Source organism: Psychroserpens sp. XS_ASV72, assembly GCF_041224425.1.
GTDB lineage: Bacteria > Bacteroidota > Bacteroidia > Flavobacteriales > Flavobacteriaceae > Psychroserpens.
Map to the genome: position 1 here is coordinate 288357 of NZ_JBGFGL010000071.1, position 55489 is coordinate 343845.

Consider the following 55489-nt stretch of genomic DNA (forward strand, 5'->3'; position numbering starts at 1 on the left):
ACCAAGGTCAGCCACAAGTAGAGTACAAAGAAGCGATTACACAACGTGCAGAACACAGAGAAGTTTACAAAAAGCAATCTGGTGGACGTGGTAAATTTGCTGATATCGTATTTACTTTGGAGCCAGCTGAAGAAGGTAAGCAAGGTCTGGAATTCGTTTCTGAAATCAAAGGTGGTAACGTTCCTAAGGAATTTGTTCCTTCAGTTGAGAAAGGATTTAAAATGGCAATGGTTAACGGTCCATTAGCAGGTTATGAAGTAGACGCTATGAAAGTGACATTGACAGATGGATCTTACCACGATGTGGATTCTGATCAGCTGTCTTTCGAATTGGCTGCTAAGTTAGGATTTAAAAATGCTGCAAAAGCTGCAAAAGCAGTTATAATGGAACCTATCATGAAACTTGAGGTAATTACTCCAGAAGAAAACATGGGTGACATTGTAGGTGACTTGAACCGTCGTAGAGGACAAGTTAGTGAAATGGGAGACAGAGCTGGTGCTAAAACCGTTAAGGCGACTGTTCCATTATCTGAAATGTTTGGATATGTAACTACATTGAGAACATTGTCTTCAGGACGTGCGACATCCACTATGGAATTTTCACATTACGCTGAAACTCCACAGAATATTTCAGAAGAAGTAATTAAAGCAGCTAAAGGCGTTGAAGCTTAAATCTAGAAGAAAATGAGTCAGAAAATTAGAATAAAATTAAAGTCTTACGATCACAACTTAGTAGATAAGTCTGCTGATAAGATTGTAAAAACAGTAAAAAGTACAGGTGCTGTTGTAACGGGTCCAATTCCTTTACCAACACACAAGAAGATTTTCACTGTATTGCGTTCACCTCACGTGAACAAGAAGTCAAGAGAGCAGTTCCAATTAAGCTCTTACAAGAGATTGTTGGATATCTACTCATCGTCTTCTAAAACTATCGATGCTTTAATGAAGCTTGAATTACCAAGTGGTGTTGAAGTAGAGATCAAGGTGTAACACATCTTATCGCTAGTAAGACAAAGCGAATTACATGTCCGGAGCTGCGTGCGAAGGAAAAACGGTAAAAATACAATTCAAGGTCGAAGCGTATTTTCGACCTTGAATTTTAATAAATAGAAATAAATTTAATAATTAATAATTATGTCTGGGTTAATAGGAAAAAAAATCGGTATGACCAGCATTTTCGATGAAAATGGAAAGAACATTCCATGTACAGTAATCGAAGCTGGACCATGTATCGTTACCCAAGTCAGAACCGAAGAGGTAGACGGGTACAATGCCCTTCAACTAGGTTTCGATGACAAGACAGAAAAAAGTGCTACTAAAGCTGAAATTGGCCATGCCAAGAAAGCAGGTACTTCTGTTAAGAGAAAAGTCGCGGAATTTAGAGGATTTGAAGGAGATTACAAATTAGGAGATGCTATAACAGTTGAGCACTTTATTGAAGGTGAATATGTTGATATAGCTGGAACTTCTAAAGGTAAAGGTTTCCAAGGTGTGGTTAAACGTCACGGTTTTGGAGGAGTTGGTCAAGCAACGCATGGTCAGCACAACCGTTTAAGAGCGCCAGGATCTATTGGTGCAGCTTCATATCCAGCTAGAGTATTCAAAGGAATGCGTATGGCAGGACGTATGGGAGGCGAAAGAGTGAATGTTGAAAATTTAAGAGTGTACAAAGTAGTTCCTGAAAAGAACCTACTTGTTGTTAAAGGATGTGTTCCTGGACACAAAAACTCTTATGTAATTATTCAGAAGTAATGAAAGTAGCAGTTTTAGATATCAACGGAAAAGACACAGGTAGAAAGGCAGACCTTTCTAAGGATGTGTTTGGAATTGAGCCTAACAACCACGCTGTATACTTAGATGTTAAGCAGTATTTAGCAAATCAACGTCAAGGTACACACAAATCAAAGGAAAGAGGTGAAATTGCTGGAAGTACACGTAAGATTAAAAAACAAAAAGGTACTGGTACTGCAAGAGCGGGAAGTATCAAGTCTGGTGTATTTAAAGGTGGTGGACGCATGTTTGGTCCAAGACCTAGAAACTATGGTTTCAAATTGAACAAAAACTTGAAGCGTTTAGCTAGAAAGTCTGCGTTGTCAATGAAGGCAAATGATAAAGATATCGTTGTTTTGGAAGACTTCAATTTTGATGCACCAAAGACGAAAAACTTTACAGCAGTATTGAAGGCATTAGACATACAAGACAAAAAATCATTGTTTGTGTTGGGAGCTTCAAATAATAATGTATATTTGTCTTCTCGAAATTTTAAAGGGTCTGAAGTCATAACTAATTCAGAATTAAGCACTTATAAAATTTTGAACGCAAAAAAACTAGTTCTTTTAGAGAGTTCTCTAGAAGGAATTGAATCGAACTTAAGTAAATAGAAAGTCATGAGTATCTTAATTAAACCGATAATCACTGAAAAGGCAACAAGACAAAGCGAGTTGTTAAATGCGTATGCATTTGAGGTGAACACAAAGGCGAACAAGGTTGAAATCAAAAAGGCTGTTGAAGCAGCTTATGGCGTTTCTGTTGAAAAAGTTCGTACTATAAATGTCCGTCCAGATAGAAGAACCCGTTATACAAAAACAGGTATTCAACATGGTAAAACAAATGCTGTTAAAAAGGCAATTGTACAACTGGCGGAAGGTGAAGTAATTGATATATACAGTAACATGTAATTAGACAACAATGTCAGTAAGAAAATTAAAACCGATCACATCAGCTCAGCGTTTTAGAGTAGTTAATGGATTTGACGCCATTACTACTGATAAGCCGGAAAAGAGTTTGCTCGTTCCGAATAAAAGATCTGGTGGTAGAAACAGTCAAGGAAAGATGACCATGACCCATAGAGGTGGAGGTCACAAAAGAAAGTATCGTCTTGTCGATTTTAAACGTGACAAATCTGGAATTCCAGCTGAAGTCAAGACAATCGAGTACGATCCAAACAGAACAGCTTTTATCGCATTATTGAACTATCAAGATGGAGAGAAGCGTTACATCATTGCTCAAAATGGTTTACAGGTAGGGCAAAATGTAGTGTCTGGAAGAGAAGGAATAGCGCCAGAAATTGGTAATGCTATGCCGTTAAGTCAAATTCCATTAGGTACTATAATTTCTTGTATCGAATTACGTCCTGGTCAAGGTGCTGTAATGGCAAGAAGTGCTGGTTCTTTTGCTCAGTTAATGGCAAGAGATGGTAAGTTTGCGACAGTCAAATTGCCATCAGGAGAAACTAGAATGATACTTGCGGAGTGTATGGCAACTGTTGGAGTAGTTTCTAACTCAGATCATCAATTAACCGTTTCTGGTAAAGCAGGACGTTCAAGATGGCTAGGTAGAAGACCAAGAGTAAGACCAGTGGTTATGAACCCAGTAGATCACCCAATGGGTGGTGGTGAAGGTAAATCTTCAGGAGGTCACCCTAGATCTAAGAATGGTATTCCGGCTAAAGGTTATAGAACGCGTTCTAAATCTAAAGCGAGTAACAAATATATTGTAGAACGTAGAAAGAAATAATTGAGATAATATATGGCACGTTCATTAAAAAAAGGACCTTACATCCATTACAAATTGAATAAGAAAGTTGAAGAGAATATTGCTTCAAACAAAAAGTCAGTAATCAAAACGTGGTCTAGAGCCTCAATGATTTCACCTGATTTTGTTGGACAAACAATTGCTGTTCACAATGGTCGTCAATTTGTTCCAGTATACATTACTGAAAACATGGTAGGTCACAAACTAGGAGAATTTTCACCAACACGATCGTTTAGAGGTCACGCAGGTGCAAAAAATAAAGGAAAAAAATAGTAAGCTATGGGAAGTCGTAAAAAACAAATGGCAGAAGCTATTAAGGAAGACAGAAAGAAAGTTGCATTTGCAAAACTTAATAACTGTCCTACCTCTCCAAGAAAGATGCGTTTAGTTGCTGACTTGGTAAGAGGAAAGAATGCAGAGCAAGCACTTCAGATTTTGAAATTCAGTCAAAAGGAAGCAGCTGGTCGTTTAGAAAAATTATTGCTGTCGGCTATTGCTAACTGGCAAGCAAAAAATGAAGACGCTAGCATTGAAGATGCTGAATTATTCGTTCAAGAGATTAGAGTTGATGGTGGATCAATGTTAAAAAGATTACGTCCAGCACCTCAAGGTCGTGCACACAGAATTAGAAAAAGATCAAATCATGTTACTGTTGTGATTGGATCAAAAAATAACATACAAGCTTAAGAAGAGATATGGGACAAAAAACAAATCCAATCGGAAATCGTTTAGGAATCATCAGAGGTTGGGAATCTAACTGGTATGGTGGAAATGATTATGGCGATAAATTAGCCGAAGACGATAAGATTAGAAAATATGTTCACGCTCGTTTATCTAAAGCCAGTGTGTCTAGAGTAATCATTGAGCGTACGCTTAAACTTGTAACCGTTACTATCACTACGGCAAGACCAGGTATCATTATTGGTAAAGGTGGCCAAGAGGTAGACAAGTTAAAAGAAGAGCTTAAGAAAATTACTGGAAAAGAGGTTCAGTTAAACATCTTTGAAATTAAGAGACCTGAACTCGATGCGTATTTGGTGGCATCAAGTATTGCGCGTCAAATTGAGAATCGTATTTCTTACAGACGAGCAATCAAAATGGCTATTGCTGCTGCAATGCGAATGAATGCTGAAGGAATTAAAGTTCAAATTAGTGGTCGTTTAAACGGAGCTGAAATGGCACGTTCTGAACATTACAAAGAAGGACGTATTCCTTTATCAACTTTTAGAGCCGACATTGATTATGCTTTAGTTGAAGCACACACTACTTATGGTAGATTAGGTGTTAAAGTTTGGATCATGAAAGGTGAAGTATACGGAAAAAGAGAACTTTCTCCATTGGTTGGCTTGTCTAAGAAGCAAGGTGGCAAGTCTGGAGGACGCGGTGGGAACAAATCTCGTCGTAGAAAGTAATTTTTAAAGAGGAAAACAATGTTACAACCGAAAAGAACAAAATTTCGTAAAGTCCAAAAAGGACGAATGAAAGGAAATAGCGGTAGAGGACACCGACTTTCTAATGGAATGTTTGGTATAAAATCTTTAGACTCTGTGTTTATAACGTCTCGTCAAATTGAGGCAGCTCGTATTGCAGCTACACGTTACATGAAGAGAGAAGGAAGTTTATGGATTAAAATATTTCCAGACAAGCCGATTACTAAAAAGCCTTTAGAGGTTCGTATGGGTAAGGGTAAAGGTGCCGTTGAATACTGGGTAGCAGTAGTAAAACCAGGAAGAATTATTTTTGAAGTTGGTGGTGTGCCAATTGAAGTAGCTAAAGAGGCATTGCGTCTAGCTGCTCAAAAATTACCTTGCAAAACTAAGTTTGTAATAGCTCGTGATTACGACGAAGAAATTTAAAAAATTATGAAGCAATCAGAAATTACACAGCTATCTGTAGCTGAGTTACAAGAAAAACTTAGCGAGACCCAAAAGAGTTATGCAGACCTTAAAATGGCTCATGCAATCTCTCCGTTAGAAAATCCAATTCAATTACGTAACGTTAGACGTACCGTAGCAAGAATTGCGACTGAATTAACTAAAAGAGAATTACAATAATTGTATTCTGGCTGAAAGATGGAAAAAAGAAACTTAAGAAAAGAACGTATAGGAGTTGTTACTAGTAACAAAATGATGAAATCAATTGTGGTTTCTGAGGTTAAAAAAGTAAAACACCCTATGTATGGTAAATTCGTTTTGAAGACTAAGAAATATGTCGCTCACGACGAAGAAAACGACTGTAATATTGGAGATACTGTAAAGATCATGGAAACAAGACCTTTAAGTAAATCTAAATGTTGGAGATTAGTAGAAATAATTGAAAGAGCTAAATAATTATGGTACAACAAGAATCTAGATTAAAAGTAGCTGATAACACAGGAGCAAAAGAAGTATTAACAATACGTGTTCTTGGTGGTACAAAAAAACGATATGCTTCTATAGGAGATAAAATAGTTGTTTCTGTTAAAGACGCAACTCCTAATGGGAATATCAAAAAAGGAGCAGTATCAACAGCAGTGGTTGTTCGTACTAAAAAAGAAGTAAGACGTCCAGATGGCTCTTACATTCGTTTTGATGACAATGCTTGTGTTCTTTTAAACCCTACAGGTGAAATGAGAGGAACACGTGTATTCGGACCAGTAGCTAGAGAACTTCGTGACAAACAGTTCATGAAAATTGTATCATTAGCACCAGAAGTGCTTTAATGACTAAAAAAATGACAAAGCTTAAAATTAAATCAGGAGATACAGTTCAAGTTATTGCTGGAGATCATAAAGGATCTGAAGGTAAAGTGCTTACTGTATTTAAAGAGAAGAACAAAGCCATCGTTGAAGGTGTTAATATGATTAAGAAGCACACTAAACCTAGTGCGCAAAACCCTCAAGGAGGCATTGTAGAGAAAGAAGCGCCTATCCATGTTTCTAACTTATCGTTGTTAACCTCAAAAGGAGAAACAACTAGAGTTGGTTTTAAAATGGAAGGTGATAAAAAAGTGAGATTTTCTAAAAAATCAAATGAAGTAATATAGTTATGGCTTACATTCCAAGATTAAAAGAAGAGTATAAGAACAAAGTAGTGTCTGCTCTTACAGAAGAATTCGGATATACCAATGTGATGCAAGTACCAAAACTAGAGAAAATTGTAATCTCTAGAGGTGTAGGTGCTGCCGTAGCCGATAAAAAGTTAATTGATCACGCTGTTGAAGAATTGACAAACATATCTGGTCAGAAAGCTGTAGCAACATTATCTAAAAAGGATGTGGCATCTTTCAAATTACGTAAAGGTATGCCTATTGGTGCACGTGTAACCTTAAGAGGAGAGCGTATGTACGAATTTTTAGATCGTTTAGTGACTTCAGCATTACCTCGCGTTAGAGATTTCAATGGTATCAAAGCTACTGGTTTTGATGGTCGTGGAAATTATAACCTTGGGGTTACAGAACAAATTATTTTTCCAGAAATCAATATTGATAAGATCAATAAAATCTCTGGTATGGATATTACTTTTGTGACGTCTGCTGAAACTGACAAAGAAGCAAAATCGTTATTAACTGAATTGGGATTACCTTTTCAAAAGAACTAAGATATGGCTAAAGAATCAATGAAAGCCCGTGAGGTCAAGAGAGCAAAAACTGTTGCTAAATATGCTGAAAAACGTAAAGCTTTAAAAGAAGCTGGAGATTATGAAGCATTGCAAAAGTTACCTAAAAATGCTTCTCCTATCCGTATGCACAACAGATGTAAGCTTACAGGACGACCAAAAGGGTATATGAGAACCTTTGGAATTTCTCGTGTAATGTTCCGTGAAATGGCAAATAAAGGTTTGATTCCAGGTGTTAAAAAAGCATCTTGGTAAAAAAAGAATTATAAACTGGTTCCAGGTTCGACATAAGTTGAAAACCGTTACCGCAAATTAATACAAATGTATACAGATCCAATTGCTGATTACTTAACAAGAATCAGAAACGCAGTGAAGGCTAACCACAGAGTGGTAGAGATTCCTGCATCAAATTTAAAAAAGGAAATAACTAAGATTTTATTCGATCAAGGATATATCTTAAGTTATAAGTTTGACGACTCAACCGTTCAAGGTACGATCAAAATTGCTTTGAAGTACAACAAAGAGACTAAAGAGTCTGTCATCAAAAAAATTCAAAGAATAAGTACACCAGGTTTACGTAAGTATGCTGGCGCTAACGAAATGCCTAGAATCCTTAACGGATTGGGTATTGCTATTGTATCAACCTCTAAAGGTGTGATCACTGGAAAGCAAGCGCAAAGAGAGAACGTAGGCGGTGAATTATTGTGTTACGTTTACTAATTTAAAAGGAGAAAGAATATGTCTAGAATAGGAAATAATCCAATAGCGATTCCAGAAGGTGTTACCGTTGAAGTTAAAGACAACATGGTCACTGTTAAAGGAAAATTAGGAGAACTAACACAAGCATACGATACCATCGATATCAAAGTTGAAGATGGAAACGTTCTTGTTGAAAGATCAGAAGACTCTAAAGCTTTTAAAGCTAAGCATGGTTTGTACAGAGCCTTATTGAATAACATGATTGAAGGCGTATCTAATGGATGGACCAAACAACTTGAGCTTGTAGGTGTAGGTTACAGAGCTACAAACCAAGGTCAGAAATTAGATATGGCATTAGGTTTTTCACACAATATCGTTATGGATATTGCACCTGAAGTGAAAATTGAAACCGTTTCAGAAAAAGGGAAAAACCCAATCGTTAAATTAACATCTCACGATAAACAATTAGTTGGTCAAGTAGCTGCTAAAATCCGTAGCTTCAGAAAACCAGAGCCTTACAAAGGAAAAGGAATCAAGTTTGTTGGTGAAGAATTAAGAAGAAAAGCAGGTAAATCAGCTTAATAAATTAGTTATGGCATTAACAAAGAATCAAAGAAGACTAAGAATAAAAAACAGAATACGTAAGGTAATTTCTGGTACTGGAGAAAGACCACGTTTAGCTGTTTATAGATCTAATAAAGAAATTTATGCTCAAATCGTTGACGATGTTACAGGTAAAACTCTAGCAGCCGCATCATCGAGAGATAAAGATATTGCTTCAGCAAAAGGCAATAAGTCTGAAAAGGCTGCCCTAGTAGGTAAAGCTGTTGCTGAAAAAGCAGTTAAAGCAGGTATCGAGACTATCGCTTTTGATAGAGGAGGATATTTGTATCACGGAAGAGTTAAATCATTAGCCGATGGCGCAAGAGAAGGCGGACTTAAATTTTAAGCACTATGTATCAAAAGTATAAAAACGTAGAATTAGTAAAACCAAGTGGAATCGATTTAAAAGATCGTTTAGTTGGTGTTCAAAGAGTTACCAAGGTAACAAAAGGTGGTAGAGCTTTTGGTTTTTCAGCGATCGTAGTGGTTGGTGATGAAGCTGGAGTTGTAGGTCACGGATTAGGAAAGTCTAAAGACGTTGCTACTGCAATTGCAAAAGCAGTTGAAGACGCTAAGAAGAATTTAGTTCGTATTCCTATCATTAAAGGTACCTTACCTCATGAACAAAAAGGAAAATACGGAGGTGCAAGAGTGAATATCATTCCTGCTGCTCCTGGTACTGGTGTTATCGCTGGTGGTGCTGTGAGAACAGTATTGGAAGCCGTTGGTGTACATGATGTATTATCTAAATCTCAAGGATCTTCTAACCCTCACAATGTGGTAAAAGCAACTTTTGACGCATTATTGCAATTAAGAGATGCGAATGCTATTGCCAGAGATAGAGGAATTTCTCTTGAAAAAGTATTTAATGGTTAATCAATAGGACGATGGCAAAGATAAAAGTAACAAAGGTAAGAAGTGCGATCAATCGTACGCAAACACAGAAAAGAACGCTAGAGGCTTTAGGACTAAAGCGAATTGGCCAAACTATTGAGCACGAAGCGTCTCCAAGTATTCTTGGAATGGTAAACAAAGTTTCACATTTAGTTTCTGTTGAAGAAACGAAATAACAATATAAGATGGACTTAAGTAATTTAAAACCAGCTAGTGGTTCAACAAAGAACCAAGGGAAAAGAGTAGGTCGCGGACAAGGATCTGGTAAAGGTGGTACGGCTACACGTGGTCACAAAGGAGCTAAATCGCGTTCTGGATACTCTAAAAAATTAGGATTTGAAGGTGGACAAATGCCACTTCAAAGACGTGTCCCTAAATTCGGATTTAAGAATATCAACCGTGTTGAATATCAAGGTGTGAACTTAGATACATTACAACAATTGGTGGATGATAAGAAAATAAAGGATGCTGTTGATTTTGATACCATGATTAGCTTACGTCTTGCAGGAAAGAACGATAAAGTGAAAATCCTAGGTCGTGGCGAATTAAAGTCAAAATTAAAAGTATCAGCCCATAAGTTTACTGCTTCAGCTAAAGCTGCTATAGAAGCTGCAGGAGGAGAAGCTGTAACATTATAACCTAAGCTTATGAAATTTATAGAAACATTAAAGAACGTCTGGAAAATATCAGAACTTAAAGATCGAATCATTTTAACGCTTGGTTTGCTCTTAGTCTATCGTTTTGGTGCTCAGGTTGTTCTTCCAGGTGTAGATGCAAGTCAATTAAGTAATTTACAAGCAGGTGCAGGTGAAGGGATTCTTGGAATTCTAAACATGTTTACCGGTGGAGCCTTTGCTAATGCATCGGTTTTTGCACTTGGTATCATGCCTTACATCTCAGCTTCTATTGTAGTGCAGTTGATGGGAATCGCGATTCCTTATCTTCAAAAACTTCAAAAAGAAGGTGCTAGTGGTCAAAAGAAGATTACGCAAATTACGCGTTGGTTAACCATCGTTATCTGTTTATTTCAAGCGCCAGGTTACTTGGCAAGTTTACCAACAGCATTTGGTATTCCACAATCAGCATTTTTATTAGGTACTGGACCTACATTCTACATTTCTTCGGTTATCATCTTGGTAACGGGATGTATTTTCGCAATGTGGTTAGGTGAAAAAATTACCGACAAAGGTATTGGTAATGGTATTTCATTATTAATTATGGTAGGTATCATTGCTACTTTACCAGCATCTTTTGTACAAAATGCAGCATCACGTTTAAGTGGTGGTGGTAATGGTGGTTTAATGATGATCTTAATCGAATTGGTAATTTGGTTTGTGATTATCATGGCATCTGTAATGCTAGTGATGGCTGTTCGCAAAATTGCTGTACAGTATGCGAGAAGAACAGCTTCAGGAGGTTATGAAAAGAACGTATTCGGTTCTAGACAATTTTTACCTTTAAAGCTTAATGCTTCTGGAGTAATGCCAATCATTTTTGCGCAAGCAATTATGTTTGTGCCAAGTTTAATTGGAAAGTCAATCGATGGTAGTGATGCTGGACAATGGATGATAGCTCAGTTCTCAGATATCTTTGGATTGTGGTACAACATTGTATTTGCCTTATTGATCATTGTATTTACATACTTCTATACAGCGATTACAGTTCCAACCAATAAAATGGCTGACGATTTAAAACGTAGTGGTGGATTTATTCCTGGTATTAGACCTGGAACGGAAACTTCTGAATATTTAGATAAGATTATGTCTCAAATAACATTACCAGGTTCTATATTCTTGGCATTGATTGCAGTATTTCCTGCATTCATTGTGAAGTTAATGGATGTACAAGCTGGTTGGGCATTATTCTTCGGAGGGACATCATTACTGATTATGGTTGGTGTAGCAATTGATACCATGCAGCAAGTTAATTCGTATTTGTTGAACAAACATTACGATGGCTTGATGAAGACTGGTAAAAACCGTAAAGCAGTAGCATAATGTAAACAGTGATTTAGAAATTGGTTTTTAGGCAAGGTATTTGTACTATATAGACTAATTACTAAAATTTATAATATGGCAAAACAAGCAGCAATAGAACAAGACGGATCAATAATTGAAGCATTATCAAATGCAATGTTCCGTGTTGAATTGGAAAATGGTCACATCGTGACCGCACACATCTCAGGTAAAATGAGAATGCATTACATCAAATTATTACCTGGTGATAAAGTAAAATTAGAAATGAGTCCTTACGATTTGACAAAGGCTCGAATAACATATAGATACTAAAACGAGTTAAGAAGTTAAAAGTTGCAAAGTTTCAACTTTTAAACTTTAAACTTTTAAACACGCTAAAGAGATGAAAGTAAGAGCATCAATTAAGAAGAGAAGTGCAGACTGTAAGTTGGTCCGTAGAAAAGGAAGACTTTACGTCATTAACAAAAAGAATCCTAGATTCAAACAAAGACAAGGTTAAACAAGACACTAGTCATTAGTAATTAGTAGTTAGATGAATCTGTTCGAAATAGAAATGTTTAGGATTCTAACAACTAAAAGCTAACAGCTAAAAACTAAACAATATGGCAAGAATTGCAGGTGTAGACATACCAAAAAACAAAAGAGGAGTTATCTCATTAACCTATATCTACGGAATAGGTAAAAGTAGAGCACAAGAAATTTTAGCTAATGCTAAAGTTGATGAAAGCATCAAAGTAGAAGATTGGAGCGACGATCAAATTGGAGCAATCCGTGATCAAGTTGGATCGTATACTATTGAAGGTGAATTGCGTTCTGAAACACAAATCAATATCAAGCGTTTGATGGATATTGGATGTTACAGAGGTATTCGTCACAGAGCTGGTTTACCATTAAGAGGTCAGCGTACTAAAAACAACTCTAGAACAAGAAAAGGTAGAAGAAAAACAGTTGCTAACAAGAAAAAAGTAACTAAATAATAATAGTCTTTAGTCCTTAGACGTTGGAAGGAATCTGTTTGAAATTGATAAGGTTTAGGATTCTAGCGACTATTCACTAATTACTAAAAACTAAAACAAATGGCAAAGTCAAATACAAAAAAACGTAAAGTTATTGTTGATGCTATCGGAGAAGCACATGTTTCTGCATCTTTCAACAATATCATTATCTCTCTAACCAACAAAAAAGGTGACGTAATCTCTTGGTCATCTGCTGGTAAAATGGGTTTTAGAGGTTCTAAAAAGAATACTCCTTATGCAGCACAATTAGCTGCTGAAGATGCTGCTGAAACAGCAAAAGAAGCTGGACTTAAAAAAGTAAAGGTTTTTGTTAAAGGACCAGGAAATGGTAGAGAATCTGCTATCAGATCTATCCACAACGCAGGTATTGAAGTTACTGAAATCGTAGACGTAACACCTATGCCGCATAATGGATGTCGTCCTCCTAAACGAAGAAGAGTCTAAGTACTTTTAAAAGCATAAATTAATATCAACTGTTTTTGCAGTTGATATTAATTTTTTATACGTACATTTGCAAACTGAAAAAATTAAACAAGTATAACCGAGAGATTACTGTTTATCGAAGGATAAGATTAAGACCTTAATTCATAAACACTCTCAAAACAATTTTAAAATGGCAAGATATACTGGTCCTAAAACTAAAATAGCTCGTAAATTTGGTGAAGCTATTTTTGGAGACGATAAGTCTTTCGAAAAAAGAAATTATCCTCCTGGACAACACGGAAACAACAGAAGACGTGGAAAAAAGTCTGAATACGCAATCCAATTAATGGAGAAGCAAAAAGCGAAATACACTTACGGTATTTTAGAAAAGCAATTCAGAAATATGTTTAAAAAAGCAACTGCTGCACAAGGTATTACTGGTGAGGTTTTACTTCAATTATGTGAGTCGCGTTTAGATAACGTGGTTTACAGAATGGGAATGTCTTCATCACGTAGAGGCGCAAGACAGTTGGTATCCCACAGACACATTACTGTTAACGGAAACGTTGTAAATATTCCATCGTACCAATTAAAAGCTGGAGATGTTGTTGCTGTTAGAGAAAAATCTAAATCTCTTGAAGCAATTCAACAAGCATTAGAAAGTTCTAGTAGTGTCTATGAGTGGATTACTTTTAATAACGATACTAAAGAAGGTACTTATGTATCTGTTCCAGAGAGAATCCAAATTCCAGAAAATATCAATGAGCAATTCATCGTCGAATTGTACTCTAAGTAATAATTAATCATATTGGTATCTGGCCAAAGGATTTATTAGTCTTCTTCAAACTTTTAAGTCGCGCAACCAGGTCACAATCAAAACGAAGAAAAAATGGCAATATTAAATTTTCAAAAGCCTGATAAGGTAATCATGATCGACTCAACTGAGTTCGAAGGTAAATTTGAATTTAGACCTTTAGAACCAGGATATGGGTTAACAGTAGGTAACGCGTTAAGACGTGTATTGTTATCTTCATTGGAAGGATTTGCGATTACTTCTGTAAGAATCGAAGGTGTAGACCACGAGTTCTCTACAATCGCAGGTGTGGTTGAAGATGTTACTGAAATCATCCTAAACTTAAAGCAAATCAATTTCAAACGTCAAATTGACGAAGTTGATAACGAATCTGTTTCTGTATCTATTTCAGGACAAGAGCAAATCACTGCTGGTGATTTTCAAAAGTTCATTTCTGGATTCCAAGTATTGAATAAAGACTTGGTGATTTGTAACCTTGATCCAAAGGTGACTATCAACATGGAAATGACAATTGAAAAGGGTAGAGGTTATGTTCCTGCTGAAGAGAACAAAAAATCATCGGCTCCTGTTGGAACGATCTTTACAGATTCTATCTATACACCAATTAAAAATGTAAAGTACAGTATTGAAAACTTCCGTGTGGAGCAAAAAACTGACTACGAAAAATTGGTTTTTGAAATCATCACCGATGGATCTATTCATCCAAAGGATGCTTTAACTGAAGCTGCTAAAATATTAATCCACCACTTCATGTTATTCTCTGATGAGCGTATCACTCTTGAAGCGGATGAGATTGCACAAACGGAAACTTATGATGAAGAATCACTTCACATGAGACAGTTATTGAAAACCAAATTGGTTGATATGGACTTGTCTGTTCGTGCATTGAACTGTTTAAAAGCAGCTGAAGTAGATACTCTAGGCGACTTGGTATCATTCAATAAAAACGATTTAATGAAGTTCCGTAACTTCGGTAAGAAATCCCTAACAGAACTTGAAGAGTTGGTTAGCGTGAAAGGCCTTAACTTCGGAATGGATTTATCAAAATACAAATTAGATAAAGATTAATACATCATATTTTGCTCCTCAAAGTGAGTTGCAGCAAGATGGTGATTAAAACAAAATGTCATGAGACACGGAAAGAAATTTAACCATTTAGGAAGAAAGACAGCGCACAGAAAAGCGATGTTAGCCAATATGGCTTGTTCGTTAATCGAGCACAAACGCATCAACACAACAGTTGCTAAAGCTAAAGCTTTAAAGCAATATGTTGAGCCAATGATCACAAAATCTAAAGAAGACACGACACACAACAGACGTTTGGTTTTTGCTAAACTAAGACAGAAAGGTGCAGTTGCTGAATTGTTTAGAGATGTGGCTGCTAAAGTTGGAGATCGTCCAGGTGGTTACACGAGAATTATCAAATTAGGAAATCGTCTTGGTGATAATGCTGATATGGCGATGATCGAGCTTGTAGATTACAACGACATCTACAACGCAGGTAAGAAACCTAAGAAATCTACAAGACGTAGTAGACGTGGAGGTTCTAAATCGAATGCTGCGGCACCAGTTGCTCCAGCACCAGAAGCAACCAACGAAGAAGAATAAATGTTAATAAGCATTTGAAAAATATAAAGGGTAATCTTTTTTAGATTATCCTTTTTTTTATGCAATTTTGTAAAACTTTTCTAAACATGAAATACTCAAAACGTAAAAAAGCCTTAATCTTACTCGCAGATGGAACTATTTTTCATGGCAAATCCATAGGAAAAGAAGGTTCTGCTTTTGGTGAGGTCTGTTTTAACACAGGAACCACAGGTTACCAAGAAATTTTCACTGATCCATCCTATTATGGACAGCTAATGGTGACTACCAATGCCCATATTGGTAATTATGGTGCTAAAAATGATGAAGTGGAATCAGATAACATTAAAATTGCTGGACTCATCTGTAAAAACTTTAGCTTTAATTATTCACGTCCTTCAGCCGATCAATCCTTAGAGGAATTTTTTGAAGATCATAACTTGTTGGCGATTTCAGATGTAGATACGAGAGCATTGGTTAGCCATATCAGAGATCATGGTGCGATGAATGCAGTTATCTCTACGGAAGTTGACAACATTGAAAGTTTAAAAAAGCAATTAGCTGAAGTACCAAGTATGGAAGGTTTGGAATTGGCATCGAAAGTGTCAACTAAAAATCCATATTATTATGGAGATGAAAATGCAAGCTACAAGATTGCTGCTCTTGATATTGGGATTAAAAAGAACATCCTTAGAAACCTAGCTAAACGTGATGCTTACATCAAAGTGTTTCCTTATAATTCTAAGTTTGAAGACTTGGAAGCATTTAAGCCAGATGGTTATTTCCTTTCCAATGGTCCTGGAGATCCAGAACCTTTGGTTGAAGCCCAAGAAGTCGCAAAGGAAGTTATAAAACGTAATTTGCCATTGTTTGGGATTTGCCTTGGTCATCAAGTCATTGCTTTGGCTAATGGGATTTCTACTTATAAGATGCATCATGGACATCGTGGTATCAACCATCCCGTGAAGAACCTTATAACAACCAAAGGGGAGATTACATCACAAAATCATGGTTTCGCCATTAATAGGGAAGAAACAGAACAACATCCTGAGATTGAAATCACGCATGTACATTTGAATGATCACACTGTGGCTGGAATTAAAATGAAAAACAAAAACTGTTTTTCAGTGCAATACCATCCTGAAGCAAGTCCAGGTCCTAACGATTCGACATACTTGTTTGATCAGTTCATTGAGAATATCAAGAATAATTAATAACAAAAAGGCAACGTTTATCTAGAATCGTTGCTTTTTTTCTTTTACGAAAACATTATAGTGAATATATCCTTTAAAACTGTTGGTTTGAGTGGATTATAGGGTAAGTATTTCGTAAATTTGTAAGAGATTAAAAACTAAAAACCGAAAGACAAATGAGCATTATTATCAATATTCATGCAAGACAAATTTTAGATTCAAGAGGTAATCCAACTGTTGAAGTTGATGTCATTACCGAAAACGGAATTACAGGACGTGCGGCTGTACCTTCTGGTGCTTCCACTGGTGAACATGAAGCTGTTGAACTTCGTGATGGTGGTGATGCTTATATGGGAAAAGGAGTTTTGAAAGCAGTTGATAATGTCAATTCGGTAATTTCACAAGAATTATTGGGTGAGTCTGTATTCAACCAGAACAGAATCGATCAATTGATGATTGATTTAGACGGAACACCAAACAAATCTAAACTTGGAGCCAATGCTATTCTTGGTGTGTCTTTGGCAGTAGCTAAAGCTGCAGCTAACGAATTAGGCATGCCTTTATATCGTTATGTTGGTGGTGTGTCTGCCAATACCTTACCAGTACCAATGATGAATATCATCAATGGTGGTTCACATAGCGATGCACCAATCGCATTTCAAGAGTTTATGGTGATGCCAGTAAAGGCTAAAAACTTTACGCATGCCATGCAGATGGGAACTGAGATTTTCCACAACCTGAAAAAAGTATTGCACGATAGAGGTCTAAGTACAGCTGTTGGTGATGAAGGTGGTTTTGCACCAACTTTGGATGGCACTGAAGATGCTTTGGATACCATTGCTAAAGCTGTGGAAAAAGCAGGCTATAAGTTTGGTGATGAAGTGATGATTGCCTTAGATTGTGCGGCTGCTGAATTTTACAAAGATGGTAAATACGATTATACCATTTTTGAAGGCGATACAGGTGTTGTGAGAACGAGTCAAGAGCAAGCCGATTACTTAGCTGAATTGGCCAATAAATATCCAATCATTTCAATTGAAGATGGAATGGATGAAAACGATTGGGAAGGTTGGAAGTATCTAACAGATAAGATTGGAGATACAGTACAGTTGGTTGGAGATGACCTGTTTGTTACCAATGTAGAGCGTTTATCTCGAGGAATTGAAAACGGTATCGCCAATTCTATTCTTATCAAAGTAAATCAAATCGGTTCTCTTACGGAAACCATTGCTGCTGTAAATATGGCAAAAAATGCGGGTTATACTTCTGTGATGTCACATCGTTCAGGTGAAACAGAAGACAACACGATTGCTGATTTGGCTGTGGCATTGAATACAGGACAAATTAAAACAGGTTCTGCGTCACGTAGCGACCGTATGGCAAAATACAATCAATTGCTTCGTATTGAGGAAGAGTTAGATGCTACTGCATACTTTCCTCAATTGAATGCTTTCAAGGTGAAGTAAAAAGTTCATTTCTAAATTCTAATATAAACCTACTCAACTATTTGAGTAGGTTTTTTCGTATATTGATGCAAGCCTTTGAATAAAAAGGTATTGCATAAAAATCGACCAACTATGATTAGAATTTTACTTCTCTTATTGTTTACATCTTTATTTTGTCAAGCGCAAATTGTAAATATTCCTGATGCTAATTTCAAAGCGGCTTTAATTGATGATGGTGTTGATACCAATATGGATGGCGAAATTCAAGAAAGTGAAGCGTCTCAGGTTACAATCCTTAATGTAAGTTATGAGGGCATCTCAGACATGACAGGTTTGAGTTCATTTTCAAGCTTGACAGAACTATTTTGTATAAATAACAATATTTCAGAATTGGATTTATCAGGTAATCCTTTATTGGAACGTATCGATTGTGGATGGAATTCTATGGACAATCTGGATATTTCTCAAAATTTCAATATCAAATTTATTTATTGCGGTTCAAATTCAATTTCTCAACTTGATTTAACTGGTAAGAGCCAATTGATAACGTTGTATTGTGGTGATAATAGCCTAACAGAATTGGATACTTCTGATTGTATCAGTTTACAAATGTTAGATTGTGGTACTCTGAATTTGTTGACGTCATTAGATTTCAGTCAAAACCCTTATTTAATAGAATTGGATTGTTCTGGAAACCCTTTTTTAACAGAACTTAACTTAAAAAACGGAACTACATTTAATGACATTCAAATAGATGGTAATAATTTAGAATTTATTTGTGTAGACCAGGAAGAACTAGATTATATTCAATCCCTTGCAGGTACTTCAACAATAGTGACCTCATATTGCACATTTCAGCCAGGTGGTTTATACAATACGATTACAGGTCAGATTGTTTTTGACAGTAATGATGATGGTTGTAACGCATCAGATGCTACACAGGCATATATTACATTAGAGATCAATGATGGTGTGTATCAGGAATTTACTTCTACTGGTTCTGATGGGACTTATTTTTTCTATCCTCAAGATGGTAATTTCGATATTTCCCTAGACCTGGAAAACTCAACTTGGTTTAATGTGTCACCTGCTACAGCAACAATACCATTTGCAAATACGGACAATAATGTGGCAATACAAGATTTTTGTGTTTCACCTAACGGTATTCACAATGATGTAGAAATAGTGATTGTTCCAACGACACTAGCTAGTCCTGGATTTGATGCCACCTATCAAGTAGTATTTGTTAATAAAGGAAATCAAGTTATATCAGGTGATTTTGAATTGAATTATGATGATTCAGTTTTGGATTATGTATCTTCAAGTCAGTCACCAAATACAATAGATACTGGACAATTAGTTTGGAGCTACTCTAACTTGTTGCCTTTTGAAAGTAGATCAATAACTGTTACGCTTAATGTGAATGCTCCAACAGAAACACCTCCTGTAAACAATGGTGATGAATTGGCATTTACAGCCGTTATTAATCCTGTTTCGGGTGATGAAAATCCAGGTGATAATACATTTGATCTAAAGCAAATAGTTGTAGGATCCTATGATCCTAATGATATTACGTGTTTAGAAGGCGCTACTGTCGATTCATCAATGATAGGTGACTATTTACATTATAATATTAGATTTGAGAATACTGGAACAGCTGCAGCAACATTTGTTGTAGTAACCAATGACATTGATGAAATGCAATATGATTTAAGCACCTTGCAAATATTGAATGCCTCTCATGAGATGAGCATGCAAACGTATGGTAATAAGGTCGAGTTTGTTTTTGACGCCATTAATTTAATGCCTAATGCTCAAGGAAATGTTCTTTATAAAATAAAATCGTTGAATTCCTTACAAGTAAATGACGAAGTATCGCAACAAGCCAATATCTTTTTCGATTATAATTTTCCAATTGAAACCAACATGGCAACTACAGCTTTCGAAACGTTGTCTATTAATGATTTCAGTTTTGATAATACTTTCAAATTATATCCAAATCCAGCACAATCACAAATTAGAATTCTAGGCAAGACAACAATTGAAAAAGTTAAAATCTATGATCTTCACGGACGATTAACGTTTTCTAAACTAGTTCATGGTATGGATACGATTATGGATGTTTCATCATTGAATGATGGTGTGTACTTTGTAAATATAATTGGTAATGCTGGAGAGGAAGTCCAAAAATTAATTGTCAATTAAAAACTGTACAATAATCCGTTGGTCAGTTCGTATTGTGTCTTTGGAATGGCATTCGATACTGGAAATGCGTCAAAGAAATAGTTAAAAGTTGTTTTAAAAGCTAGGTTTTCAAAAATCTGAAACAACAATGAGGTGTTGCTTGAAAATCTAAAGTCTTTGAACTTATCTATTTGTGGTTGATAATAACTAGTGCTAATGATGCTAATAGTTTCCGTAGGATATAAGCTAAATGACAAATAGGTACTTGCTCTAAAATCCTTTTGTATTCTATTTTGAACCACTTCTGAAGCTTTTTCATATTCATACATGACCAAGGTTCCCAAGTAAAATCGGTAATTATCACTATTGCTTAACTTAAATCGTGGACCAACGCCAGCTAAAGCTCTCAAATCAATTTGAGAAATAGCATCGTACTGCGCTTGTAAAAAAGCTTCCCATTTTATTCTTTCCGTTAGTCTTCTATTATATCTCAAATGCTGGGTGCCTCGATTCACGAGTGAGTTACCTTCTATCTTTTGAAGGTTTAAGTCATTCACAAACAACCAAAGATTTAAATTGTCTTTATATTGTACATGTGCTTTGTTGGCAATTCTAAAAATATCATTTGTATTCTTTATCAAGGAGATATCCAAACTCACAGAGCCAGTCCATTTTGTAGAATCTGAAGGCTTTCGAAGCGTTTCGACATTAACCACTTGTGCTTGAGCAAAGTGAGCTAATAAACAAATAAATATAAATAGTTTATTCATAGAGAGTAAGTATTCGGCAAAAATACCACTTAAGCAATAAATAGCAAGGAAAACCCATTTTACAATCCATATTTATCGGGTCATAAAACCAATAGGTTTGTAATGTAAATTATCTATAGTGCAATTGTTAAATCGATTGTAAATACACTTTATAAATACTGAGATATTTCGTAATTTTACGGGACTTATTAATATATAAAAAAGCACAAGATACATGTCAGATAAAGCTACCTTAGAAATTCATGGAAAAACGTACGAGTTACCAATAGTAGTAGGTTCGGAAAACGAAGTTGCTATTGATATTAAATCCTTAAGAAATGACACTGGAGGTGTTATTACCATCGATCCTGGTTATAAAAATACCGGAAGTTGTGAAAGTGCCATTACCTTTTTAGATGGTGAAAAAGGAATTTTGAGATATCGTGGTTATTCCATAGAAGAGCTAGCCGAAAAAGCAGACTTCTTGGAAGTTGCGTACTTACTCATTTTTGGGGAACTGCCAACTCAAGAACAATTAGATAAATTCCATGCAGATATCAAGCACCATTCTGTAGTTGATGATGATGTAAAGAAGATTATCGAAGCTTTTCCTAAGTCGGCACATCCAATGGGAGTACTGTCATCATTAACGAGTGCTCTAACAGCTTTTAATCCATCGTCTGTTGATATCAATTCAGAAGAGGCAATGTACAATGCCATTGTACGAATTTTAGGAAAATTCCCTGTATTGGTGTCTTGGACTATGCGTAAAAAACAAGGATTACCTCTAGAATATGGAGATGATAATCTAGGCTATGTTGAAAATGTCTTAAAAATGATGTTTAAGCGCCCAGGAAAAGACTATCAACAAAATAAAATTTTAGTTGACGCCTTAGATAAGTTGTTGATTCTTCATGCAGATCACGAACAAAACTGTTCTACTTCTACAGTACGAATTACTGGATCTTCCCATGCTGGATTATTCGTGTCGTTAGCGGCTGGTATTTCAGCACTTTGGGGACCACTTCATGGAGGTGCCAATCAAGCGGTACTGGAAATGTTAGAAGCCATTAAAGAAGATGGAGGTGATACTAAAAAGTATATGGCAAAAGCAAAAGATAAAAACGATCCATTCCGTTTAATGGGATTTGGACATCGTGTGTATAAAAACTTCGATCCAAGAGCTAAAATCATAAAAAAATCAGCAGATGAGGTTTTAGGTGATTTAGGTGTTGAAGATCCTATTTTGGATATTGCTAAAGGATTGGAAAAAGAAGCTTTGGAAGATCAGTATTTTGTTGATAGAAAGCTATATCCTAATGTTGATTTCTACTCAGGAATTATCTATAGAGCTATGGGTATTCCTGTAGAAATGTTTACTGTTATGTTTGCATTAGGACGTTTGCCAGGCTGGATAGCCCAATGGAGAGAAATGCGCTTGCGTAAAGAACCAATTGGACGTCCGCGCCAATTATACACTGGTGAAACCCAGAGATCCTTTAAAGACATTAGCAAACGCTAAAAACGAACAAAAAAGGCTTCATAAAACAATATGAAGCTTTTTTTATATTTGCATTCATGATACAAGTGAATATTCAAAATGAAACCTCACGTCTACGTGCTGTGATTTTAGGAACTGCTGAAAGTAATGGTCCTATCCCTTCTTTGGAAGATGCATACGATCCAAAATCGGCTGTACATATCAAAAATGGAACCTATCCAATAGAGGCTGATATGGTCAAGGAAATGGAAGCGGTTGCTGAGGTCTTAAAAAAGTATGAGGTTACTGTGTATCGACCAAGAGTCATTACCGATTGTAACCAGATTTTTACACGAGATATTGCTTTTGTGATTGAGGATAAAATTATTCGTGCGAATATCTTGCCAGATCGCGATGAAGAAATTGAAGCCATTCGCTACATTTGGGAACAGATTGACCCTAGCAAACGTATTATTTTACCCGAGGAATGTCATGTAGAAGGTGGTGATGTGATGCCTTGGAACGATTATATTTTTATTGGTACTTATTCTGCTCCAGATTATTCCGATTATATAACTGCTCGTACCAATATGGACGCAGTTATTGCCATTCAAGAATTGTTTCCACATAAAACCGTCAAGTCTTTTGAGTTGCGAAAATCAAACACCGATCCTCGGGAAAATGCCTTGCACCTAGACTGTTGTTTCCAACCTATAGGAAAAGATAAAGCCATTTTACACAAAAATGGATTTTTAGTTGAAAGTGAATACCAATGGTTGGTAGATTTCTTCGGAAAAGAGAACATCTTTGAAATCACCAAAGAGGAAATGTACCATATGAATAGCAATATATTTTCTATTTCTGAAGACATCATTATTTCCGAACGAAACTTTACTAGATTGAATACCTGGCTGCGAGATAAGGGCTTTACTGTTGAAGAAGTGCCTTATGCTGAAATTGCTAAACAAGAAGGTTTGTTGCGTTGTAGTACCTTGCCTTTAATCAGAGATTAAATATTCCTATAAATTTTTGAAAGTCCAAACCAAAGCCTTTTCCTTAGTGGCTCTAAAAATGGTATGGTGTTGTTCATTTGGTTCATCTGAATAGGTCCAAGTTAAATTTTCAGGAGCACTTTGATTTAGTTTTGCTTCTAAGGTTTTTGTATGATTAGAAATATCTTCAGCTGAAGATCCTGCGTACCATAATGAGATAGGAGTTTCTGGGAAACTTGAGAAATAACTCTTAGCTTCGCTAACCATTTGATGGTCATTCCACCATAGAGAAGGATCCATAGCAATATAAAAATCAAATGACGACGGACTTTTAAAAAAAGTTTCCATCACAAAAAGTCCAGCCAACGACTCACCAAGTAACCCTTTTTTATTTTGGGTACGATACTTTTTGTTGATTTCAGGAACCAATTCCTCTAAAATAAATGCTCTAAAATCTTTTGCGCCATCAGTTAACGGACAAAATTGAGCATCGTAATCCGATTGGGAAGCACCTGTTAAATCACGTCCGCGTTCTGTATTTTCAATACCTACCAAAATGATTGGTGGAATGCTTTTCGCTTTCACTAATTTAGAAATGGTATTTGCAATATGAGAGAAGTCTTCTTTAATGCCTCCATCTGGCATGAAAAGCACAGGATAGCTTTCGTTTTCTTCAATATATTTTGGAGGTGTCCATATATTAATAACACGAATTTCATTAACCCTTTTAGATGCTATAGTAAAAGTGTCATGCTCAGGAATAGGATCGTTATAACTAGGTTTGGAATTGCAGTTTAGTATTAGAAAACTTAGTGCGAGAAGAAGAATTGGTTTCATTGTAAATCGTTATTAGTTCCAAATGTGTTTATAAATATCAGTATAATCATCGACTTCAATTATTTGAAATCCTACACGTTCCAAAAAGAAATGTTTTCCTTCATCAAATGCGGATTCATTTCGCTTGGTCAGATACCAGCCTTTGCGTTGGCGTTCAGGAAATTTTTTAAAGTAGAGCATACGCTCAATAAGTAACCAACGTAAGAACGTTTCATTTTCCTCAAGGCTTAATCCAAAAATAAACAACGATTTATTGAATAAGATGTGCAACCAGGTTAAACGACCTTTCCATTGTGCTGGATTTTTTCCGGAAAACAATCGATTGCTTTTTCCCTTGTGCAATAAGTTTCTGGCACGTTCAACACTTCCCATATAATGGCTTAAACCCAAACGAATACTTCTGTGATAATTGATCATTCCATTAATGTACCAAATTCCAAAACCATCAGTTGGTGATTGTAACTGGTTGCGTCCATGATAAGTCGTCCAAGGATAAAAATCTGTAAATCCTTCAGAAGTCGTTCTTAATAATTTATAGTCGAAAGTCTTAGCTAAGGTTTCTTCAAAATTGGTGGTAAGTATTGGCGCATTTAACGCTTGAATACGTGAAATGATATTTTGATGATGGGTTAGAGGTTCCCAGTCTTGCATAAGGTTTGTCACTTCTTTTTGGAGATTGGCATCCTTGGTGTTTTCCAATTCTAAAATATCGTAAAACTCGGTTGATGAAATTCCATTAGGACGTTTGTCCAATTCAAAGTCTGAAACTCTTTTCCATAAATTCATCAATAAAGCATCCCAAGACAAGATATTTGGATTTTCAGCATAGCGATTAATACCATTGCCTATGACAAATGCGATATCCTCTTTATTGGACTTGATTATAGATTGGATATCTTTTGTGGTCATACTTTTAACTAAAGATTAGATAACATTACTGAATGTTAGCTGAGCTAGGTTCAGGTTTTGATTTTCCATGGAGGATCGGTTCTATTAATGCCAGCATAATACAGAATGATCTGATTTCCATCGAGGTCTTTTAATCTTGCTTCTCTCCATAGCCATTCTTGATCAACAGGCTCTTGGTCGAATACAATCCCTTTCTTTTTTAAATTATTAACATGTTCATCAAGATTTTCACATTCAAAATATACGTAAATTCCGTCACCTTTTGGTAAGGTTTCAGTTTGGTGAATCGAAAATGTGGAACTTCCATTTGGACATTCAAATCTAGCATAATGAGGTAAAGACTTAACGATTAAATTCAAACCCAAACATTCATAAAACGGAATAGATTTGTTTAAATCCAATGACGGAACAGTTATTTGATTTAAGTTCATAATTCAGTATTTGATTGGTATTTTGAACTGTTGTTATTAGTCCTCTACGAAATCAGGCCATCGTTTCATATACTCAATAAATGGATCACTTAAGCCTTGATCATTTAAGTAGCTTTTTGAAACTGGTGTTGCAATAGGTTTAAAATCAGAATGTGCCATGACTTGTTTCGGAAAATCATAATGCAAAATTGCCGCACGCCCAATTGTCACAAAATCTACACCTTTACTTAAAACCGTTTGAACCTCTTTAGCGGTTGTAATTTTACCTGCAACCGTTAACTTTACCTGTTTTAAATCTAAAGTTGTAAAATGCTTCAGTAAAGTTTTACTTTGATGTGCTTCCTCTTCAGGCATTTTAAAAGTATCCCAAAGTGATATGTCAAGAAAATCTATCAATTCATCATTTGCCAATTGTTTACAGATGGTTTTGATTTCGGTTAATTGCATGCCAAAACGCTCGGGCGACAAGCGAACACCTAATAAAAAGTCTGAACCACAAGTTTGTCGAATGCCTTTTACGATTTCAAATAAAAGACGTGCTCGATTCTCTAAAGTTCCACCATAGCTATCAGTTCTTTTATTGATTTCAGAACTTAAAAACTGAGAAATTATATAACCATGGGCTCCATGAACTTCTACACCATCATAACCACTTATTTTTGCTCTTAAAGCAGCTGCTATAAAATCATCTCGAAGTTGTTCAACCTCTTTAAGACTTAAGGCTTTGGTATTATATTTTTCTATTGCAGAAGCTGAAACAGGAGAGCCTTCTATCAGATCTTCAGGTGATCGCATGCCAGCATGATGTAATTGAACGACTGCCAAACTTCCGTATGTTTTGATGCCTTGAGCCAATTTTTTGTGCCCTTCAATATGCACATCATCAAAAATTCCCAGTTGACCAGGAAATCCCTTACCATTGGCTTGTACGTGAGAAGCACAAGTCATGGTTAATCCGAAACCACCTTTTGAACGCATGGTTAACCAGTTGTATTCAGCATTAGATAATGTACCATCCTCATTACTTTGAGTATTGGTCATTGGTGCTAACATAAAACGGTTTGGCATGGTTTTACCACAAGGAAATGTCAAAGGTTGGTTTAGATCTGACATTTATTCTACTATTAATGTTTTGATGTAGCGTTGGTTGTTACTTTTAAAAACAGCTAGGTATTGTGCTGTTGCCAAATTATCAATCGATAAGATTTGGCGTTGTTCAGTTAAGACATCATTATATATGTCTTTGCCATGCATATCAATTAGTTTAAACTCTATGTTGTTTTTAAGAGGCTGCTTAAAGTTGATATATAATTCTTTGCTGAAAGGATTAGGGGAAATACTGATTTGGTTATTAAAAGCATTTGAAGTCTCTAGACTTAAGGTTTCATAGGCTAAAGCAAACTCCAATGTAGCACCTAAAGCTCCTTTAGTGACTTGAGTCAAGTAGGGAACATCCATATTTGAAATGACATCGTTTATAGTGTGAGCGTAGGGTGTTTCATTTTTTTCAAAGAGACCTGTAATCACTTCTCCATTATTTTCAAACGGAATATAATCAGAAGCATAAGCATAAGAAATTTCAGTATTTAAAGTAGAATACAGTTCGATTAAGGTTGCTAAACTATTCGTGAAAGTATCTGAAGCTGCATTGTTTGAAAAAGGACTGCTTAAGTCGCGTTCACATACAATGGTATCATTATTTGTACCTGCTAATCCGCCAACTTCATCAATGTTAAATACCAATCTTATATCCATATCTTGAGGTATCACAGTATTGTTGACATAGTAAGAACTTCCAACCAGTCCATCTTCCTCTCCCGAAAAATGAATGAACTTAATAGAGTATTCTGTTTCTACATCTTTGAGCAAGCGCGCTAATTCCAACAACAATACGGTTCCTGAACCATTATCGTTGGCACCAACTCCAGTAATAGAATCGTAATGTCCATCAATTATGATATAGGTATTGGGATATACAGTTCCAGTTTTGGTAACAATAATGTTATTACTGGTACCAGAGGCATAGGTGAAAGATTGAAGCTGAACATCTGAATATCCTAAAGTTTGATAACGATTGACTATCCAGTTTTCTGCATTGGTCAATGCTGTTGTTCCCACTTCTTTAATTCCAAATCCAGTATAAGTATTTAAATCATTAAGTAAATTGTTTTCTGAAGTGTTTTCAACGATATCAGAATAGAAAGGGTTAAATGTTTGAGAATAGGAATGTAAAGATATGAATACAAAAACTACTAGAATAGAAATGGATTTCATGAAATTGAGGTTTGGGAATTATTTGCGATATAAAAAGTAATTGTTGACCAAATTGATATATTCGCGTTTTGCTTCATCTTGGTTAACACCTTGTACTTGAAACAAGGCATTGGTCTTAAAAGCATTGATGATAGGTTTTCTACTACTAGGTCTACCATAGTCATTCGTAGCTTTTTTATAGTAAGCATAAAGGCGAAGTAAGAAATCAGCAGGAAAAGGCTCGGTGTGCGCATTGATACGATCAACGGCATCCTTAAACGCTATGTCCAATTCTTCTGAAGTCATTGACGTTCGGCTATAACAGTTTCGCCACCTCTTACTTTTTGATTTAATGCAACTTTAATGTTGGCATCTAAAGGTAAGAACAAATCTACACGTGACCCAAATTTGATAAATCCAGAATCGCTTCCTTGCTGTACTTTATCATCTACTTTAGCGTAATTCACGATACGTTTTGCCAAGGCTCCGGCAATTTGTCGGTATAAAATCCTTCCAAAGTTATCATTGTCAACCACAACTGTGGTACGCTCATTTTCTTCACTTGCTTTTGGATGCCATGCCACCAAATACTTTCCAGGATGGTACTTACTGAAGCTCACAGTGCCACTTATTGGATAGCGTGTGACATGTACATTGATTGGCGACATAAATACAGATACTTGAATACGTTTGTCGTTGAATACTTCTTTTTCAAAAACCTCTTCAATAACTACAACTTTTCCATCTACAGGAGAAACTGCTGTATGGTTTTCTAATTTGGTAAGACGTTTTGGATTTCTAAAAAACTGAAGAATCAGTAATAACAAAACAATCATACCTATTGATAAGGTAAGTCGTAGCCATTCGATAGTAATAAACCAATCAATAGCAAACACAGCAATGATTACCACAACTAATGTGATAAGAATAATTTTATAGCCTTCTTTATGAAACATAGGTAATCAATCTTAAAAACAAAAATATAAAAGGTGATGCAAAAATAATACTATCCAAACGATCTAATAATCCACCATGTCCAGGCATGATAATTCCACTGTCTTTTACTTCAGCTTGCCGCTTAAATTTTGATTCAATCAAATCACCTATAGTACCAAATACACTAACAATAATAGCTAATATCAACCAATTAGTAAAATTGAGTGTTTCGGTATAAGTTGCAATAAAGTAACTTGCAATGCAAGAAAAGAACAATCCACCAAGAAAACCTTCAACCGTTTTCTTAGGCGATACTCTTGGAAACAATTTTTGTTTCCCAAAATTCTTACCGACCAGAAACGCAAATGTATCATTAACCCAAACAAGAATAAAAGCTCCCAATAGTAAGAGAGGCGTAAAGGTTTGATTGAAATTTCCTATCAAAATCAAAAACACAAATCCGCTAGAAAGATAAAATGTTGTAATGATAAATCGTTTGGAGGCAAAAAGAGGAATGGTCTTTTCAGAAAATAAATCCTTGATCAACAACAATTCCACAAAAATGGTAATGACCAAGAGTATTTGACCAGCTTCATCGTGACCTACAGCATTGTTGGAGATGATATTCCAATAGGCAAATCCGAAATACAGAATAGGGAATACTACGAAAGGAAACATGCTTTTGAGGTGGATTAGCTTTTTGAATTCAGCCATACAAACCATACCAAAAATAAAAAAGAGAACGATAAGGGTATGTTGCCAAAACAGTGACGCAATAAGGAGCGAGATATACAGTAGTCCGGAAAGTGCTCTAGTAACGATTTCTTTCATTTATAAATCTTCTAGCAGCAGCAAGTACAAATTTTTTGAGCTGCTTCCGTAGGTCAGAAAATCTTTATCTTCAGCAGTTTTGAAGTGTTTGATTGTGGTAATATTTGTGGGTATCTTACTTTTATTTTTGCCTTTGATTCCTTGAAGCCCTTCGCCAATACTGTGCACAAATTGACTGGTTGTGGCGTAAATGATAAAGTTGTGAGGTAATTCCTTAAGTTTCTTTTCAGCAATCTGATTTGAAGAGATCAAAAGTGATCCATCATCAGAAATAAGATATTCGCAAGTGGATAAAAAATAAGTGCTTTCCGAAACCTTTTTTGTCGTACTGAACTTAAAGTCTTTAAAAAGCTCATTCAAACGTTCGTCCAGTAGTAAGACTTTTGCATCTTCCCATTGGTTTTCTGTGATGATTTTATCGAGACTTTCCCTTATTTCCTGCATGTTTTCGCAATACAGGAATTTTCCACCATTAGCTTTAAAATTAATCGTGAATTGTTCGTCAATAGGTAGCCTGACTTCAGGCATATATTTGCCTCTTTCTTCGTTTTTTATGTGATCTTCAGGTTTGTCTTTAAGACCGAAGATTTTACGAAATAGACTCATTTATTGGGACAGCTATTAATCTCGTTATTGTATAGATTTTCTCAAATATAAAAAAACTTAAATTAATGCTTGTTCAATTTAAGTTTTTTATAGGCTTTTGGTTTAACTACTCTTCAGAGTTTTCGTCTGTAGTTTCTTCTGATTTTTCTTCTTTCTTTCGAATATCTAACTCAGGTTTTGCAAAAGGACGCTTTCCGAAGATTTTTTCAAGATTATCTTTAAAGATAACCTCCTTTTCAAGAAGTTCTTCAGCAAGTAAGGTAAGTTTATCCTTGTGTTGTTCAAGTAGTTTAACAGCACGCTGGTATTGTTCTTCAATGATATCTGAGATTTCTTTATCTATAAGTTCAGCAGTTTGTTCACTGTAAGGCTTCGTGAAGCCATATTCAGATTGGCCACTTGAATCGTAATAGGTTAGGTTTCCAACCTTATCACTCAATCCGTAAATAGTAACCATAGCTCTCGCTTGCTTGGTCACTTTTTCAAGATCGCTCAATGCACCAGTAGATATTTTGTTAAATATCACCTTTTCTGCAGCACGACCACCTAATGCCGCACACATTTCGTCTAGCATTTGTTCTGGTCTAACGATAAGGCGCTCTTCTGGTAAATACCAAGCAGCACCTAATGACTGTCCACGAGGGACAATAGTGACTTTTACCAAAGGTGCAGCGTGCTCTAACATCCAGCTTACAGTGGCATGACCAGCTTCGTGGTAAGCAATAGCCTTTTTCTCTTCTTTGGTAATGATTTTATTCTTCTTCTCCAATCCGCCAACAATACGATCTACAGCATCTAAGAAGTCTTGTTTTCCAACAGCTTTTTTCCCATTTCGGGCCGCTATAAGAGCAGCTTCATTACATACGTTAGCGATATCAGCACCAGAAAAACCAGGTGTTTGTTTAGCTAGGAAATCGATATCCAATTCTTCAGACTGTTTTATTGGTCTTAGATGTACTTCAAAAATTTCCTTACGCTCACGAACATCTGGAAGGTCTACATAAATTTGACGATCAAAACGTCCAGCACGCATTAAGGCTTTATCTAAAACATCAGCTCGGTTGGTTGCAGCCAAAACAATAACATTGGTATTGGTTCCAAAACCATCCATTTCAGTTAAAAGCTGATTTAAGGTGTTTTCACGTTCATCGTTAGAACCAGAGAAATTATTTTTTCCACGTGCTCTACCAATGGCATCGATTTCATCAATAAAAATAATGGCAGGTGCTTTTTCCTTGGCTTGTTTAAATAAATCACGTACACGCGAAGCACCAACACCAACAAACATCTCGACAAAGTCAGATCCTGAAAGTGAGAAAAACGGTACTTTGGCTTCTCCTGCAACCGCTTTTGCCAATAAGGTTTTACCAGTACCAGGTTGTCCAACCAACAAAGCTCCTTTTGGAATTTTTCCACCTAAGGAGGTGTATTTGTCAGGGTTTTTCAAGAAATCAACGATCTCTTGTACTTCTTCTTTTGCACCTTCAAGTCCAGCAACATCTCTAAAAGACGTCTTGACATCGGTTTTTTCATCAAATAGCTTGGCTTTAGATTTACCGATATTGAATATTTGTCCGCCAGCACCACCACCAGCACCACCAGACATACGTCTCATGATGAAAATCCAAACACCAATAATCAAGATGAATGGAAGTAATGACATGATCAAACTTCCCCAATAATTTTCTTCTGTTTTGAAAGATACAGGAACACTTAGGTTGTTATCATCTATTGTAGATTGAAGCTTTTCCTGGAATAATTTCAAATCACCAAACTCAAACGTATAGTTTGGACTCGGATTAACAGTTGGTAAAAAATTTGTAGGCTTAGATTTTTTATGAACCTCCAGCTCCATTGCTTCCTTGTTAAGGTAAACACGAGCTTCGCGATTGTTAACGATGTCTACATTTTTTACCTCTCCACGTTGCAGATAAGTGAAAAATTCTGAAGGGTTGATTTTCTTGGTTGATGAACCACCAAAGCCTCCAGAAAAAAGTTGTATGCTTAAAAAAGCAGCAATAATAAAACCATACACCCAATATGGATTGAACTTAGGTTTTTTATTTAAATTTTTATTGTCTTTTGCCATTCTTATTTCGAGTCACTAAGTGACGTATTATATTAGTAACTGGTTTCTATAACTGTTGTCTTTGCATCTCCCCAAAGACCTTCAATATCGTAATACTCTCTCACATGTTTTTGAAACACATGAACCACAACATTTATGTAATCGATTAATACCCATTCTGCGTTCTCAACACCTTCTATATGCCAAGGATTGTCTTTAAGTGCTTTACTCACTTTTTTCTGAATGGAATTTACTATGGCGTTAACTTGAGTATTCGAGGTTCCCTCGCAAATTATAAAATAGTCACAAACCGTATTATCAATTTCCCTTAAATCTAGAATTGTTATTTCATTTCCTTTTACATCTTCAATACCAGCAATTATAGTTGCTATGAGTTGGTCTGGGCTCGTATTTTTTTTCGCCATTAAATTGAATTAATTTTGTGCAAAGTTATTATTTTTTTTAGTCTTATCGATTTTAATTGCTGATAAGAAATTCTTAAAATTTGTTACAACACTACTATGCGTATCATCAAACTTAATGCCATTGACTCTACCAATTCCTTTTTAAGGCAGTTAAGTGTAGAAGAGCCCTTAGATGATTTTACCATAGTAGTAGCTAATCACCAAACCAAGGGTAGAGGTCAGATGGGTACCAATTGGTATTCTGAAAACGGTAAAAACCTTATGTTTAGTACCTTCAAGAAGATTGAAGGCTTAGAAATAGAAGCGCATTTTTATATTAGTATCGTGGTTTCGCTTGCTGTTTTTATGGCTTTGGAAGCTTATATGCTGAAAAACTTAAAGATAAAATGGCCTAACGACATTTTGTCAGAGCAGAAGAAAATAGCTGGGATTTTAATTGAAAATGTCATCAAGAAAGACCGAATTCAATCTACAATCATTGGCATCGGTCTAAATGCGAATCAAACCTCTTTTGAGGAATTGCCTAATGCATCATCTATAAAAAGCCTAACAGGAAAGGATGTTGATAAAGATGAGTTGTTAAATCGTATTGTCAATCAATTTGAGTATTATTTCGCTCTTTTGGAAAACAAATCCTATGATTTGTTACTAAAAGCTTATGAAGATAAGCTATATAGAATTGACAAACCATCAACTTTCAAAACCCAAGATGATGAATTATTTTCAGGATATATCAAAGGAGTCACCCAAAACGGTTTTTTAAAAGTTTTGGTTGAAGATGAAATTGTTAAAACTTTTGATTTAAAGGAGGTAACCCTCTTAAGCTAAACCGAACCTGGTATATTGGTTGCTAAGGTTTCCAAAAACTTAGATATTGGGCCTTTGATCATCATGGCCATCATTGGATTGAAATCACCCTCAAAAGATAATTGGGTCTCACTTTTATCAGCCTCAATTTCAGAAATATTTGCAGTTAATGAAAAGTCTAATTTACCTCCAGCAGCTCCCAATACAATTTTATTAGGCGATAAGGCTTCTTTCTTTTTCAGAACGATTTCAGGCATGCCTTTTAAAGCAAAAACAAAGGTGTCTTCCCCTAAAACTTCAAATTTACTGATGTTTTCAGGCATTAACTTCTCGAAATTTTCAACATTGGATAAAAAATCGAAAGTGTCTTTTGCCGATTTCGGACTGGTAATTTTTGGTGATTCTAAATGCATCTATTTAATATTTTGTTTGGGACTTCTAACTCAAAATCCGTTCCATTCACTCGGATTGGCATTCCATTGTGCTAAAATGTCTTGTTCGTCAGAGGTGATATATTTGGTATCTAAGGCTTGCTCTAATAAATTTTCATAATTACTTAAGGTGTGAAGCTCAACATGAGCAGCATCAAAGTTTTGTTTGGCTATCTCAAATCCGTAAGAAAAAATAGCAACCATTCCTTTAACATTGGCGTGAGCTTCCTTTAAGGCTCTCACGGCATTTAAACTACTCTTACCAGTGCTTATCAAATCTTCAACAACCACCACGTTTTGACCACTTTCCAAGTAACCTTCAATTTGATTTTGTCGTCCATGTGATTTGGCTTCAGGTCTAACGTATACAAATGGAAGTCCAAGTTCTTCAGCAACCAAAATTCCTATTCCTATAGCACCTGTTGCCACACCAGCTATGACATCAATAGTGCCATAATGTGCCTGAATGTGTTTGGCCATTGTTGAGCGAATATAGTTTCGTATTGGTGGAAAAGACAGGACAATTCTATTGTCACAGTAAATAGGTGATTTCCATCCTGAAGCCCAAGTAAAAGGATTGTTTGGTTGGAGTTTGATAGCGTTGACTTGGAGTAAAACCTCTGCGGTTTTTTTGGCAGTTTCTTTGTTAAAAATCATGTGGCTAAATTACATATTTTTAATAAATTTTAATTTGAAACTTAAAATAAAATTAATTTCAAAAATGCTGACATCGACCTAAAAAATGATATTTTTACTTTTTAAATTTAAGACTCCAAGACTTAATGATTCACATTTTTGTAAATGACAAACCTATACTTTTGACAACTTTGGTTGAAGAAGAAAAAGGCTTTAAAAATTATTTACTCTCTACCGTAAACATTGGAAAAGTAATTAAGGAACTCAATACCACTTCCTTAAAGGAGATTCGATTGATTGGCAAAAAAGAAGAAAAGCTACTCCCTAAATTTTTAAAAAAATTACCTAATGTGGTTGCTGGAGGCGGAAAGGCAATCAATGATAAAGGTGAAGTGCTTTTCATTTATCGCAATGATAAATGGGATCTGCCTAAGGGTAAAGCTGAAAAAAAGGAGTCGATTGAAGAAACAGCTGTTCGAGAAGTCGAAGAGGAAACTGGTGTTAAAGGACTTCAAATTTCAAAACCTTTGGAGATCACCTATCACATTTTTAAACGCAATGGCAGACATAAAATTAAAATAACCCATTGGTTTGAAATGACAACTAGTTATTCTGGAAAATTATCTCCTGAAGTAACCGAAGGCATTACTAAAGTTGAGTGGCTTAACGAATCGCAATGTCAAGAAGCCCTTAAAAACAGCTATGCCAATATCAAGTCTTTGATTTAGAATTATTTGATGCGATATATGGGATATTGCAGGTGTGCCTTTTCGTAAAATTCACTTTGTTTGTGGATCCAATCCAATTGCGCATACCAATTATTGGCAAATTCCTCATCATAAGTCTTCTTTAGGTTAAAATCAATTTTCATTTTCGGATTTTGTTCCAAGAGCATTCTAGCTTTATCTTCCCAAACATAAGGAGAAAACCCTTCTTTTTGTTGAAGAATGGTGTCAAAGAAATTCCAATTGAAAAATGAATCTATAGCCTCAGGTTCTAAGGTTTCCAAAAGATATCTTACGGCCTTCTGATTTGTACTGATTAAAAAGTCACCTTTATGGAATTGGATTTCTTCAGTTGATTTTTTGATTTTGGTATTGTAATGCAGATAATGCCCTTCATAAGCATTGTTGCGTGTTTCATAACGGTCTATCTTATAGCTTTCCACAGTCATTAAGCTATCTTTTTGTAACTCTTGCATATCCACTTGATTTAACTTCAAAAGCTCTAGTGCATTATACCATTGCTGAGGGATGACATAATAACTTGGGATTGTTGTTACTGACTTTGGCGTGAAATAGTTTTGATAGCTAATGTCTTTAGTAAAAGGTTTTGACCGATCATAAATCAAGCGTTCTGCACCAGTTAAATCACTCTCATATCTTCGACCTTCATAACCTTTGAATTGTAGTGTTGAAGTTTGTGTGGTATCTATCATCCATTGCAAAGGATAAGAACTGCCAGATTTATAGGAAAGCCATGAATCATTTCTAAGTTTTGAAATGGTCTCACTATCTTCCTCGATCAATTCAATCATACTTTTCATCAATTCATAGGTGCCTTCAACACGTTGTTTGTATGGTTTCAACATATGTGTTTCTACCATCATACCTAGTGTGTTCCAAAGCGTTGTATAGCCAGTTGAATATCTTGGGTAATCCATAAACTGTGAAAAGCCATTATCTGGAACCCGATTGAAAACATTAACATAAGGTGTCATATCCCAAGACTTCTCTTTAAGTTTGGTTTCAAGTTTTGGCATCATTTCTTCGTGTAAATAGTTGCCAAGAGAACCACCTAATTTATTATGTTGGGTAAACAAATGGGTTAGGGTATATTGGTAGTCTGCACCATTGCTAACATGATTATCGATAAAAATATCTGGCTGAACTAAATGAAAAATTTTCGCAAAACTCTTGGCATTTTTGGTATCCGATTTTATAAAATCACGATTCAAGTCAAAGTTTCTTGCATTGCCTCTAAAACCGTATGCTTTTGGTCCGTTTTGATTGGTTCTTGTTGAAGTGTTGCGATTAAGACTTCCGCCAACATTGTAAATTGGAATCGTTGCTAAGACGGTGTTTTGAGGAAATGAAATAGTTCCATTTGCAATATCTCTAAACAAAAGCATCGTGGCATCGATACCATCAGATTCTCCAGGATGGATGCCATTATTAATAAGCAATATTCGTTTGTTGTTTTGCTTGATTTGATCAAAATCAAAAACCTTATCTTGATTTAGGGTTACAAGATGTAAAGGCTTACCTGAATCGGTTTCACCGATAGCTTGAATGGAGATTTCGGGATAAGTCAATGCGAGCTTTTCATAAAACGAGATGGTTTCATGATAAGTTGCAGTTTCTGTGCCATTAGAAGATTCAAAAACAGTGGTAAAGTCACCATTTTTTTTGTTGTTTTCAGATGAGCATCCTAGTAAGATGAAGAAACAAAACCAAAGTTTTTTCATAACTGATAATTTAATATTCCAAACTTAAACAAATTCCAATAATTTATGACTCAAGCTATTTTTCAACTGCTCAAAAAAAAGTAATTTTGTGCTGCTTTATTTATGACATTATGCCACAGACTACAAATACCATATTAATGATTCGTCCGGTGAATTTTAGGATGAACGAACAAACTGCTGTCAATAATTATTTTCAAGAGGATATTGATCTTAAAAATGCTGAAATAAATAAAAAAGCCCAAGACGAATTTGATGATTTTGTGTCTCAGTTGAGAGCTGTTGGTGTAAATGTTATTGTAGAACATGATGACAAATTAATGGATACTCCAGATTCGGTTTTTCCTAATAATTGGGTAAGCTTTCATAGTAATGGAAACATTGCGTTGTATCCAATGTTTGCTGAAAACAGACGTAAAGAACGTCGAGATGAGGTGTTTATCCGACTTGAGAAAGAAGGGTTTCTAATCAATAATATTATTGATTATACAAGTGCAGAGGAAGAAGAGGTGTTTCTGGAAGGTACAGGAAGTTTGTTATTGGATCGTATCAACAGAAAAGCCTATTGTGCACTGTCGCCTAGAGCTGATGAAGACTTGTTGATTGAGTTTTGTGAGGATTTTGAATACACACCTATTATTTTTAAAGCTAATCAGAATGTAGAAGGCAAACGTTTACCCATATACCACACCAATGTGATGATGTGCATTGCTGAAGATTTTGTGGTTATTTGTTTGGATAGCATTGATGATAAGAAAGAACGAAAAGAAGTTACAAGACACTTAAAACAAGGTGGTAAGACCATTATTTCGATTACTGAAGATCAAATGCATCAATTTGCTGGCAATATGTTGCAAGTTAGAGGTGGTGATGATCAAAGGTATTTGGTAATGAGCCAAGCAGCACGTGACAGTTTAACTGCAACGCAACTTAAAACCATTGAATCATTTTGCCCAATTATCTCTAGTAATTTGGAAACTATTGAAACCTGTGGAGGTGGAAGTGCGAGATGTATGATGGCTGAAGTTTTCCTTCCGAAGGCTTAGTCAAGCTTATTGAAAATATAGCCGCCTTTTTCAGCGCCCCAAACATGGTCGCCATTAGCATCAAAGCCACGATCCCAAGAAATGATTTTGTCTGATAGGATTTCTACTTCACTTGTGGCATATGAGGCGCCATAAAGTTGACTCGAACATGTTTTTTCTCCAGTTTGGCCTTTGAAATGCTCAGAACCAAACCGTTTTAGCAAAACCTCACAGCCTTCTTTCTTTACGACTTGATCTATAGTTAAACTGTCAAAAGCTTTAGGTGTCTTCCATTTGCCAATCCATAATGAATCATTTTCAATAGTGTAGATAGCTGAGCTGAAAATACTGTCATTCAATTGTGTCACTTCATAAATGCGTTGTCTGTAAGGTCTGTCTTGATTTGCGTTTAAAGCTTGTTCAACATAAAGAAAGTTGCCTTTGTCTTCCCAAATAGGATACATATGCAATGAGATATTAAAATAGGTGGAATCAACTTGAGATTGAACTTCAGAATTAAACGATCCTTGCATGATTGAAAATAACTCCTGTAGTTCTTTATCGGTATTGAGTTCAGTGGGATTATCTGAGGTGTTTTTTTCTGATTGTTTACAACCAACACATACAATGAGAAGGCAAAGTGTAAATAAGATGGATTTCATAAAAATTTATTTTGACTAAGATAGCCAAAAAAGTGGTTAGGAAGTAGGTTTTGATTTTGGAAGTTCAACATAGAACTTAGTGCCTATATTGATTTTGCTTTCAACCCAAATTCGACCACCATTGAGTTCTACTAATTCTTTACAAATGGTGAGTCCGAGACCAGTCCCTTTTTCGTTGTTGGTTCCTCTTGTGGTGAAAGTTCCATTTTGGAAAAGCTTATCGATATTTTCCTGTGAAATTCCTACACCAGTATCTTCAACACATAGTAATGCTTTTCCGTTAAGATCACTGTTAGAAACAGTAATGACATCTCCAACTCTCGTAAATTTCACAGCATTTGTGATGAGGTTTTGAACCACAATTTCTATCATACTTCGGTCTGCATACACAAAATCTCTATGAGATTCGTCGATAAGCACGATGCGTTTCTGTTCTACTTTTTGTTCTACAAGTGCAATTTTATTTTGGAACACTTCCTGAATGTTAAACAGTTCAGGTTTTGGTTCTAGGTTTTGCATTTGGGATTTAGACCAATTCAATAGATTGTATAACAATGACGAAGCATTATCGGCATTTTCACTCAACTCAGGAACCAAGTTGTAAAACTCTTCTCTAGACAAGCTGTCTTCTTTTAGTAAGTCGATAAACCCTTTAATAGAAGAGATAGAATCTTTTAAATCATGGGAAACGATTGAGAATAAACGATCTTTTACTTTGTTGATGTCTTCTAAACTCTGGTTTTTCTTTGATAAAGTTTCGTTTTCCAAAACGATTTTGTCGTATTTGTCTTTATAAACTGAATCAGACTTTGAATTGCCTTGTCGTTTTAAGTACATTAAAATCAAAAGGGTAAAAACTAATAAAAAGGCAGCACCTAAGATATAAGCAATAGCCTTCAGTTTTTTTAATTCAGAATTTGTTCGTTCTTCCGCTTCCTTTTTTTCTAAAGCATTAAACTCATTGTCATCTGTAAGCTCTGGAACAATCTTAATAATGTCAGAATTATCAGGTATTTTAGGTTGTTTGGCTTTATCGAGTTCAGATTTTAGGTCATAGTATTTGCTTTGCCAAAAGAAGGCGTTTTGGAATCTTCCATTTGTAGAATCCAATTCTTTTCGCAATCGATAATTTTTTAACAATTCGATTTTGTTGTCAGATTTCGTAGCAATGGTATAGGCTTCGTAAAGCTGATTTTCTGCAAGTCTAACTTTTCCTTGTTGTAGATTGAGTTCGCCAATAGCATTCAGTGATCTAAGAATACCATCTTTATTATCAATGCTTCTATTGTATTTAAGTCCTTCAACAAGATATTCAGCTGCATTGTTATAATCTCTAAACTGAAGATATTCACTACCAATTCTAGGCAACACTTCGCCTTTAATGGCTTGGTCTTCTTTTGGGTTTAACAACTCTAATGCTTTGAGATAATATTCAATAGACTTACGATGTTCTTTTCTGTCAGAATACAATCCAGCAATATTAATGGTTGAAGTTTTGATTCCACTGCTATCCTTGAGCTGTTCTCTAACATTCAATGCCTTAATGTTGAACTCTAGGGCTTTATCGATTTGATGTGTGTTATAATAGGCTTCTGCTAAATTGTTGTAAGCAGAACTTAATTCATCCAGAAGGTTTCTGGTTTCAAACGTATGAATAGCAGATAAGGAGTTCTCGAGTCCAACACTGTAATTCCCACGTTTGATTTCAATAAGCCCAATACTGTTGTTCACTTTAGCAATCCCTAAAGTATCGCCAAGTTGCGTGTAATATTTTCTAGATTTATTGTAACCATCGATGGCATTGTAATAATCATCTTTTTGAGAATAGATCAATGCTTTGTAATAATTTACATCTGCGATTCCTTTGTTATGGTTTACATATTTTGAAAGGCGTTCGGTTTGGTCAATGTACAAAAGCGCTTTTTTGAAATTCTTACTTTTATACAAAGCTTTAATCAATTGCAAAGAGGTATCAACTTTTGCTGAGTCCTGTTTTTGATAAGCTAATTGTATAGTAAGACTGTCGATTTCATTTGTTTGTGAGAAACAAAAAATCGATACACAAAAAACAGCTAATGTCATTAACTGTTTCATAGCGTTAGTGTCGAGTTAAAAATTACCAAACGATTCAAACACTGTTTAGCCCAGAGGGAAAGGATAAGTAAGTGTAAAAAAGTCAAGGGCAACCTCAATAAGGATGTTTTCCTAAGTATCATCAGCGATTGGGACTCTTGATTAATAGCAATATCAAAAATGTGGAAAAGGCATCTAATATGCTAATTTTCGGGATTTAATACCTAAAAATTAGATAAAGTGAGCTTTGATTTTTATGAAAGTATCGACGAATAGATAAACGGCAAAAAACATAGAAAAAATGCAGTTTTGTCGATGAAATGCACATTGTCTTGTAAAAAATTGATTTTCAGCTAGTTGTTTCTAAAAACATCAAATGCAGGCAAAGCTCTGAGATTAAAGTCAAACAAACACTGGTTTTCCCAGGCACTTCCACTGGTTGAAGTGTTTTCGTTGCCAGTAAAAGCAACCCAATCTGGAGCCCAATAGCAAAATCCGACACCTTTGTCGTTTGGAATGTTTTTGATGGTTGAAACCAGCCATTCAAAATACATTTTTTGACCTTCAGGTGTCGGTGCAAATTCAGGAATGATTTGGTTTACACTTCCAATAAAATTATTGGCATTATCATTCCATTCCAACGTAAACGGATAGGCCACCTCAACCATTAAAATTTCTTTGTCAAAATTTAAGGCCAATTGATTCAATTCTAAGGCGACTAAATCTAAATCTTTAGTTTGGAATTGTGGATAATAGGATAATCCAATGATATCAAAATCAATATTGTAAGGTGCCAACTCCTGAAAGAAAAATTTTGAGTTGACAACTTTAGAATGATGAAGCATGACTTTTATGTTGTTTTCGGTGTCTACTTCTCTAACAGCTCTGATGGCCTCACGAACCAACGCTGCATAATTTCCCCAATTATCCGAAAACTCATCCCATACTTTTCCATAGTTCCATAAAAAACCACTATCGGTTTCATTACCAATTTGAACCAATTCAGGGAGTGTGTTTTGATTTTTTAATTGTGTCAAAACATCTTTGGTATAATCAAAAATGGCAACGCGTAATTCCTCTTGAGTCATGTTTTGCCATGCGGCTGGAGGTGTTTGTGTTCCAGGGTCAGCCCAAAAATCACTGTAATGGAAATCGAGTAAAAAAGCCATGTTTTTAGCCTTTACACGTTGGGCATAAGCTTTAACGTCATCTAAGCTGTTTTGTCCGTTTTGCGATGTATGCCATAGTTTTAATCGTACAAGATTGGTGCCGTTTTCTTCTACATAACTCAATAAGTCAACAACGGTTCCATTATCATCACGATAATTTACATTATAAGTTTCCAGCTCAGGTTGAAAGGATAGATCCATGCCTTTATAAAATACCGTTTCAGGTTCGGGATTTTGATTTTGAGGATCTTGATTTTCCGACGTGTTTGTGTCTTCTGAAGAGCTACAGCCTAAAATCAAAAGTGTGACTAAATGTAAAAAATAACGCATTTTCATATCAATTCTTGTCCAAATTTAATCATATTTCCATCGTTATCCAAAATAGCAAATTCTCTTATTCCATAAGGTTTATTCTCTAGTTTTCCATTGGGATGAACAACACCATTGGCTTCATATTCCTCATAGAGTTGGTCAATGTTTTGAACGTCCACATAACAACTCGTGTTTTCGGGATGGATTTTATCATTGCATTTCCAAAAATGAACCACAAACCGATCACGAGCAATAATTGCATAATTATCATCTAAATAACCTTGACGATTAAAGCCTAGTTTGGTCTTGTAGAAATCTACTGTTTTCCTAATATCTAGAGATGCTAAAACAGGAATGCCTCTTAGTAAGTGTTCTTGTTGTTCCATAAGTATTACTATTTCATTCTAAAAGTAGGCAATAAAAACAAGGGACATTCCTAAAGAAATAATAAAAAAATTATCTTTGCAGACTTAAACCTTTATGTATAATGGAGCTTCAGGAAAACCTTTCAAAATATGTTAAACAGGCTGTAAAATCTCTTTTCAATGCCGAATTGGAATCTGTTGAATTTCAGGCTACTCGTAAAGAGTTTGCTGGAGATGTTACTGTAGTGGTATTTCCTATGTTGCGCGTGGTGAAAGGAAACCCTGTTCAAATCGGCGAACAAATAGGAGTTTATTTAGAAGAACATGTTCCAGAAGTTAAGGCGTTTAATGTGGTGAAAGGATTTTTGAATATTGAAATCAACGATACTTATTTTGTCGACCTTTTCAATACCATGAAGAAGGAATCAAACTTCGGATTTATCACACCGAAGCCTGAGGATAAAGCCATAATGGTTGAGTATTCTTCTCCAAACACTAATAAGCCTTTACATTTGGGGCATATTAGAAACAATTTGTTGGGTTATAGTGTTTCAGAAATATTGAAAGCTTCAGGGAAGAAAGTTTATAAAACACAAATCATCAACGATAGAGGGATTCATATTTGTAAAAGCATGTTGGCTTGGAAACGTTTCGGAAATGGAGAAACACCAGAATCGACTGGCTTGAAAGGCGATAAGCTCGTTGGTAATTACTATGTGAAATTTGATCAGGAATATAAGAAGGAAATTGAAACACTTATTTCTGAAGGGCATTCTGAAGAAGAGGCCAAAAAGAAAGCTCCAATTCTTTTGGAAGCTCAAGAGATGCTTCAAAAATGGGAATCTGGTGATTCTGAAACCGTAGCCCTTTGGGAAATGATGAATAGTTGGGTTTATGACGGATTTGACATTACATATAAGAATTTAGGTGTTGATTTCGACAAGCTGTATTATGAAAGTCAGACCTATTTGTTAGGTAAGGAATTTGTTACTGAAGGTTTGAAAAAAGGTATTTTCTTTAAGAAAGAAGATGGGTCGGTTTGGTGTGATTTAACCGATGAAGGATTGGATGAAAAGCTAGTCTTGAGAAGTGATGGTACAGCCGTTTACATGACCCAAGATATAGGTACGGCAATTCAGCGTGTTAAGGATTATCCAGATGTTGGTGGTATGGTGTATACCGTTGGTAACGAACAGGAATATCATTTTCAAGTTTTATTTTTGATTATTAAGAAGTTAGGGTTTGAGTGGGCAGAGAATTTATACCATTTAAGCTATGGAATGGTCGATTTGCCTTCAGGGAAAATGAAGAGTAGAGAAGGCACTGTTGTTGATGCTGATGATTTGATTGTTGAAATGTCTCAAACGGCTCAAGAGATTTCTGAAGAATTAGGAAAGTTAGATGGTTATACTGAAGCTGAGAAACAGGATTTATATAAAACTATTGGCTTAGGCGCTTTAAAATATTATATTTTAAAAGTCGATCCTAGAAAACGTATTTTATTCGATCCAAAAGAATCTATAGATTTCCAAGGAAATACGGGTCCGTTTATTCAATATACTTATGCGCGAATCCAATCTATTTTACGAAAATCAGAAACAGATATAGAGATGGATTTGAATTCAGATGAGATAACATTACATGCCAAAGAAAAAGAACTTATCAAGCAGTTGGTGTTATTTCCTGAAGTTGTTCAAAATGCTGCAAAAAACCATAGTCCAGCTTTGATTGCCAACTATACATACGATTTGGTTAAGGAGTTTAATTCGTTTTACCAAAACGTTTCAATTTTGGGAGCAGATAAAAACATTGAAAAGGTGTTTCGTGTTCAGCTTTCAGAAACTGTAGCCAACATTATAAAAAACGCCTTCTCACTTTTGGGTATAGATGTTCCTGAGCGTATGTAGATTTGGTTCTAGAATTGTACTCTAAAGCTCACATTTGGCGTAATTCCTAAAGACTGGTTTTCAATAGTTATCACGTTACCATTTTCATCTTTTGCAAAATAGGTGTTGATAATGTTTTTTCTATCGAATAAATTCCAAATAGAGGCTCCAATTTGAGCGTTTATCTTTTCTCCGAACTTAAATTTGTAAGTGGTTGAAACATCAGTTCTAAAATAATTATCCAAATTACTGCTATTGGGAGCTTTATATGTAATGATGTTGCTATTGGTGTTTTGATCTTCAGTTGGTAAGGTGAAAGGTTTGCCAGAATGCCAATTGAAGCCTAAAGCCAGTTTCAGGTTATCTAAAGTGTAGGTTCCTGCGAAGGTAGCAGCATGTCTTATGTCTAAGTTATTTCTGAAACTGATATTGTTGTTGAGGTTTTCAAACGTGTAATTATTATTGCTATACGAATAGCTTAGCCAGGTGCTAAATGGTTCAAACTGCTTATTGATTAAAAAATCAATACCACTTACTTGATATTTTCCAATGTCGTTAACCAATTGAAACTGGTTTTGAAACCCTTGACTTCTGCTGGTTATACCTTCTACGTTTTTGATATAGGCTTCTAGGCTAATTAGCAACTGATTCTTGTTGTAATGTACTCCCAAAGCACCTTGTACACTTTTAATGATGGGCACATCTTCATTATTTGATAAAATCCAGCGTCGTTTTTCAATCCCCAAAAAATCATTTTGTAAATCGATGATTTGCGAAGTAGTCTGACTTTTGAATTCGGCTAAAAATTCAAGCCTGAATTTGTTATTCAATTTGTGACTTACAGCCAATCTAGGTTCTGTAAAAAATTCAGAAAATTTTTCAATATAATTCGTTCTAATTCCTATTCTGGCGTAAGTGTTTTTGTTGCCTGATGTAAATTCTGCTTCGCCATAAATGGAATGCGTACGGTTGACTTCTCTTACAAAACTTGTGAAATTAGAGACATCAATATCTTCAAAATTACTTACGATGACTTCAGTAAACTGATAACCTCCATGTAATTTGAGATTGTCATCAATGTGATTGGTTGCATTGATTTTCAACCCAAGATCGTTCACTTCATTTTCTTGGTTTAGTCGCTCATTATTGATAACGTCATAATTTGTTGCTCTCAAATCATAATTTGAAACATAGAGTTGCGCTGTTGTGGTAAGTTTGTTATTCCAGTATTTTAAATACTGAACTCCAGTTGCAAAATTGTTTTGTTCTAAACTATTGGTCAAGGATTGATTAGGGTCTGAGCTTGATAACTGATCGTAATTCAAGCTATTGTTGATAGTTGAAAAATTAAAGCGAACTTGATCTTGATCCGTTATATCGTATAGTAGTTTGGCAGCGATGTCATAAAAATAGAACCGCTCATTATTTGAAACCGTTGAAGAGGTGTTTTGTGAGCTGTTTGAAAAATCTGTGTCTTGAAAAACACGTTGTAAGTATCGATCGTAAGTTGGTGTGAAAATAAAATCGGTCACTGAACGTCTTGCAGATAGTTGAACTTCTGCTTGTTTAGACAATGGGACTTTTGCAAATCCGTCGGCATGGATCAAGTTGAAACCAGCACCAGCTTTAAGGTCTTGGTCAAGACTGTTCGACTGTTTCATATCGATAACACTAGAAATGCCATCTCCATAAATAACACTAGTACCATTTTTTGAAACATTAATATTGGTAGTCAAGTAAGGATTAAACGCAGATACGAGTCCGAAAAAATGTCCAGATTGGTACATTTTTATACCATCCCATAGGATTAAGTTTTGATCGTGTGTACCACCTCTTACATTTATGTTTGAAACCGTTTCGTCAACACTTAAGATGCCTGGAAGTGCCTGAATGGTTTGAAGAATATCAGGCTCAATTAAGCCAGGTAAAATACCAAATTCAGCTGTTTTGATATGGACCTTTCCATCACTTTTCTTTGAGATGCCTTTAGTAAGATAATTAGTGATGACGACTTCTTCTAGCTTTTGCGTGATGAGCTCACTTAGTGGATTGATTTGTTTTGAAATGACAATATTGTGCTCATCAATTTTTATGAAATCAAGGTTGGTTTTAGATTTTAAATAATCTATCAGGTCATTAAGACTTAAAGACTCATCAGGACACTTAATGTCTATGTCAGCGATGGTTTGATCTACATAAGTAAAATGGATATTGTATTTTGTTTCCAACGCAGTTAAAACCTGAACAAGAGGTTGTGGTTCTGAAGATGTATTTTGAGCATAAGCATTAAAAACACCTACGGAAAGCAAAAACACAAAAAGAAGAAAAATCTTTTTTTTACTCACGTTTTAGTGTAATGATATTGTCTGTTTTACTATACGTTAAATGTAACGGTAAAGTAATGGATTTTAAGGCAATTTCAATATCATTATGAGTAAAACTTCCTGTAAATAATTGAGAATCGTCAATATTATTGAGGTTTACAGACATGTTGTACTGACGTTCAAATTCAGCAATGACTTCCCTATATGGCATGCTCTTGAATCGACTTAAGTTTTGAAGCCATGATGGTACAGATTGGTTTTCTTTTTCGGTAACAATAAATTTCCCATCTATAATCAAAAAGGAATCTCCTGGTAATAATGTCGCTTTTTCAGTTCCATGACTAACGGCTACTTTGCCTTCATAGCAACTAACCTCAAAAAAGTCCTCACGTTGTTTCACGTTGAATTGTGTTCCAAGAACAGTTACTAAACCTTTAGTGGTTAACACATCAAACTTTGAGCCTTTGGCAACTTTAAAAAATGCTTCGCCATCAAGGATGACTTCTCGTTTATCATTCCAAGAGTTTTCATTAAAACGCAAAGACGATAAAGCATTCAGTTCAGCAATAGAAGCATCTGGTAATTCAACGGTTTGTTTATGCGATGCTAAAGTGTTGACAGTGGTGTCAAGGGTTGTTGTGTAGTAATACACACCAAAGCAAATCACAAATACGGCAGCAATCTTGATCGCAGCAGACCACCAATTGATAGGCTTTTGAGTGCTGGATTTGATGGTGCCCATGACCGCATTCAGGTTCTCAGAAGTGTTGAATTCTGGAGCTTTGAACGATTTTAGACTTGAATCCAATTTCTGTAGTGCATCAAAATCTTCTAGCTGTTTAAAAGCCTCAAGTTCTTGCGCATTTAAGTCGTGATCTAGCCACTTTTTTATGAGTTCTTCTCGTTTCATATCAGTTCTTACGCCTATATAACAGTTTTACTATTAAAATTCCTACCTTCATGTTATAATTCGTCTATGTCTTCTCTTAATTTCTTTAAAGCGCCATAAATTCGCTTTTCTACAGCCTTCGTAGAAATATCTAAAATTTCAGCAATTTCCTTAAACCGTTTTCCTTCTACTCTGTTCATTAAGAAGGCTACACGTTGTGCTTCCGTTAAACTTGATATGGCTTTTTCTAATTTTTGAGCATATTCTTGTTCTTGCATCAAGAATTCAGGAGTAAGGTTTGTACTCGATTTAGGTTTTATTTGTTCAAACTTGCGAACCACCTTTTGGTGAGCATACGCATTTAACATCAAGTTGTTGGCAGTCGTGAATAAGAAACTCTTGGCTTTGTCAGGTGTTACTTTTCCACAATTTTCCCATAGTTTAATAAAAGCTTCTTGAACCTTGTCTTTCGGACTTAACCCATTCCCAAATTTGTAAAACAAGAAATTGTTTAAATCTTGGGCATACTTTTCATAAAGACGCGAGAACAGCTGTTCTTCACAAATATTTTTTTTGAATGGTTTGGACATCAGTCTCTACTATAGGGATAGAATTTTTTTTGTAAAGGTAGGGGATTTTTAAGTTTAGTTGTTATATAATCGAATGTATGGTTGAAACTTAATTTTAGTCCAAATTTAAAAGTTTTACCATCATTTAAGGTTATTTAATATTCATAAATTAGTAAAAAAACTGAACCGCTAAGTTTTTTAGTTTTAGTTTTTAGTTGGTAAAAAAGGATTGCTAGAAAAGGCAATCCTTTTTTTATTGAATTTATAAGCCATGACTTTATTTATACATCACAAATCCTTAAATTTGCAACTTTCGAAAGCGCGACAGATAGCGTGTTTAAATAAATGAAGATAGATTATGTTTAATAATTTAAGTGAAAAGTTAGATAAGGCCTTACATGTCTTAAAGGGACATGGTAGTATTACTGAGGTAAATGTTGCCGAAACGCTCAAAGAAGTTAGAAGGGCGCTGTTGGATGCCGATGTTAACTTTAAGATAGCAAAGGAGTTTACCAATAAAGTAAAAGATAAAGCCCTTGGTCAAAATGTATTAACAAGTTTGCAGCCAGGACAATTAATGGTCAAGCTTGTTAAGGATGAATTGACAGAACTTATGGGTGGTGATGCTGAAGGTATCAATCTGTCTGGTAATCCAAGCGTTATTTTAATGTCTGGTCTTCAGGGTTCAGGTAAAACCACATTTTCTGGAAAACTGGCTAATTATCTTAAAAACAAGAAGACTAAAAAACCATTGCTCGTAGCTTGTGATGTGTATCGTCCAGCGGCTATTGATCAGTTGCATGTAGTTGGCGATCAAATCAATGTTGAGGTTTATAGTGATAAAGGAAATTCTGATCCTGTTGCTATTGCACAAGCAGGTATTGCACATGCAAAGGCCAATGGTCATAATGTTGTGATTATTGATACGGCAGGTCGTTTGGCTGTTGATGAGGCAATGATGACCGAAATCTCCAATATTCACAAAGCAATTCAGCCTCAGGAAACATTATTTGTAGTCGATTCTATGACTGGTCAAGATGCTGTGAATACGGCTAAAGCCTTCAACGATATTTTGAATTTCGATGGTGTCATTCTAACCAAGTTAGATGGTGATACTCGAGGTGGAGCTGCCATTTCCATTAAGTCAGTTGTCAATAAACCAATCAAGTTTATTGGTACTGGTGAAAAGATGGAAGCTATCGATGTGTTTTATCCATCACGTATGGCAGATCGTATCCTTGGTATGGGAGACGTGGTGTCTTTAGTGGAAAGAGCACAGGAGCAATATGATGAAGAAGAAGCTAGACGTATTCAGAAGAAAATTGCTAAAAATAAATTTGGCTTTGACGATTTCTTGAAACAGATTCAGCAAATCAAGAAAATGGGGAATATGAAAGACCTCATGGGAATGATTCCTGGAGCTAGTAAAATGATGAAGAATGTCGATATAGATGATGATGCCTTTAAGGGTATTGAAGCCATTATCCATTCCATGACACCTGAAGAGCGATCCAATCCATCAATCATCAATGCAAGTCGAAAAAAACGTATTGGAAAAGGTTCAGGAACCTCAGTTCAAGAAGTGAATCAGCTATTGAAACAATTTGACCAAATGAGCAAGATGATGAAGATGATGCAAGGTGGAAAAGGTAAAGCCATCATGCAGGCTATGAAAGGAATGAGATAATCATCACAATATAAAAACTACACCAACATGACAATTTTAGACGGAAAAAAAGTAAGTAACGACATCAAAAACGAAATCAAGCATCAAGTTGATAAGATGAAGGACAAAGGGGAAAAAGTACCTCACCTTGCTGCTGTAATTGTTGGAAATGATGGAGCGAGCTTAACATATGTTGGAAGTAAAGTTCGCGCTTGTGAACGTGTTGGTTTTGAGTCTACAATGGTTAGAATGTCAAGCACGACAAGTGAAATAGAACTGCTTGATAAAATAAAGGAATTAAATGAGGATGATGATATCGACGGATTTATCATTCAGTTGCCTTTGCCACCACAAATCAATACCCAAAAGGTATTGATGGCTGTCGACCCAAAAAAGGATGTGGATGGATTTCATCCGGAAAACTTTGGGAAAATGGCGTTGGATATGAGTACATTTATTCCTGCTACGCCTTTTGGAATTTTAGAGTTATTGGAGCGCTATGGTGTAGAAACCGATGGCAAGCATACCGTCATTATTGGAAGATCGCACATTGTGGGTCGACCAATGAGTATTTTGATGGGAAGAAAAGGGTTTCCTGGGAATTCAACAGTAACTCTTACGCATAGCCACACCAAAAATATTACACAGATTACTTCCCAAGCAGATATTATTATTTCAGCATTAGGAGTGCCAAACTTCTTAAAGGCTGAAATGGTTAAAGATGATGCTGTTATTATTGATGTTGGAATCACTCGTGTTCAAGATGAAAGTTCACCAAGAGGTTACATTATCACAGGTGATGTCGATTTTGAAAATGTCAGTAAAAAAGCTAGCTACATTACACCAGTTCCTGGTGGTGTTGGGCCGATGACTATTGCCATGTTACTTAAAAATACCTTGTTGGCGAGAGAACAACGTATGTAACGTTTTTGCTATATTGCTTTATGCAATATTCAGCATTATTACTAAAACAACGCGTAACCATTGGAAGTTTAGATTTAGAGCATTTGCTTCCTATATTGCTTGGTGTGTTGTTTTCAATAGGTTTTATTTTATATGCCAAAAAGACATCAGTTGTAAAACGTAAAGACTTTCTATTTAATGCTTTGACCTTAAGTATTTCAGCAACAGTTGTCGTTTTTCATGTATATCATTTAGTATTTTCCAATTATAACTTCCGAACAGATTTGCCTTTGTACTTGTGTAGTCTTATGGCACTTGTCATTCCTTTGTTTTCTATTTATAAACGCTATTGGATGTTTGAAATATTAGTGTTTTGGATCATTGCAGGAACAATTCAAGGTGTCATTACTCCAGATATTGCAGTAGGGTTTCCAAGCTTTGATTATTTCAGATATTGGATTGTTCACTTAGGCTTACTTTCCGTAATATTTTATGCTATTGTAGTGTTTGGAATGAAACCACGATTTAAAAGTGTCTTCATTTCATTTGGTGCGCTACAAATTTATGTGGCTTTTATGGTAATTATCAATATTCTTATGGAATCAAATTACTTTTATTTGAATGAAAAGCCAAAATCAGCAACCTTATTGGATTATTTTGGGGAATGGCCTTATTATATTATCGTTGTTCAACTAATTATAACCCCATTGTTTTTACTTATTTACTTGCCGTTCTATTTTACAAGAAATAAGAGTTAGAAATTGTTTTATTTAGCAAAAAGCTGAGAGCGATCTTTGAATGCTTTAAATTCTAAAGCATTTCCTGAAGGATCTAAGAAAAACATAGTGGCTTGTTCGCCTATTTGACCTTTGAACCTTATGTAAGGCTCAATAATAAAAGTGATTCCTTTCGATCTTAATAAATCTGCAAATGATTTGAAAATTTCCCATTCTAAAACCACTCCAAAATGGGGAACAGGAACATCTTTGCCATCAACTAGATTAGTATGGAAATCTTCATTTTGCTTGGGTTTGAAATGAATAACCAATTGATGTCCAAAGATATTATAATCTACCCAATGGTCACTACTTCTGCCTTCTTCAAAATTAAGGATATTGGTATAGAAATGTCTACATTCTTCAAGATCATGAACTGGAATGGCTAAATGAAAAGGGGAAAGCTTACTCATAAATCAAATTTGTTATTTTGGTCTTGTGCATTCAATTTTCCAAGTTGGGAATACGACTTTTTCAGTTTTATCAACCCATTCTCCAACCCATTTATAGCCTTTTTTAGTAATGTCGTAAAATGTCAATCTATAATATCCTTCCATACCATTGGGTGCTTTTTGGTCACGATAAAGAACAATATTTCCTTCCTTGGTTTTATTTCCTTCCCAAGTTGGTAGAGTCGTTGAAGGTGCTCCTGAATTATAATAATGGACATACCATTTACTGCTGTCAGCAATAAATTGACGAATACTTCCAGAATGTTTCCCATCTGCCTTAATGGTTTCGTCTTGAACAGCCATACCATTCATAATATATTTCCATTCCCAAGTCATATCTACAGGATCAGCCCAAGTTTGGTCTTGGTTTCTTGACACGGATTTACAATTGCATTTTCCCATTAAGGCATCAAAATCTTTGATTTGTTGAGGTGCTTCGGGATTTGGTAAGCCAAAAGGATGCTTATCGGAAGCAGCATAATCGTTTTGTGAAAAGCTCAAAATTGAGCATAGAAATAAGAGTGATAATATTGATTTCATAAGGTGTTGATTTTCTTAAAATTAAATAAGAATCACTCAGCTCAATTGTTAATTGGGATTTATTTAACGTCTCTTTTTACGTGTGGGAGTAGGGGATTTGGGTTGAAAAGTTTTGCTAGAGTCACTCAACAAGTCATTTAAGGTCTTAAGCTCCTCTTTGGATAATTCTCTATACTTTCCAGTTGGCATATCAAGCTTAATATTCATGATACGAACTCTTTTTAAAGTTTGAACCTCATAGTTTAAATAATCGCACATACGACGAATTTGTCGGTTCAATCCTTGGGTCAAAACGATTTTGAAAGTATAGTTGTCAATTTTCTCTACTTTACAACGTTTGGTTTTCTGTTTGAGCTCTTCTATGTAAATGCCTTCAGACATTCTTTTTAAAAACACTTGGGAAATAGGTTTGTCTACCGTAACCTCATATTCTTTTTCGTGATTGTTGCTGGCTCTTAAAATTTTATTGACAATATCTCCATCATCAGTAAGTAAAATCAATCCTTCACTGGGCTTATCTAATCTCCCAATCGGAAAGATACGTTTATGGTAATTGATAAAATCGATGATGTTATCCTTTTCAACATTGGTATCAGTAGTGCAAACAATGCCTATTGGTTTATTGAAAGCGAGATAGGTGAACTTTTCTTTAGAATTTTCAACAGGTTTGCCATCAACACAAACATCATCTTCTGGCCTTATTTTTGTTCCCATTTCAGGGATTTGACCATTGATGGTTACGCGACCTGCTTCAATAAGTTTATCTGCTTCACGACGCGAGCAATACCCAGCTTCACTGAGAAACTTGTTAATACGTTTTAATTCTTCAGGCATGCGTCAAAAATACAACAAACTAATTACTTATGAATGAAACAATATGTTCCTCTACAGTATCACATTTTAAGCCGTGACCAATACCTTCCGTAGAAATTAGTTTGGCGTTTTTATAAAAGGTTTTAAAGTCCTCTGCATCACTATATGGAATAATGGTATCAAATTTATCATGAACCAAAAGTCCTTGGGCAGTAATAGCTTCAGTGAATTTAGCAGCGTTAAAATATTCAGGTTTTTGATGGAAGCGTTCATATACGATATTGTCCATTGCTTTTGAAACCCGTTTGCTGTATCCCATCATTTTAACATAACGGCTGAAAACACCTACAAAATTGGAAGGTGCGCCAAGCAATACTAATTTCTCAACGCTTGGTAAATTGTATTTATGTTGAAAAAAAGTCGTCGCCATACCACCAACAGAATGGCCAATGATAATATTAACGTTGAATTTTCTTGCTACGACATTAATGCATTCAGAATAGATTAGGGCATTGAATAGCTTGCCTCCAGATCTTCCATGTGCAGGAGCATCTAGGGCAATGACCTTGTAATCTAAAGCGACCAGTTTTTCTATAAGACTTCTCCATCTTACTGAATTGCTTTCCCAACCATGGGCCAACAAGACAACTTTTTTGTTGCCAAGCCATCTGTAGGTCATAATCTCGATATCATCACATTTGACCTCTTCAACATAAGCGGTTCCTAAAAAGTCTTTTTCAAGTTCCTTTAAGCGTTTCCGTCTCGGTGAAGAAAACAATCTTATGGCTATTTTTCCAGCTGCTTTTGGAGAAAATAATGCCACACCATTTATGAGTAGTCCAATACTCTTTGCAATAATTTTGCCCATCTATCCTTCTCGATTTACTAAATCCATTGAGAATGCAGGTGTGCAAATTGCAATATACTCACATGGCTCTGAAAATGGATTGGAATATTGTACTCTGGTATGCTTTTCAATTTTAATTGATTCTCCTTGTTTAAGAACAACGGTTTCATCCTCAATAATAAATTGTTTTTTCCCATTAACAATGAAGGTGTATTCGTCAAATTCAGGCGTTTGAAAAGGCTCGCTCCAGCCAGGAGGTGCTACCATGTGCGCTATACTAATGTTTTTATCACCATTAGAAGCGCGTCCAAAATGTTCTTTTATGACCTTCCCGTCAGTTGTAGGCACAACAAAAGGGGCATCTTGTACAAAGTATTTTTTCATTAGTTATTATTAGTTAGGGAAACAGGGTTAGTTGGGTGTTTACCAGTGTAGCATAAAAAATTTAATTTTAGCGTTATCAGGAATTTGAACCGCTTCTATATTTAAATCCATATTGAACCTAAGATTAGATGGTAATTCCTTTTTGTCTATTGAAAAACTTGCGTTGATTTCATTAACTGAAATCACAACAGAATTTATTAATGTTGATATTTTGGATATTTTATAAGTATCCTTAATATCCTTAAACGTACTTAATACTGAAATATTTTTGTCAGTTTTATATTTTGGGTCAACAATTTGAACGCTTTCTATTACAGCAGTTGAATCCAAGGCTTGAGATGGTGTAAGTACTAATAACTTTTTTCCTGTTTTATCAAGGATGACAATGTCATTGGTGTCATCAATAAATTCATCACCTTTAACCGATTTTACTATGGAGTCATTTGGGAAGGCCAACTCTATATCTTTTACTTTAGTCGAATCGGTTAGAAGGCCTATGTTTTGTTTACCAATTTGAAAAGGGTCTTGCTTTTGTTCTTTGGAACAGCTTGCTATAAGAATTGCAAAAAACAGCAAAGTTAAAATAGATCGAATCATTAGTTATGCTAAATAGGAGTTGTCGTTTATTTCATCATTTTCGTTAAAATACCAAGAACACTTCTAATGACAGTTGGACTTGATAAAACTTTAACAATAGGGTTTTGTCTTGTGCTCGTTCGTCTTGACCTTTTTTTGGTTTCGGCTTTTTTAAGTTCTTCGCGTTCTTTTCTGGCTTTTTCCTTAGCTTCTTCAGCTTCAGCAATCTCAATTTTTTTATTGAGCATTTCATAAGCGCTTTCACGATCTACTTCGTCATTGTACTTTTTAGCTAGTTTTGATTTACCAAGCAAAGTACTTAATTCGGTTTCGGTTAAGATATCCATTCTACTCATTGGTGCTCGCATCATAGTCGCTGCCAATGGTGTTGGTTTTCCTTTTTCATTTAAGGCAGACACCAAGGCTTCGCCAATCCCTAAGGA

Annotated in this window: 71 protein-coding genes (2 of these 71 only partly in view); 42 read left to right on the forward strand and 29 right to left on the reverse strand. The window is 35.5% G+C overall.

Annotation, left to right across the window (positions count from 1 at the left end; all coding sequences use genetic code 11):
* From fusA to AB9K26_RS05220, 33 genes are all read left to right on the forward strand, one after another.
* Positions 1–671, forward strand: partial view of an elongation factor G gene (gene fusA, locus AB9K26_RS05060; RefSeq protein ID WP_369971452.1) — the end only. 1456 nt of this gene lie to the left of the window's left edge; the window shows 671 of its 2127 coding nt (coding positions 1457–2127); its start codon lies off the left edge, out of view; it ends in the stop codon at positions 669–671.
* A gap of 12 nt (positions 672–683) precedes the next feature.
* On the forward strand, positions 684–989 hold the full coding sequence (gene rpsJ / locus AB9K26_RS05065; RefSeq protein WP_007650482.1) for a 30S ribosomal protein S10: 306 nt from the start codon (positions 684–686) through the stop codon (positions 987–989).
* Positions 990–1133: 144 nt separating this feature from the next.
* A complete protein-coding gene (gene rplC, locus AB9K26_RS05070) occupies positions 1134–1751 on the forward strand; it encodes a 50S ribosomal protein L3 (RefSeq protein ID WP_369971453.1) in 618 nt (205 codons plus the stop codon).
* A complete protein-coding gene (gene rplD, locus AB9K26_RS05075; protein ID WP_369971454.1) occupies positions 1751–2380 on the forward strand; it encodes a 50S ribosomal protein L4 in 630 nt (209 codons plus the stop codon). Before rplC ends, rplD begins: the two co-directional genes overlap by 1 nt.
* Positions 2381–2386: 6 nt before the next feature.
* Positions 2387–2677, forward strand: coding sequence for a 50S ribosomal protein L23 (gene rplW, locus AB9K26_RS05080; protein WP_369971455.1), 291 nt, complete (start codon positions 2387–2389; stop codon positions 2675–2677).
* 10 nt (positions 2678–2687) lie between these two features.
* A complete protein-coding gene (rplB, locus tag AB9K26_RS05085) occupies positions 2688–3515 on the forward strand; it encodes a 50S ribosomal protein L2 (protein ID WP_369971456.1) in 828 nt (275 codons plus the stop codon).
* A 12-nt stretch (positions 3516–3527) separates the two neighbouring features.
* On the forward strand, positions 3528–3806 hold the full coding sequence (gene rpsS, locus AB9K26_RS05090; protein WP_369971457.1) for a 30S ribosomal protein S19: 279 nt from the start codon (positions 3528–3530) through the stop codon (positions 3804–3806).
* Between the two features lie 6 nt (positions 3807–3812).
* Positions 3813–4220, forward strand: a complete 408-nt coding sequence (gene rplV, locus AB9K26_RS05095) for a 50S ribosomal protein L22 (RefSeq protein ID WP_369971458.1) — start codon at positions 3813–3815, stop codon at positions 4218–4220.
* 8 nt (positions 4221–4228) lie between these two features.
* Positions 4229–4945, forward strand: a complete 717-nt coding sequence (rpsC, locus tag AB9K26_RS05100) for a 30S ribosomal protein S3 (protein WP_369971459.1) — start codon at positions 4229–4231, stop codon at positions 4943–4945.
* 18 nt (positions 4946–4963) lie between these two features.
* The gene (gene rplP, locus AB9K26_RS05105; protein ID WP_369971460.1) at positions 4964–5389 is read left to right on the forward strand and encodes a 50S ribosomal protein L16; all 426 of its coding nucleotides are present in this window, start codon (positions 4964–4966) and stop codon (positions 5387–5389) included.
* Between the two features lie 6 nt (positions 5390–5395).
* Positions 5396–5587: a 50S ribosomal protein L29 gene (gene rpmC / locus AB9K26_RS05110; protein WP_369971461.1), complete on the forward strand. Its 192-nt coding sequence runs from the start codon at positions 5396–5398 to the stop codon at positions 5585–5587.
* 18 nt (positions 5588–5605) lie between these two features.
* On the forward strand, positions 5606–5863 hold the full coding sequence (gene rpsQ, locus AB9K26_RS05115; protein ID WP_369971462.1) for a 30S ribosomal protein S17: 258 nt from the start codon (positions 5606–5608) through the stop codon (positions 5861–5863).
* A 2-nt stretch (positions 5864–5865) separates the two neighbouring features.
* Positions 5866–6234, forward strand: coding sequence for a 50S ribosomal protein L14 (gene rplN, locus AB9K26_RS05120; RefSeq protein WP_369971463.1), 369 nt, complete (start codon positions 5866–5868; stop codon positions 6232–6234).
* Between the two features lie 11 nt (positions 6235–6245).
* The gene (gene rplX / locus AB9K26_RS05125; protein ID WP_369971464.1) at positions 6246–6557 is read left to right on the forward strand and encodes a 50S ribosomal protein L24; all 312 of its coding nucleotides are present in this window, start codon (positions 6246–6248) and stop codon (positions 6555–6557) included.
* A gap of 2 nt (positions 6558–6559) precedes the next feature.
* Positions 6560–7111, forward strand: a complete 552-nt coding sequence (gene rplE, locus AB9K26_RS05130; protein ID WP_369971465.1) for a 50S ribosomal protein L5 — start codon at positions 6560–6562, stop codon at positions 7109–7111.
* A 3-nt stretch (positions 7112–7114) separates the two neighbouring features.
* Positions 7115–7384 carry a 30S ribosomal protein S14 gene (rpsN, locus tag AB9K26_RS05135; protein ID WP_167966118.1) on the forward strand — a complete coding sequence of 90 codons (270 nt, stop codon included), beginning with the start codon at positions 7115–7117 and terminating at the stop codon, positions 7382–7384.
* A 66-nt stretch (positions 7385–7450) separates the two neighbouring features.
* Positions 7451–7849 carry a 30S ribosomal protein S8 gene (gene rpsH, locus AB9K26_RS05140; protein WP_369971466.1) on the forward strand — a complete coding sequence of 133 codons (399 nt, stop codon included), beginning with the start codon at positions 7451–7453 and terminating at the stop codon, positions 7847–7849.
* An 18-nt stretch (positions 7850–7867) separates the two neighbouring features.
* The gene (rplF, locus tag AB9K26_RS05145) at positions 7868–8410 is read left to right on the forward strand and encodes a 50S ribosomal protein L6 (RefSeq protein WP_369971467.1); all 543 of its coding nucleotides are present in this window, start codon (positions 7868–7870) and stop codon (positions 8408–8410) included.
* A gap of 10 nt (positions 8411–8420) precedes the next feature.
* Entirely contained in the window at positions 8421–8777 is a 357-nt protein-coding gene (gene rplR / locus AB9K26_RS05150) for a 50S ribosomal protein L18 (protein ID WP_369971468.1), read from the forward strand.
* 5 nt (positions 8778–8782) lie between these two features.
* Entirely contained in the window at positions 8783–9307 is a 525-nt protein-coding gene (gene rpsE, locus AB9K26_RS05155; protein WP_369971469.1) for a 30S ribosomal protein S5, read from the forward strand.
* Between the two features lie 11 nt (positions 9308–9318).
* Positions 9319–9501: a 50S ribosomal protein L30 gene (rpmD, locus tag AB9K26_RS05160; RefSeq protein ID WP_369971470.1), complete on the forward strand. Its 183-nt coding sequence runs from the start codon at positions 9319–9321 to the stop codon at positions 9499–9501.
* 9 nt (positions 9502–9510) lie between these two features.
* Positions 9511–9963 carry a 50S ribosomal protein L15 gene (gene rplO, locus AB9K26_RS05165; protein WP_369971471.1) on the forward strand — a complete coding sequence of 151 codons (453 nt, stop codon included), beginning with the start codon at positions 9511–9513 and terminating at the stop codon, positions 9961–9963.
* 9 nt (positions 9964–9972) lie between these two features.
* Positions 9973–11322 carry a preprotein translocase subunit SecY gene (gene secY / locus AB9K26_RS05170; RefSeq protein ID WP_369971472.1) on the forward strand — a complete coding sequence of 450 codons (1350 nt, stop codon included), beginning with the start codon at positions 9973–9975 and terminating at the stop codon, positions 11320–11322.
* A gap of 75 nt (positions 11323–11397) precedes the next feature.
* A complete protein-coding gene (gene infA / locus AB9K26_RS05175) occupies positions 11398–11613 on the forward strand; it encodes a translation initiation factor IF-1 (RefSeq protein WP_026753784.1) in 216 nt (71 codons plus the stop codon).
* Positions 11614–11683: 70 nt separating this feature from the next.
* Positions 11684–11800 carry a type B 50S ribosomal protein L36 gene (gene ykgO / locus AB9K26_RS05180; protein WP_081990159.1) on the forward strand — a complete coding sequence of 39 codons (117 nt, stop codon included), beginning with the start codon at positions 11684–11686 and terminating at the stop codon, positions 11798–11800.
* 103 nt (positions 11801–11903) lie between these two features.
* On the forward strand, positions 11904–12278 hold the full coding sequence (gene rpsM / locus AB9K26_RS05185; protein WP_369971473.1) for a 30S ribosomal protein S13: 375 nt from the start codon (positions 11904–11906) through the stop codon (positions 12276–12278).
* A gap of 99 nt (positions 12279–12377) precedes the next feature.
* A complete protein-coding gene (gene rpsK / locus AB9K26_RS05190; protein ID WP_369971474.1) occupies positions 12378–12761 on the forward strand; it encodes a 30S ribosomal protein S11 in 384 nt (127 codons plus the stop codon).
* A 169-nt stretch (positions 12762–12930) separates the two neighbouring features.
* A complete protein-coding gene (rpsD, locus tag AB9K26_RS05195; RefSeq protein ID WP_369971475.1) occupies positions 12931–13536 on the forward strand; it encodes a 30S ribosomal protein S4 in 606 nt (201 codons plus the stop codon).
* Positions 13537–13629: 93 nt separating this feature from the next.
* Entirely contained in the window at positions 13630–14622 is a 993-nt protein-coding gene (locus AB9K26_RS05200) for a DNA-directed RNA polymerase subunit alpha (RefSeq protein ID WP_369971476.1), read from the forward strand.
* Between the two features lie 60 nt (positions 14623–14682).
* Entirely contained in the window at positions 14683–15162 is a 480-nt protein-coding gene (gene rplQ / locus AB9K26_RS05205; RefSeq protein ID WP_369971477.1) for a 50S ribosomal protein L17, read from the forward strand.
* A gap of 86 nt (positions 15163–15248) precedes the next feature.
* Positions 15249–16352, forward strand: coding sequence for a glutamine-hydrolyzing carbamoyl-phosphate synthase small subunit (gene carA / locus AB9K26_RS05210; RefSeq protein WP_369971478.1), 1104 nt, complete (start codon positions 15249–15251; stop codon positions 16350–16352).
* Positions 16353–16507: 155 nt separating this feature from the next.
* On the forward strand, positions 16508–17797 hold the full coding sequence (gene eno, locus AB9K26_RS05215) for a phosphopyruvate hydratase (RefSeq protein WP_369971479.1): 1290 nt from the start codon (positions 16508–16510) through the stop codon (positions 17795–17797).
* A gap of 111 nt (positions 17798–17908) precedes the next feature.
* Positions 17909–19981, forward strand: coding sequence for a T9SS type A sorting domain-containing protein (locus AB9K26_RS05220; protein ID WP_369971480.1), 2073 nt, complete (start codon positions 17909–17911; stop codon positions 19979–19981).
* Here AB9K26_RS05220 and AB9K26_RS05225 read toward each other — a convergent pair.
* The gene (locus AB9K26_RS05225) at positions 19978–20730 is read right to left on the reverse strand and encodes a DUF481 domain-containing protein (protein WP_369971481.1); all 753 of its coding nucleotides are present in this window, start codon (positions 20728–20730) and stop codon (positions 19978–19980) included. The genes AB9K26_RS05220 and AB9K26_RS05225 overlap by 4 nt on opposite strands.
* A 214-nt stretch (positions 20731–20944) precedes the next feature.
* Between AB9K26_RS05225 and AB9K26_RS05230 the strand changes: the two genes are divergently transcribed.
* A complete protein-coding gene (locus AB9K26_RS05230; protein ID WP_369971482.1) occupies positions 20945–22231 on the forward strand; it encodes a citrate synthase in 1287 nt (428 codons plus the stop codon).
* A gap of 56 nt (positions 22232–22287) precedes the next feature.
* A complete protein-coding gene (locus tag AB9K26_RS05235; protein ID WP_369971483.1) occupies positions 22288–23202 on the forward strand; it encodes a dimethylarginine dimethylaminohydrolase family protein in 915 nt (304 codons plus the stop codon).
* A 6-nt stretch (positions 23203–23208) separates the two neighbouring features.
* On the opposite strand, the gene AB9K26_RS05240 is transcribed toward AB9K26_RS05235, so the two are convergent.
* The 11 genes from AB9K26_RS05240 to rsfS form a co-directional block, all read right to left on the reverse strand.
* A complete protein-coding gene (locus tag AB9K26_RS05240; protein ID WP_369971484.1) occupies positions 23209–24018 on the reverse strand; it encodes an alpha/beta hydrolase in 810 nt (269 codons plus the stop codon).
* Positions 24019–24030: 12 nt separating this feature from the next.
* The gene (locus AB9K26_RS05245; RefSeq protein ID WP_369971485.1) at positions 24031–24927 is read right to left on the reverse strand and encodes a hypothetical protein; all 897 of its coding nucleotides are present in this window, start codon (positions 24925–24927) and stop codon (positions 24031–24033) included.
* A 50-nt stretch (positions 24928–24977) separates the two neighbouring features.
* Complete coding sequence (locus AB9K26_RS05250; protein ID WP_369971486.1) at positions 24978–25358, reverse strand: VOC family protein; 381 nt, start codon at positions 25356–25358, stop codon at positions 24978–24980.
* Between the two features lie 36 nt (positions 25359–25394).
* Positions 25395–26471 carry an NADH:flavin oxidoreductase gene (locus AB9K26_RS05255; protein ID WP_369971487.1) on the reverse strand — a complete coding sequence of 359 codons (1077 nt, stop codon included), beginning with the start codon at positions 26469–26471 and terminating at the stop codon, positions 25395–25397.
* Entirely contained in the window at positions 26472–27632 is a 1161-nt protein-coding gene (locus AB9K26_RS05260; protein ID WP_369971488.1) for a M28 family peptidase, read from the reverse strand.
* A gap of 18 nt (positions 27633–27650) precedes the next feature.
* Positions 27651–27917, reverse strand: a complete 267-nt coding sequence (locus AB9K26_RS05265; protein WP_369971489.1) for an acyl-CoA-binding protein — start codon at positions 27915–27917, stop codon at positions 27651–27653.
* Positions 27914–28567 carry a phosphatidylserine decarboxylase family protein gene (locus AB9K26_RS05270; RefSeq protein WP_369971490.1) on the reverse strand — a complete coding sequence of 218 codons (654 nt, stop codon included), beginning with the start codon at positions 28565–28567 and terminating at the stop codon, positions 27914–27916. Before AB9K26_RS05270 ends, AB9K26_RS05265 begins: the two co-directional genes overlap by 4 nt.
* Positions 28557–29378, reverse strand: coding sequence for a phosphatidate cytidylyltransferase (locus AB9K26_RS05275; protein ID WP_369971491.1), 822 nt, complete (start codon positions 29376–29378; stop codon positions 28557–28559). The genes AB9K26_RS05270 and AB9K26_RS05275 overlap by 11 nt, the downstream gene beginning before the upstream one ends.
* Positions 29379–29984, reverse strand: a complete 606-nt coding sequence (locus tag AB9K26_RS05280; RefSeq protein ID WP_369971492.1) for an LUD domain-containing protein — start codon at positions 29982–29984, stop codon at positions 29379–29381.
* Between the two features lie 106 nt (positions 29985–30090).
* Positions 30091–32073: an ATP-dependent zinc metalloprotease FtsH gene (gene ftsH / locus AB9K26_RS05285; protein ID WP_369971493.1), complete on the reverse strand. Its 1983-nt coding sequence runs from the start codon at positions 32071–32073 to the stop codon at positions 30091–30093.
* A 32-nt stretch (positions 32074–32105) separates the two neighbouring features.
* Positions 32106–32477 (reverse strand): ribosome silencing factor, encoded by a 372-nt coding sequence (gene rsfS / locus AB9K26_RS05290; protein WP_369971494.1) that lies wholly within the window; start codon positions 32475–32477, stop codon positions 32106–32108.
* A 96-nt stretch (positions 32478–32573) separates the two neighbouring features.
* Between rsfS and AB9K26_RS05295 the strand changes: the two genes are divergently transcribed.
* Entirely contained in the window at positions 32574–33305 is a 732-nt protein-coding gene (locus tag AB9K26_RS05295; protein ID WP_369971495.1) for a biotin--[acetyl-CoA-carboxylase] ligase, read from the forward strand.
* Here the strand turns inward: AB9K26_RS05295 and AB9K26_RS05300 are convergent.
* Together AB9K26_RS05300 and pyrE are read right to left on the reverse strand one after the other, a co-directional pair.
* Complete coding sequence (locus AB9K26_RS05300; protein ID WP_369971496.1) at positions 33302–33697, reverse strand: SRPBCC family protein; 396 nt, start codon at positions 33695–33697, stop codon at positions 33302–33304. The two genes, AB9K26_RS05295 and AB9K26_RS05300, sit on opposite strands and share 4 nt — an antisense overlap.
* A 30-nt stretch (positions 33698–33727) precedes the next feature.
* Positions 33728–34372, reverse strand: coding sequence for an orotate phosphoribosyltransferase (gene pyrE, locus AB9K26_RS05305; RefSeq protein WP_369971497.1), 645 nt, complete (start codon positions 34370–34372; stop codon positions 33728–33730).
* A gap of 125 nt (positions 34373–34497) precedes the next feature.
* Between pyrE and AB9K26_RS05310 the strand changes: the two genes are divergently transcribed.
* Positions 34498–35079, forward strand: a complete 582-nt coding sequence (locus tag AB9K26_RS05310) for an NUDIX hydrolase (RefSeq protein WP_369971498.1) — start codon at positions 34498–34500, stop codon at positions 35077–35079.
* 2 nt (positions 35080–35081) lie between these two features.
* Here the strand turns inward: AB9K26_RS05310 and AB9K26_RS05315 are convergent, their stop codons facing one another.
* The gene (locus AB9K26_RS05315) at positions 35082–36818 is read right to left on the reverse strand and encodes a M14 family metallopeptidase (RefSeq protein ID WP_369971499.1); all 1737 of its coding nucleotides are present in this window, start codon (positions 36816–36818) and stop codon (positions 35082–35084) included.
* A 110-nt stretch (positions 36819–36928) separates the two neighbouring features.
* Between AB9K26_RS05315 and ctlX the strand changes: the two genes are divergently transcribed.
* Complete coding sequence (ctlX, locus tag AB9K26_RS05320; protein ID WP_369971500.1) at positions 36929–37861, forward strand: citrulline utilization hydrolase CtlX; 933 nt, start codon at positions 36929–36931, stop codon at positions 37859–37861.
* Here ctlX and AB9K26_RS05325 read toward each other — a convergent pair.
* The 4 genes from AB9K26_RS05325 to AB9K26_RS05340 form a co-directional block, all read right to left on the reverse strand.
* The gene (locus AB9K26_RS05325) at positions 37858–38502 is read right to left on the reverse strand and encodes a chromophore lyase CpcT/CpeT (RefSeq protein ID WP_369971501.1); all 645 of its coding nucleotides are present in this window, start codon (positions 38500–38502) and stop codon (positions 37858–37860) included. The two genes, ctlX and AB9K26_RS05325, sit on opposite strands and share 4 nt — an antisense overlap.
* 36 nt (positions 38503–38538) lie before the next feature.
* Positions 38539–40596, reverse strand: coding sequence for an ATP-binding protein (locus tag AB9K26_RS05330; RefSeq protein ID WP_369971502.1), 2058 nt, complete (start codon positions 40594–40596; stop codon positions 38539–38541).
* A gap of 332 nt (positions 40597–40928) precedes the next feature.
* On the reverse strand, positions 40929–42074 hold the full coding sequence (locus tag AB9K26_RS05335) for an arabinogalactan endo-beta-1,4-galactanase (RefSeq protein WP_369971503.1): 1146 nt from the start codon (positions 42072–42074) through the stop codon (positions 40929–40931).
* Positions 42075–42076: 2 nt separating this feature from the next.
* On the reverse strand, positions 42077–42442 hold the full coding sequence (locus tag AB9K26_RS05340) for a bleomycin resistance protein (protein ID WP_369971504.1): 366 nt from the start codon (positions 42440–42442) through the stop codon (positions 42077–42079).
* 101 nt (positions 42443–42543) lie between these two features.
* Here AB9K26_RS05340 and argS point away from each other — a divergent pair, with 101 nt between their 5' ends.
* A complete protein-coding gene (argS, locus tag AB9K26_RS05345; protein ID WP_369971505.1) occupies positions 42544–44328 on the forward strand; it encodes an arginine--tRNA ligase in 1785 nt (594 codons plus the stop codon).
* Between the two features lie 8 nt (positions 44329–44336).
* Here the strand turns inward: argS and AB9K26_RS05350 are convergent, their stop codons facing one another.
* Genes AB9K26_RS05350 through AB9K26_RS05360 form a run of 3 tightly spaced genes read right to left on the reverse strand, consistent with a single transcriptional unit; the run spans position 44337 to position 48110 of the window.
* Positions 44337–46652: a TonB-dependent receptor plug domain-containing protein gene (locus tag AB9K26_RS05350; protein ID WP_369971506.1), complete on the reverse strand. Its 2316-nt coding sequence runs from the start codon at positions 46650–46652 to the stop codon at positions 44337–44339.
* Positions 46645–47541, reverse strand: coding sequence for a FecR family protein (locus AB9K26_RS05355; protein WP_369971507.1), 897 nt, complete (start codon positions 47539–47541; stop codon positions 46645–46647). Before AB9K26_RS05355 ends, AB9K26_RS05350 begins: the two co-directional genes overlap by 8 nt.
* A gap of 53 nt (positions 47542–47594) precedes the next feature.
* Positions 47595–48110, reverse strand: coding sequence for an RNA polymerase sigma factor (locus AB9K26_RS05360; RefSeq protein ID WP_369971508.1), 516 nt, complete (start codon positions 48108–48110; stop codon positions 47595–47597).
* 337 nt (positions 48111–48447) lie between these two features.
* On the opposite strand from AB9K26_RS05360, the gene ffh reads away from it, so the two are divergent.
* From ffh to AB9K26_RS05375, 3 genes are read left to right on the forward strand one after another with little or no spacing between them, the layout of a single operon-like run.
* On the forward strand, positions 48448–49776 hold the full coding sequence (gene ffh / locus AB9K26_RS05365) for a signal recognition particle protein (protein ID WP_369971509.1): 1329 nt from the start codon (positions 48448–48450) through the stop codon (positions 49774–49776).
* A gap of 27 nt (positions 49777–49803) precedes the next feature.
* Positions 49804–50679, forward strand: coding sequence for a bifunctional 5,10-methylenetetrahydrofolate dehydrogenase/5,10-methenyltetrahydrofolate cyclohydrolase (locus AB9K26_RS05370; protein ID WP_369971510.1), 876 nt, complete (start codon positions 49804–49806; stop codon positions 50677–50679).
* 20 nt (positions 50680–50699) lie between these two features.
* Entirely contained in the window at positions 50700–51416 is a 717-nt protein-coding gene (locus tag AB9K26_RS05375; protein ID WP_369971511.1) for a TIGR02206 family membrane protein, read from the forward strand.
* 8 nt (positions 51417–51424) lie between these two features.
* Here the strand turns inward: AB9K26_RS05375 and AB9K26_RS05380 are convergent, their stop codons facing one another.
* The 7 genes from AB9K26_RS05380 to AB9K26_RS05410 form a co-directional block, all read right to left on the reverse strand.
* On the reverse strand, positions 51425–51847 hold the full coding sequence (locus AB9K26_RS05380) for a VOC family protein (protein ID WP_369971512.1): 423 nt from the start codon (positions 51845–51847) through the stop codon (positions 51425–51427).
* Positions 51848–51859: 12 nt separating this feature from the next.
* Positions 51860–52426: a hypothetical protein gene (locus tag AB9K26_RS05385; protein ID WP_369971513.1), complete on the reverse strand. Its 567-nt coding sequence runs from the start codon at positions 52424–52426 to the stop codon at positions 51860–51862.
* Between the two features lie 63 nt (positions 52427–52489).
* The gene (locus tag AB9K26_RS05390; RefSeq protein ID WP_369971514.1) at positions 52490–53260 is read right to left on the reverse strand and encodes a pseudouridine synthase; all 771 of its coding nucleotides are present in this window, start codon (positions 53258–53260) and stop codon (positions 52490–52492) included.
* A gap of 19 nt (positions 53261–53279) precedes the next feature.
* A complete protein-coding gene (locus AB9K26_RS05395; protein ID WP_369971515.1) occupies positions 53280–54107 on the reverse strand; it encodes an alpha/beta hydrolase in 828 nt (275 codons plus the stop codon).
* Positions 54108–54470 carry a cupin domain-containing protein gene (locus tag AB9K26_RS05400; RefSeq protein WP_369971516.1) on the reverse strand — a complete coding sequence of 121 codons (363 nt, stop codon included), beginning with the start codon at positions 54468–54470 and terminating at the stop codon, positions 54108–54110.
* A 39-nt stretch (positions 54471–54509) separates the two neighbouring features.
* A complete protein-coding gene (locus tag AB9K26_RS05405) occupies positions 54510–55067 on the reverse strand; it encodes a hypothetical protein (protein WP_369971517.1) in 558 nt (185 codons plus the stop codon).
* A 26-nt stretch (positions 55068–55093) separates the two neighbouring features.
* Positions 55094–55489 carry the 3' portion of a helicase HerA-like domain-containing protein gene (locus tag AB9K26_RS05410; RefSeq protein WP_369971518.1) on the reverse strand. Its footprint extends 1134 nt past the window's final position, so 396 of the gene's 1530 nt are visible here — the last part of the coding sequence; its start codon lies beyond the right edge, outside the window; its stop codon occupies positions 55094–55096.

Coding starts and splice junctions, on each gene's coding strand:
- rpsJ (WP_007650482.1), top strand. CDS start 684: ATGAGTCAGAAAATTAGAATAAAATTAAAGTCTTACGATCACAACTTA.
- AB9K26_RS05330 (WP_369971502.1), bottom strand. CDS start 40,596: ATGAAACAGTTAATGACATTAGCTGTTTTTTGTGTATCGATTTTTTGT.
- AB9K26_RS05355 (WP_369971507.1), bottom strand. CDS start 47,541: ATGAAACGAGAAGAACTCATAAAAAAGTGGCTAGATCACGACTTAAAT.
- AB9K26_RS05325 (WP_369971501.1), bottom strand. CDS start 38,502: ATGAAATCCATCTTATTTACACTTTGCCTTCTCATTGTATGTGTTGGT.
- AB9K26_RS05275 (WP_369971491.1), bottom strand. CDS start 29,378: ATGAAAGAAATCGTTACTAGAGCACTTTCCGGACTACTGTATATCTCG.
- AB9K26_RS05200 (WP_369971476.1), top strand. CDS start 13,630: ATGGCAATATTAAATTTTCAAAAGCCTGATAAGGTAATCATGATCGAC.
- rpsE (WP_369971469.1), top strand. CDS start 8,783: ATGTATCAAAAGTATAAAAACGTAGAATTAGTAAAACCAAGTGGAATC.
- AB9K26_RS05235 (WP_369971483.1), top strand. CDS start 22,288: ATGATACAAGTGAATATTCAAAATGAAACCTCACGTCTACGTGCTGTG.
- rpsC (WP_369971459.1), top strand. CDS start 4,229: ATGGGACAAAAAACAAATCCAATCGGAAATCGTTTAGGAATCATCAGA.
- rplX (WP_369971464.1), top strand. CDS start 6,246: ATGACAAAGCTTAAAATTAAATCAGGAGATACAGTTCAAGTTATTGCT.
- rpsS (WP_369971457.1), top strand. CDS start 3,528: ATGGCACGTTCATTAAAAAAAGGACCTTACATCCATTACAAATTGAAT.
- secY (WP_369971472.1), top strand. CDS start 9,973: ATGAAATTTATAGAAACATTAAAGAACGTCTGGAAAATATCAGAACTT.
- rpsN (WP_167966118.1), top strand. CDS start 7,115: ATGGCTAAAGAATCAATGAAAGCCCGTGAGGTCAAGAGAGCAAAAACT.
- rplQ (WP_369971477.1), top strand. CDS start 14,683: ATGAGACACGGAAAGAAATTTAACCATTTAGGAAGAAAGACAGCGCAC.
- pyrE (WP_369971497.1), bottom strand. CDS start 34,372: ATGATTTTTAACAAAGAAACTGCCAAAAAAACCGCAGAGGTTTTACTC.
- AB9K26_RS05390 (WP_369971514.1), bottom strand. CDS start 53,260: ATGCCTGAAGAATTAAAACGTATTAACAAGTTTCTCAGTGAAGCTGGG.
- AB9K26_RS05280 (WP_369971492.1), bottom strand. CDS start 29,984: ATGAGTCTATTTCGTAAAATCTTCGGTCTTAAAGACAAACCTGAAGAT.
- rpsH (WP_369971466.1), top strand. CDS start 7,451: ATGTATACAGATCCAATTGCTGATTACTTAACAAGAATCAGAAACGCA.
- ftsH (WP_369971493.1), bottom strand. CDS start 32,073: ATGGCAAAAGACAATAAAAATTTAAATAAAAAACCTAAGTTCAATCCA.
- rpsK (WP_369971474.1), top strand. CDS start 12,378: ATGGCAAAGTCAAATACAAAAAAACGTAAAGTTATTGTTGATGCTATC.
- AB9K26_RS05385 (WP_369971513.1), bottom strand. CDS start 52,426: ATGAAATCAATATTATCACTCTTATTTCTATGCTCAATTTTGAGCTTT.
- AB9K26_RS05375 (WP_369971511.1), top strand. CDS start 50,700: ATGCAATATTCAGCATTATTACTAAAACAACGCGTAACCATTGGAAGT.
- rplD (WP_369971454.1), top strand. CDS start 1,751: ATGAAAGTAGCAGTTTTAGATATCAACGGAAAAGACACAGGTAGAAAG.
- rpmC (WP_369971461.1), top strand. CDS start 5,396: ATGAAGCAATCAGAAATTACACAGCTATCTGTAGCTGAGTTACAAGAA.
- AB9K26_RS05340 (WP_369971504.1), bottom strand. CDS start 42,442: ATGGAACAACAAGAACACTTACTAAGAGGCATTCCTGTTTTAGCATCT.
- AB9K26_RS05255 (WP_369971487.1), bottom strand. CDS start 26,471: ATGTCAGATCTAAACCAACCTTTGACATTTCCTTGTGGTAAAACCATG.
- AB9K26_RS05240 (WP_369971484.1), bottom strand. CDS start 24,018: ATGAAACCAATTCTTCTTCTCGCACTAAGTTTTCTAATACTAAACTGC.
- rpsQ (WP_369971462.1), top strand. CDS start 5,606: ATGGAAAAAAGAAACTTAAGAAAAGAACGTATAGGAGTTGTTACTAGT.
- AB9K26_RS05315 (WP_369971499.1), bottom strand. CDS start 36,818: ATGAAAAAACTTTGGTTTTGTTTCTTCATCTTACTAGGATGCTCATCT.
- argS (WP_369971505.1), top strand. CDS start 42,544: ATGGAGCTTCAGGAAAACCTTTCAAAATATGTTAAACAGGCTGTAAAA.
- AB9K26_RS05335 (WP_369971503.1), bottom strand. CDS start 42,074: ATGCGTTATTTTTTACATTTAGTCACACTTTTGATTTTAGGCTGTAGC.
- AB9K26_RS05370 (WP_369971510.1), top strand. CDS start 49,804: ATGACAATTTTAGACGGAAAAAAAGTAAGTAACGACATCAAAAACGAA.
- rplV (WP_369971458.1), top strand. CDS start 3,813: ATGGGAAGTCGTAAAAAACAAATGGCAGAAGCTATTAAGGAAGACAGA.
- AB9K26_RS05225 (WP_369971481.1), bottom strand. CDS start 20,730: ATGAATAAACTATTTATATTTATTTGTTTATTAGCTCACTTTGCTCAA.
- AB9K26_RS05265 (WP_369971489.1), bottom strand. CDS start 27,917: ATGACTTCAGAAGAATTGGACATAGCGTTTAAGGATGCCGTTGATCGT.
- AB9K26_RS05400 (WP_369971516.1), bottom strand. CDS start 54,470: ATGAAAAAATACTTTGTACAAGATGCCCCTTTTGTTGTGCCTACAACT.
- AB9K26_RS05230 (WP_369971482.1), top strand. CDS start 20,945: ATGTCAGATAAAGCTACCTTAGAAATTCATGGAAAAACGTACGAGTTA.
- rplN (WP_369971463.1), top strand. CDS start 5,866: ATGGTACAACAAGAATCTAGATTAAAAGTAGCTGATAACACAGGAGCA.
- AB9K26_RS05250 (WP_369971486.1), bottom strand. CDS start 25,358: ATGAACTTAAATCAAATAACTGTTCCGTCATTGGATTTAAACAAATCT.
- rplB (WP_369971456.1), top strand. CDS start 2,688: ATGTCAGTAAGAAAATTAAAACCGATCACATCAGCTCAGCGTTTTAGA.
- AB9K26_RS05405 (WP_369971517.1), bottom strand. CDS start 55,067: ATGATTCGATCTATTTTAACTTTGCTGTTTTTTGCAATTCTTATAGCA.
- rplC (WP_369971453.1), top strand. CDS start 1,134: ATGTCTGGGTTAATAGGAAAAAAAATCGGTATGACCAGCATTTTCGAT.
- AB9K26_RS05245 (WP_369971485.1), bottom strand. CDS start 24,927: ATGACCACAAAAGATATCCAATCTATAATCAAGTCCAATAAAGAGGAT.
- AB9K26_RS05270 (WP_369971490.1), bottom strand. CDS start 28,567: ATGTTTCATAAAGAAGGCTATAAAATTATTCTTATCACATTAGTTGTG.
- rplP (WP_369971460.1), top strand. CDS start 4,964: ATGTTACAACCGAAAAGAACAAAATTTCGTAAAGTCCAAAAAGGACGA.
- AB9K26_RS05360 (WP_369971508.1), bottom strand. CDS start 48,110: ATGTCCAAACCATTCAAAAAAAATATTTGTGAAGAACAGCTGTTCTCG.
- rpsM (WP_369971473.1), top strand. CDS start 11,904: ATGGCAAGAATTGCAGGTGTAGACATACCAAAAAACAAAAGAGGAGTT.
- rplE (WP_369971465.1), top strand. CDS start 6,560: ATGGCTTACATTCCAAGATTAAAAGAAGAGTATAAGAACAAAGTAGTG.
- AB9K26_RS05295 (WP_369971495.1), top strand. CDS start 32,574: ATGCGTATCATCAAACTTAATGCCATTGACTCTACCAATTCCTTTTTA.
- AB9K26_RS05300 (WP_369971496.1), bottom strand. CDS start 33,697: ATGCATTTAGAATCACCAAAAATTACCAGTCCGAAATCGGCAAAAGAC.
- AB9K26_RS05220 (WP_369971480.1), top strand. CDS start 17,909: ATGATTAGAATTTTACTTCTCTTATTGTTTACATCTTTATTTTGTCAA.
- rpmD (WP_369971470.1), top strand. CDS start 9,319: ATGGCAAAGATAAAAGTAACAAAGGTAAGAAGTGCGATCAATCGTACG.
- rpsD (WP_369971475.1), top strand. CDS start 12,931: ATGGCAAGATATACTGGTCCTAAAACTAAAATAGCTCGTAAATTTGGT.
- ykgO (WP_081990159.1), top strand. CDS start 11,684: ATGAAAGTAAGAGCATCAATTAAGAAGAGAAGTGCAGACTGTAAGTTG.
- rplO (WP_369971471.1), top strand. CDS start 9,511: ATGGACTTAAGTAATTTAAAACCAGCTAGTGGTTCAACAAAGAACCAA.
- carA (WP_369971478.1), top strand. CDS start 15,249: ATGAAATACTCAAAACGTAAAAAAGCCTTAATCTTACTCGCAGATGGA.
- rsfS (WP_369971494.1), bottom strand. CDS start 32,477: ATGGCGAAAAAAAATACGAGCCCAGACCAACTCATAGCAACTATAATT.
- rplW (WP_369971455.1), top strand. CDS start 2,387: ATGAGTATCTTAATTAAACCGATAATCACTGAAAAGGCAACAAGACAA.
- ctlX (WP_369971500.1), top strand. CDS start 36,929: ATGCCACAGACTACAAATACCATATTAATGATTCGTCCGGTGAATTTT.
- AB9K26_RS05395 (WP_369971515.1), bottom strand. CDS start 54,107: ATGGGCAAAATTATTGCAAAGAGTATTGGACTACTCATAAATGGTGTG.
- rplR (WP_369971468.1), top strand. CDS start 8,421: ATGGCATTAACAAAGAATCAAAGAAGACTAAGAATAAAAAACAGAATA.
- AB9K26_RS05260 (WP_369971488.1), bottom strand. CDS start 27,632: ATGAAATCCATTTCTATTCTAGTAGTTTTTGTATTCATATCTTTACAT.
- eno (WP_369971479.1), top strand. CDS start 16,508: ATGAGCATTATTATCAATATTCATGCAAGACAAATTTTAGATTCAAGA.
- ffh (WP_369971509.1), top strand. CDS start 48,448: ATGTTTAATAATTTAAGTGAAAAGTTAGATAAGGCCTTACATGTCTTA.
- infA (WP_026753784.1), top strand. CDS start 11,398: ATGGCAAAACAAGCAGCAATAGAACAAGACGGATCAATAATTGAAGCA.
- rplF (WP_369971467.1), top strand. CDS start 7,868: ATGTCTAGAATAGGAAATAATCCAATAGCGATTCCAGAAGGTGTTACC.
- AB9K26_RS05310 (WP_369971498.1), top strand. CDS start 34,498: ATGATTCACATTTTTGTAAATGACAAACCTATACTTTTGACAACTTTG.
- AB9K26_RS05380 (WP_369971512.1), bottom strand. CDS start 51,847: ATGAGTAAGCTTTCCCCTTTTCATTTAGCCATTCCAGTTCATGATCTT.